The following is a 55729-nucleotide window of genomic DNA, read 5'->3' as shown; positions in this document are numbered from 1 at the left end:
TGGCGATCGGTGTAGGTATAGTGTTGTTCTGCGCCGTGACATTGATTGGCGGGATTGCAAGCTGGTTGTTTTTCACCGGCCTGTTATGGAGGAGGTCGGAGGCCCGCACGCCGCCACGGCGGATGCGGCGACTGGCGGACGATGATATACCAAGGCGGTTCTGGTTCTCCGGTTTTTTTGCCACCTTGCTCTGGATTGTTCCGCTATATGCCTTGGCGCTGGGCCTTGTCTCAGCCACCGAGTAACCACTGGCACCAAGGCATTCCCTGTTGGCGGGCACTCGCGCCCGGAGCGGGAGCCTCCGGATCCCCTCGCTTTTCACTTGGCCGCCCTGGCTAAATTGGCTATTCGCCAACCTCGGTGCCTGGATGAGGACGATGCGTTGACCGGACCAAAGACATATACGATCCCTGCGGCATGGTTGACCCCATTGCCGGCCGACTACAAAATCCCATTCTGGAGGTGGATCCTGCTGCCGGCTTCTGCGTGGATGCTGCATCGGAATGGTGGTGAATGGGTCGGCGGCGAATTCTCCATCCGATCAAGCGACGTTCATTTCGCGAGGAAAGGCCTGATCAAAACCGGCAAACCGGCGGAGTGGAGCATACCCTTTGCTCGGATCCACAGCATCGACTCAAAGAAGGGCATTGCGTCGGAGATTATCGAGATTCATCACACGGATGGAAAGACGAAAATTATGAGTGTCAAAGCGGAAGAATTCATCGAACTTCTTCGCGCGTCGGTCTCGATGGGCAGGAGCGTCGCGAATCAGGATGCATCTCACCCGTAGTGCTAGCGGATCTGGTCGAGGGTAAAACCTTCGGGGCATCGGCTCAACATCTGGAACCGGACGTGATGCGCACGGAGAAGACTGCCTCCTCAAGCCCCCGCCATCATTCGCTTTAACCGTGCCGCAATCGTCTCAATCTCCGGCGGCGAGGCATCGAGCCGCTTGAGCGCCGCGTCGAGCAGTACGGGCACGCTCGCCCCTTCCGGCAGAGCCGCCAGCGCCATCCCGCGCGGCCCGTCGATCCAATAGGGCTCTTCCTTCCCACCAAAACGCGACAGCGCCAGCAGCGGCTTGCCCTTGCGGTCAACGCTATATTGGAACTGAACATACTTGCCGCCCAAGACAGGGCTGATTTGGGCCACTTTAACTTCCCGAAGATCCAGCTTCGATTCCCGCCGCGCTAACCGGCGACTGCGATCGCTTTTGACGCCCCCGGCGAGGAGGGCGATCCCTCCTGCCGCGATCGCCAGCACGAGCGCACTATCCACGAGCGTGCGGTTCCACAGCATGTCCAACCCCAGCGACAGCGCCGCTCGGTTGGGCTGCGATGCCGACCGCACCACCTCGACTTCGTAGTCGCCCGCGTGGAAATCCACGAACATCAAATCGATATCGTGTTCCAGGGTCTCGCCCTTGATTTCATAGGTAATGTGGGCTGAGCACTCGACGAACACCACCCGCCGCGCACGGCATTCCCCATCGGTGATCGTCGCGTCGGGCACCGCCACAGGATCGCTCGCGACCAGCCAGTCATTGACCACGCCCGGCGCCTGCCACACCCCGATGAACCCCGCCACCGCCAGGATCATCAGCCCCCCGAGATAGGAAAACACACCCGGCCATACCCCCGTCTTGCGAATCCGTATTTTCCGGTCAGGCAAGACTTGATTGAGGTCTGTCACGGTCTTTTTCTCTCAGCTCACAAGGCTCCTGCGCCCGCATACTCCAGCTTTCCCGCCCTGTCTATGCACAGTCCGACGACCCCTGCCCCGCGGCAGAACAACAACGCGCAGTGCCGATCAATCAAGCTGTGGGAGCGCCCTGGACGCAAGTGAAACTGGATTGCTGCAAACGGAAAAGGAGCCACGCAACGCCAACCTCAACACCGGCAGGCGGCCGGCTTTCTCCACAGAATATACTTGTCCACCTGGAGCAAGAGCGTTTCCATTTTTTCAGCCTCTTACGTCCAGATGGATAGAAACCTCTCTATAAATTTAAATCAATATTAAGGGCCGCGTCGATCGTTGGATCGACAGTGTTTGCGCTGCACAGCCATAATCCCTGATCGTGAGCCTTTTATCTCGAGTGAGACATGGCTCCCGCTCAGCAAGTCGATTTTAGCCGGTAGCGGAGCTCCAAATGTTCATTCGCATACTCGATTGCATCAGCACCGATCATAATCCGACGCTTGTTATCCTGGCGATTGTTGTCGCGCTCTTCTCGGGCTTTGCACTGTTCACCATCCTCGACCATGCCAGAGCGCGATCTGGACCTATGAAGATCGTTTGGGTATTTGTGGCTGCCTTCGCCGCAGGTGGCGGAATTTGGTCGACGCACTTCATCGCCATGCTGGGTTTTCAACCCGCTGCGTTTGTGAGCTACGATGTAGGTCTCACAGCGATTTCGGCCTTTTTTGCAATTGCCTTTGCCGCAACTGCGACGCCCCGGTTGCTGTCGCCTGGTCTTGTCAACACCCTCGCGGGCGGTCTTCTTCTTAGCGCCGCAATTGGCATCATGCACTTCATCGGCATGAGGGCTTTGCTATTTGCCGGCACTTTCGAGTGGGATTTGCCTCTCGTTGCGCTTTCGATCTGCGCGGGCAGCTCACTGGTGATCGCGGCGACATTCGCTGGACGTCGACGTGCTTCGGTCGGATCTCGCCTTGCCGCGGGAACCTTATTCGGTGCGGCTATCTGCATGCTGCATTTCACGGCGATGAGTGCCGCCCTTCTTCGGGCAGACCCGTCTCTTCGAGTTGCGGATGGGAACCTGTCGGAATTTCTCCTCGGGCTTTCCATTGCCGTGGTCACAACATTGATCGTGATCTTCAGTCTGGTGACGATTCTGTTTGATCGACGTGCTCATGACGCGACCGCCGACGCCCAACAGATGCGATGCATTCTCGAGGCCGCACAGATCGGCATCCTTATTTGTCAGGATGATGAGGTCATCTCGGCAAACAAGGCATTCGAGCGGTTAGTAGGCTGTGAAGGGTCGAGTATCGAAGGTCGTGCCGTTGCCGACTTTTTTGAACTCCCGGCAGGCGCCAATCGTCACGCACCTCGCCTTTACGAGACTGAAGGACAACTAAAGGCGACCAATGGGGTGCGGGTGGACGTAGCGCTCAACACAACACCGATCCTGTCGGGAGGCACGTTGCGACATCTCGTCGAAGTTCGCGATATTGGCGATCATAAACGTGCTCGTGAACGCTTGGACCACCTCGCGAACCATGACGAGTTGACGGGACTTCCGAATCGAAGGTTGTTGCATGCCGAGCTCCGAAAAGAGGCGCTGTCCAATCAGGAGTTTGGGCTACTGTGGATCGATCTCGATCGTTTCAAGGAAGTTAATGACACGCATGGGCATGCGATCGGAGATGCTCTTCTCCACGCGGTGGCGCAACGCTTCCGTTCGGTTCTGGACGAACGGCATTTGCTTGCGCGTGTTGGTGGAGATGAGTTTGTCGTTCTGTTCAAGCACGCATCAAGACAAAGCGATCCCGCCAGCGCAGCTGAAAGCCTGTTGAAGGCAATGGTCGATCCGATTGTGGTTGACGGCCAAATGCTGGAGGTCGGAATTTCTATCGGTCTGGCAAGGTACCCTCACGACGCGAAGTCGACAGACGCTTTGATGCGCCGAGCCGATCTTGCTCTTTATGAGGCGAAAAAGACCGGCCGCAGCCGCTACGCAGCCGCATCGTGAGTCCTGCGTTGGCGCCACCAAGTGCACGTCACCCTGGGACTCCTGCGGGTGGCAAGTGGCGACAGCGCCCAGGCGGTCGTGGGTGGGGCCAGATGTTCGCGGAGAGAACCGAATGCTCTGGGTAACGGCGAATTCCACAATCTCCTCGCCCAGCGGAATGACCAGCTTTCAGCCGACGAGTAGGTCTCGGATGCCTAACAGAATCCGCTTTACAAAATGCGAATAGATGAGCCTTCGCAACCATCGGGCGCACAAGCCTCAAGCGCATTGTTACAGACCTTTGTTACAAGGTGTCCAATGCGCAACTATCTGGAAAGGCGTTAAGTATTTGATCTTGGTAGAGATCAAATCGGAATGGTGCCCAGAAGAGGACTCGAACCTCCACACCCTTTCGGGTACCAGCACCTGAAGCTGGCGCGTCTACCAATTCCGCCATCTGGGCGACGGAGAGCCATGTACGGGTGTGACCTTCCCCTGTCAACTGGCTTTTTGAAGTTTCCGCGCCCGTCGCCAAAAAACCTTCACGGATCTGTCACGGACGGCCTCAGCTCTCGCCGTCTTCCTTCGCCTTGCGGTCCAGGTGGCCGAGGTCGCGGTCCGGGTCGATCATGTCGCGCACCCGCTGCTTCAACTCCTTGGGCCCGGGAAACCCGCCGTCCCGCTTGCGTTCCCAGATGAGTTCGCCATTCACCTGGATCTCGAAATTGCCGCCGGTGCCGGGAATCAGCGCCACTTCGCCGAGCGCGTCGCCAAAGGTCTGCAAAAGCTCCTGCGCCATCCAGCCGGCCCTGAGCAGCCAATTGCACTGGGTGCAATAGAGAATCGTAATGCGCGGTTTTTCCATCATGTTTCGCCTTCTACCCTAGTCAATTCGGTCTCACAATAATGTCAACTGGAATAGTCAAGTTTTTGAACGCAGGCACCTCGACAGAAGGAGCGCGAACGTCAATTTGGGGCTGCAGCAACGATAGTCGCGTCGTTTTCATAAAAAGAGGTCCCATGGCTCTTCAATCCACCACCCGCTCCCGCCTGATCATTCCGGCGCTCGCCCCCGTTTATACCTCCGCCCATGAGATCGTCGAGACGATCCTGCGCGTGACGGCCGGCGTGCTGCTGGTCACCCACGGTTTCGGCAAGATCACCAATCCGTTCGGCGCAGCCGGCATGGTGGAAAGCCTCGGCTTCTATCCGGGCGTCTTCTGGTCGCCGCTGCTCTCCGCCACGGAATTTTTCGGCGGCATCCTCGTCGCCATCGGCCTCTTCACCCGCCCGGCCTCCTTCGCAGCGATGATCGTGCTTCTGGTCACCGTCTATTTCCACGGCATCGCACAGAACCAGGGTCTCGCCGGTGCGGAAAAATCCATTCTCTGGGCAGCGATCTTCCTGTTCTTCGCCCTGCGCGGCGGCAATAGCCAGTCGGTCGACGCCCGCCTCGGCCGGACATTCTAACTTCGCTATCAGGGCTGAGCCTCTCCGGGGCTCAGCCTTTTCCTTCGAGCACCAGCCGTACGACTGTGCCGAGATCGGCCTCGGCAAACCCAAGCGCCGCCGCATTCTCGAAGCTGGCGCGTGCCGCCTCGATGGCCGGCGTTGCGACGCCAAGGCCGCGGGCAAGGTCGAGAACCACCCCCATGTCCTTCAGCACGCCGGAGACCGGAAAGCCGACTGCCTCGGTCTCGCCGAGTATGACCGGAAGCCGGGACCGCATGGCCGGGCTCGCCGCCGGGCTGCCGGACAGGATCTCGATCATCTTGTCGCGCCCGAGCCCCGCCTTGCCACCAAGCTCGACGGCTTCCTTCATGATCTGCCACAGCCCCATCAGCATCATGTTGTTGACGAGCTTCGCAGATGCACCGTCGCCCAGCTTGCCGACGTGGTGAATACGGTTGGAAAGAACGTCGGCGACCGGCAGGAAACGCTGAAAATCCTTCTCCGCGCCGCCGATATAAAGGCCGACCGTGCCCGCCAGCAGCATTTCCGGCCCGCCGGAGATCGGCGCGTCGAGAAGCGCCGCACCCGCCTTGCCCATCGCATCGTGATGGGCGCGCAGCGTCTCGGGACTGACGGTGCTGGTATCGACGATCAGCTTGCCGGTGATATCGGCGGCGGTGAGTTCACTGAGCATCGCGTGCACCGCTGCATCGTCGAGCAGTGCCAGGATGACGATATCCGAAGCATCGAGAAGTGCAGCCAGGTCGACTGAGGCAGAGATTCCAAGGGCCGTCGCCGTCTCGGGCGCTAGACCGCTGCGTGTCCATCCCGCCACTGCAAAACCCTGCATTGCAAGGCGTTCCGCCATGGCGCTGCCCATCCGGCCGAGGCCGACGATACCAATGCGCTCTTTTGTCATGCGTTTGATCCTGCTCATGTCGTGTTCGCGAACTTTAAAGCAGAACATGCCGGTCTCGTCTTCTTCATTTTGCATTGCGGGAGGGCCGGGGAATATTTCATATTCGACATGCGTAATCTGAGGGAGCCCGGACGGAAGATGAGCGAAATATTCGAGGGCGGCTGCTTCTGCGGCAAAGTGCGTTATCGCATGCATGGGCGGCCGATGTTCATCCATTGCTGCCATTGCATCGATTGCCAACAGCAGACGGGCGGCGCCTTTGCGATCAATGCGCTGATCGAAGCCGACCGGGTGGAGATCACTGAGAGCCAGCCGGTCGCAGTGGCGATGAAGACCGATAGCGGCCTGCCCCACGATATCTACCGCTGCCCGCAATGCCAGACAGCGGTCTGGAGCGACTACGGCCGGCGCCAATGGATGCTGTTCGTCCGGGTCCAGACGCTCGAAAGGCGCTCCGAATTCTCACCGGACGTGCATATCTTTACGCGCTCGAAAGTCGGCTGGGTGGGCCTGCCGGAAGGCGCTAACGTCTTCGATGAATATTATAGTACGAAGAGGATGTGGCCGCCCGAAAGCCTCGCACGGCGCGAGGCCGCCCGGGTCAAGGCCGAGGCGGAACGCTGAAGCGGGAAGGGTCACGAGACGGGATGGCGAGCGAACGCGAAAAGATGGCGGCCGGCGAGTGGTATTGCTGCCTCGATCCGGAACTCGACGCGCTGAGGGACAAGGCGCGGATGGCCGTGCATGCGCATAACACCATGCCGCCCGCCGACCGGGGTGCGATGGCGCCTGCCCTGCGCACGCTGTTCGGTGCAGCGCCCGACGCATTTCTGGAAGCCCCCTTCCACTGCGCCTACGGCTTCAACGTCTTTCTTGGGCAAGGCGTCTATCTGAATGCCGGCTGCACGATCCTCGACACCGCACCGGTCAGAATCGGTGCCCATTCGATGCTAGGGCCGGGCGTCCAGCTCTATTGCGCCGATCACCACCGCGACCCCGTCCTGCGCGCCCAAGGTCTTGAGGTCGGCCGCCCGATCAGCATTGGCGCCAACGTCTGGATTGGTGGCGGCGCGATCATTCTAGGCGGCATCACGATCGGCGACGGGGCGATCGTCGGCGCAGGTTCCGTCGTCACGCGGGACGTGCCGCCGGCCGCCACGGTCGTGGGAAATCCGGCGAGGTCGATCATCCCGCGCGACTGATTTCAGAACATCTCCGCGCGTAAAGATTGGATTCAGCATTTTTTGGTAATTTTCCGTTAGCAATTCCTGTCGGGGTTTATCGACGGCGGGGGCGGCCGTCTTTGTTGTCTTGCGTACGGGTTTCAAAATGCGTTTATCGGCTGTGCCAGCACTCCTTGTCACCTGCCTCGCTTTGGCGGGCTGCGCCTCGGCATCCGGTCCGGACGAGCTGGTCGCCGGCGTCGCCACCCAAGAGAAAACAGGCTCGGTCGATCTGCCCGCCCCCGTCCCGTCGGTCGGTGTCGGCAAGACCGCGCGGATCGGCGCGCCGCAGTCGCCCCAGCAGCAGACCTTACCGCAGCAGCAGGAGATCGCCTGGAACGGTGCGATGCCGGCGCCGCAGGCCTTCGTGCGGGAAACGACGGTCGGCATGCCGCTTCCAGCCGAGCGGCCGGTCGCCATGCTGGTGCCCGACCAGCCGGCGCTGGAAACCGTACCTCACAGGGGGCGCCTGCAGATCTACAGCCGCCAGTTCCGCGATGCCAAGCCGATCAATTTTGGTAGGGTTTCGCCGAGAAGCTATCCGGTGCACGGCGTCGACGTGTCGCGCTGGCAAGGCGACATCGACTGGGCGAAGCTTCGCACCCAGGGCGCCAACTTCGCCTATATCAAGGCGACCGATGGCGGCGACCATCTCGATCCGATGTTCAGGACCAATTGGCGAAGAGCCAAGGAGGCGGGCATCCGGCGCGGCGCCTACCATTTCTTCTACTGGTGCCGCACTGCCGGGGAACAGGCCGACTGGTTCATCCGCAACGTGCCCCGCGATCCGGACGCTCTGCCGCCGGTGATCGACGTCGAATGGAACGGCGAGTCGAGTTGCAAGGCGAAACTCTCCCGCGCCCGGGTGCTAGAAAAGATGCAGGTCTTCATGGACAAGCTGGAGCGTTATTACGGCCAGCGGCCGATCATCTACACGGCGCCGGATTTCTACGAGGACAACCTGTCGGGCGAACTGCTCAACTATCCGTTCTGGCTGCGCGCCGTCGCCCAGCATCCTTCCAAGGTCTATCCGGGCCGCAGGTGGCTGTTCTGGCAATATTCCGGCTCCGGCCTGTCGCACGGCGTCGACGGCAAGATCGACCTCAACGTCTTCCACGGATCGGAAGAGCAGTGGCACAACTGGGCCTCGCCGCGCACGACGATCGCACAGAATTAGACGCCGACAACGAGGCCGGCGAAAGAACAAGCGCGCAGGACCTGTGAAACCGGCCCCGCGCGCTCCCTGGAGGTTACATCAATGCGGCCGGATTACAGCCGTGCCTCGAGGACGAGGTTGAACGGCGTTGCCATCGCCCGCCGGAAGCGGGTGAAACCGGCCTTGTAGAAAATCTCCCGCAGCCTTGCTTCGCCGGCTTGCGCGCCGAGCACCATGTGGCCGCCGTCGGAAATCGCATGGGCGCAGCAGATCGTCGTCGACGCAGCGTAATACATGCGGGCGACGGGCGAGATGTTGTCGTCGACGCGGTCGTTGGCGAAGGGCTCGACGAGCATCACCGTACCATCCGGCGCAAGCGTTCTCGCCGCATGCCGGGCTGCCGCCAACGGGTCGCCCATATCGTGCAGGCAATCGAAGAAGCAGATCAGGTCATAGCCCTTGCCGGGATAGTTTTCGGCGCGTGCCGTCTCGAACGCGACCCGTCCGGTGACGCCCGCGTCTGCGGCGATCTTGCGGCCTTCGTCGAGGGATACCCGATGCGTATCGAAGCCACGGAAACGCGAGGCCGGGAAAGCCTGCGCCATCAGCACCGTGGAGTGGCCATGGCCGCAGCCGACATCCGCCACCGAGGCACCGGCCTTCAGCTTGTCGACCACGCCATCGAGGGCCGGCAGCCATTCCGGGACCAGGCTTGCCTTGTAGGCATTGCGATAGAGCGAGGCTACACCGCAATAAAGCCGGCCATCATGATCGCCCCAGGGAATGCCGGAACCCTTGCGAAAGGCCTCCAGCGCCTTTTCCTCATCCGACCACATGGAAGCCGGCACGCCCCAGGCAGCGGCAAGGAAGACCGGGCTATCCTCGTTGGCAAGCACCAGCGCCTGTTCCGGGGTAAGTTCGAAGCTGTCGCTGACGGCATGAAACAGAACATAACCGCCGGCAACCTGCGAATTCAGCCACTCGCGGATGTAACGTTCGGCGCAGCCGGTGCGGCTTGCTAGCTCGTGGGCACTGAGCGGTCCGGCCCCGGCCATTGCCTTATAGAGCCCGAGACGATGGCCGATACTGACCATAACGCCTCCGTACCCCGCCGACAGATCGCCGATGGCGCGGGAAACGATCGCGTCCAACTTGGCCGGATCGATCTCGTTCGTCTTGACGTAGTCCATATTGCTATCTCCTGTTCCTTCATCGGAAATTGATGATGGCAAAGGATCGCAGGTCCGACCCGGTTCGGGCAGAGCGGGAAAATCCACAATCGGGCCGTTTGCGCCATTCTCAGGCTCGGTGTACGGATTTGATCATTGGAGGGATCGTTATGCCGCGTGAGGCGACCGGGACAAGTTTGAAGCCGCTGCATGTAAGCTTGGTGGCCATTCCCGATGCCGTGGTCTCGACGCTGAGCGGCGTCTTCGACGTGATGAACGCCTTTTCCGTCCTGCCGCCGCCGGACGTTGCGATAACCCGCCCGTTCGAAGTCCAGATCGTCGGCATAGAGGTCGGGCCGCTGACCCTCGCGAGCCTGGTGCCGGTCACCGTCCAGCGCAGCATCGCCACGCTTGAGGCGACCGATATCGTCATCGTCCCGTCGATCCTGCTGAGGCCGGACGGCTGGCGGAAAGGCCGTTATCCGGAGCTGGTCGACTGGGTAAACCGGATGCATGCGGGCGGCGCGCTGATATGTTCGGCCTGTTCGGGCATTTTCCTGCTGGCCGAGACCGGCCTCTTCGACGGCGCCGATGCGACCGTGCATTTCGGTTATGCCGGTACCTTCGCGGCCGCCTTTCCGCAGGTGTCGATCCATCCCGAACGGGTGCTGGTGGTTTCCGGACGGCGCGAGGAGCTGATCAGCTCGGGCGCTTCGATGACCTGGCACGATCTCGTTCTTTACCTCATCGCGCGCCATATGGGCGCCGCTGCCGCCCGATCGATCGCGCGCTACTTCGCACTGCAATGGCATCAGGACGGGCTCGCCCCCTATATCGTCTTCGAAGGCCGCAAGGACCATGGCGACACGGCGATCCAGGCGGCGCAGGATTGGGTCGCAACCCACTTTTCCGTCGCAAACCCGCTCGAGGAGATGATCCTGCGGGCTGGCCTTACCGAACGCACCTTCAAGCGTCGGTTCACGGCTGCAGCAGGCGTCAGCCCGATCGCCTACGTGCAGCGCCTGAGGATCGAGGAGGCCAAGCGCCGGCTGGAGGGGACGGAAGCTTCGGTCGACGAGATCAGTTGGCAGGTCGGTTATGAGGAGCCCGCCTTCTTCCGCCGTCTGTTCAAGCGTGTCACGGGCCTCGCACCCGGCGCCTACCGGCGGCGTTTCCAAATCCCGGATTTTGCGCGCTCGGACAAGAATACCTGACGACCGAAGTCCCGGCCGGCAGCTCTCACCCCATCATTGACCCAGGGCGTCGAGCGCCCGTCCGAGGCTCCGGAATATCCTCGCATCCTCCGACTGCGCCACGTTGAAGCGCAGGAAGCTGCCGGCGTTCTGGGAGAGGCTGAATGCGTTGCCGGGGGCCAGCACGATATTGTCGGCAAGGCAGGCGCGCGCCACATCCGCCGCCTCTATCCCGTTCGGAAGCCTGCACCAGAGAAACAGGCCGGCGCGCGGCTGCAGCCAGGGCCTGATGCCGAGCGTTGCAAGACGCCCCGTCGTCGCCTCCATTGCCCGGGACAGCCTGACGCGCAGTTCTTCCAGATGTTTCCTGTAGCTGCCATCGGTCAACAGCAGCAATACGAGCTCGGAGGACAGCCGGCCCGCAGCGAAGCTCGTGGCAATCTTCAGGTCGACCAGACCCTCGATCCATTCCCGCTTGGCGGCGATGAAGCCGCAGCGCACCGAAGCCGACAGCGTCTTCGAAAAGCTGCCGATATGCACCACCCGGTCGAGCCCGTCGAAGGCGGCCAGACGCGGCGCCGGCTCATGCTCCAGATCGGCGAAGATATCGTCCTCTATGACCGTCAGCCCGGCCCGGTCGGCGAGTTTCAGGAGCCGATGCGCTACAACCGGCGAAAGCGTCGCGCCGGTCGGATTGTGGATCGCCGAATTGGTGATGTAGAGCCGCGGCTTGTGCTCCTCGATCGCCTTTCCGAATGCCTCGATATCCGGCCCGGCCGGTGTCATCGGCACGCCGACGACTTTTGCGCGATGCGCACGCAGCAGGGCGTGGAAATTGAAATAGCATGGATCGTCGACCAGAACCGCATCGCCCGGCTCGATCAGAAAACGGCAGAGAAGGTCGATGGCATGGGTGCCGGATTCGGTGAGGATGATCTGGTCCGGAGCCGCTGATATGCCATGCTCCCCCATCCGGCGGGAGAGGAGTTGCCGCAGCGGCGGCGAGCCAAGCGGCGTGCCGTAGTCCGACAGGACCCGGTCCTCGCTGCGCGACAGGCTGCGCAAAGCCCTTCGGATCGCCGCCTCGGGCATCCAGGAGGACGGCAGCCAGCCACAGCCGGGCTTCAACAGGTCGCCATCCTCCAGCGCCTGGCGCGACACCCAGAACGGATCGATTGCCCGGTCGAGCTTCGGGCCGATCTCGGAAAGCGACAGCGGTGCCAGCGGGCTCGAGACGTAGAAACCCGACCCCGGCCGAGAGCGGATCAATCCTTCCGCGGCCAGCCGCTCATAGGCTTCCACTACGGTCGAGGCGGAGACATGCATCGCCTTGGCAAAGGCCCGCACCGAAGGAAGCCGCGCGCCGGGCACCAGTCCGCGGCCGGCGATACGGCTGCGGATCTCCGCCATGACGGCCCCGATACGCTGGCCGCCGCCCTTCTGTTCCGCCCTTGCATCCACCGTACTGCTCCACAAACCATAACAGTTTCTGGAAATTGTATCGCATTGTCTCTGGTGCCGCCATGGCTTCCGGCCGATAGCGGGAAAATACCCAAGGAATGCCTGCGATGAACGTCCAAGGGAGGCGTTCAAGGGCAAGGCTTGGAAATCAGGAGACTTTCGATGAACAACACGACAAGCGGCTGGATCAGCGGTTTCGTTGGCGTTTTGATCTTCAGCGGGTCGCTTCCCGCCACCCGCATTGCCGTTGCGGATTTCGATCCGCTGTTCCTGACCGTGGCGCGGGCCACGATCGCCGGGCTGCTCGCCATATGCCTGCTGCTGGCCTTTCGCGAAAAACGCCCGGCCCCGTCCGATCTTCTGCCGCTCGCCATCGTCTCGCTCGGCGTCGTCATCGGTTTTCCGCTGCTCACGGCGCTGGCGCTGAAACATATCACCTCGGCTCACTCCATCGTGTTCGTCGGCCTGCTGCCATTGTCGACGGCGATCTTCGGGGTACTGAGGGGTGGCGAACGCCCGAAGGCCGTCTTCTGGTTGTTCTCCTGCCTCGGCAGCGCCATTGTCGCCGGCTTCGCGCTGTTTCAGGAAGAGGCCGCCTCCTCGGTCGGCGATCTCCTGATGCTGGGGGCGATCATCGCCTGCGGGCTCGGTTATGCGGAAGGCGCCAGCCTGTCGCGCAAGCTCGGCGGATGGCAGGTCATCTCCTGGGCGCTGGCACTTTCCCTGCCTGTGATGCTGACCCTGTCGATCGCCGCGATGCCGGTCTCCCTGCCCGATCTCGACAGCACGTCCTGGTTCGGTCTTGGCTATGTCTCGCTGTTCAGCATGCTGATCGGATTCATCTTCTGGTATCGCGGCCTGGCGCTCGGCGGCATTGCCGGGGTAAGCCAATTGCAGCTTCTTCAGCCCTTTTTCGGCCTGGTTCTGGCGGCCGCACTTCTCGGCGAAAAGGTCAGTCTCGGCATGTTCGCCGCGACGCTTGCGGTGGTTGCCTGCGTGGCAGGCGCCAAGAGATTTGCCCGTTAATTCGGCACGACCTGCTTGCGGCGTTCACGAATTCGGGAACCAAACGCGTACCGAGGCATTATCCGGCTGCAGAAGGAGGAAGCAAGCATGACTTTTGATCCCAATGACAGAAAGTTCGAGACCCGTGATCCGGACCTCCGGGCCACTGAAGTCCGGAGCAGCACCTCTTCGTGGGTACCGTGGGTAGCCGTGATCGCCGTCATTCTGGTCGGCGCTTTCGTATGGTCGCAGATGGGCGGTTCCTCGACCGATCCGCAGACTACGTCTTCGACCAACCCGCCGGTAACCGACAACTCCACGTCGTCCCCTGCACCGGCTCCAATGACCCCGGCAGCTCCGCCGGCTAACAATGCCACTCCGGCAACTCCGCCGGCTGGCGGCGCGACTGGCGGCACCGGCACGCAGCCGTAAGCCTCGCGCTCGAGAGATCAACAAAGCCGCCCGCTTTCGAAGCGGGCGGCTTTTCTGTTGGTGCAATTAAAGCTCTATCTCGCCCGGCGCCGTCTGCGGCCAGCGCTGCAGCGCCTGCCGGCCGACCTCGGTGAGCCCATAGACGCCCTTGTCGATGCGCTCGAACCAGCCGTAATAGTTGGCGCGCAGGATCGTGCCAGCGGTAGGCGCCGCCTGCTTCATGTCGCGCGGTCTGAGCGGGCCGCCGCTAAGCGCCGAAGCACAGGCAAGTGCTTGCTGGCGATAGGCGGTCATGACCGGGACCTTGGTGCTGCCGCCGACAGCCGGATCGCCTTTGCGCTTACGATGTTCCTTGAGCAGCCGCGTGCGCCGTTTCGGATTGGTGCGCGGCATCGGCGAGACCGAACTGACCAGCACGCTGACCTCACCCTGATCCGAGACGCCGAGCATGCCGATCCCGAGCCGGCGGCAGAGATCGCGATACCGTTTGTCCGCCTCGCGTCCCCTGCCCTTGGCGGAAACCCGCGCAGCGATCCACACCTCGTCCGAAACCCCGGCCCGGTCGACCGCCTGCAGGATCAGTTCGAGATTGAAGGTGAGCTTCAGCTCGCAGATCACCACGACTGGTGGATCCGTCTCGCTCAACCCCACCAGATCGCAGCCGCACACCTCCCCCTTCACCTCGTATCCGAAGCTTTCGAGGAAGGTTTTGACGGGGAGATAAAGCGAAGTTTCCATGCGGTCCGGCGGCGTGAATCAGTGGGTGGAGACTATCACATCACCCCAACCTGCGCCGCGTGGAGCCTGGTATAGGCACCGCGCTTGGCGATCAGGTCCTGGTGGGTGCCCTGCTCGAGAATGCCGTTGCCGTCGATGACGACGATGCGGTCGGCGCCCTGGATGGTGGCGAGGCGGTGGGCGATGATCAGTGTCGTGCGGCCTTGCGAGAGCTCGGCAAGCGAACGCTGGATGGCGCGTTCCGTCTCGGTATCGAGCGCCGAGGTTGCCTCGTCGAGGATCAGGATCGGCGGGTTTTTCAGGAACATGCGGGCGATCGCGACGCGCTGTTTCTGGCCGCCGGAGAGTTTCACGCCGCGCTCGCCGATCACCGTGTCGAGCCCCTGCGGCAGGCCCGCGAGCATCTCTTCGAGCCTTGCCTGGCGCGCCGCCTCGACAATATCCACCTCGCTGGCGCCGAGGCGGCCATAGGCGATGTTCTCGCGGATCGTCCCGCCGAACAGGAAGACGTCCTGCTGGACGATGCCGATCTGCTGGCGCAGCGACACCTTGGTCATTGCGCGGATATCGATGCCGTCGATGGTGATGCTTCCGGCACCGATCTCGTAGAAGCGCGGCAACAGCGAGCAGATCGTGGTCTTGCCCGCGCCCGAAGGCCCCACGAAGGCGATCGTTTCGCCGGCGCGGATCGAGAGGTTGACGTTTTCGAGCACCGGTTTGTCCGGGCTGTAACCGAAGGAGACGCTCTGATAGGCGATTTCGCCCCTGAGGTGATCGACGTCGACCGCATCGGGAGCATCGGCGATATCCGGTTCGGTATCGATCAATTCGGCGAAGCGGCGGAAGCCGGCAATGCCTTTCGGATAGGTCTCGATCACCGAATTGATCTTCTCGACCGGGCGGAAGAATACCCCGACCAGCAGCAGGAAGCCGATGAAGCCGCCGGCGGTCAGCTCGCCCGACAGCACGAAATAGGCACCGGCAATCATCACCACCATCTGGGTCAGCCGCATGCTCATGTAGCTGAGCGAGCTGCTCGCCGCCATCAGCTTGTAGGCATCGAGCTTGACGCGCCGGTAGTTCTGGTTGTCCTTTTCGAAAAGCGCGCGCTCGTGGCTCTCGTTGGCGAAAGCCTGGACCACACGGATGCCGCCGACATTTTCCTCGATGCGGGCATTGAAATCACCGACGCGACCGAAGAGACGGCGGAAATTATCGGTCATTCGGCCGCCGAAATGGCTCGTCACCCAGGCGGTCAGCGGCACGACGACGGCCGTGATCATCGCCAGCTGCGGATTGACCGAGAACATCAGCGCGAGAGCGCCGACAAAGGTCATGATGGCGATGAACAGGTCTTCCGGCCCGTGATGGGCGACCTCGCCGATCTCTTCCAGGTCCTTGGTGAGGCGCCCGACGATATGGCCGGTCTTCTGATTGTCGAAATAGCTGAACGAGAGCTTTTGCAGATGGTTGAAGGCGGCCCGGCGCATGTCCGTCTCGATATTGATGCCGAGCATATGGCCCCAATAGGTAACGATCGCCATCAGGCCGGTATTGATCGCGTAAATCACCAGCAGCACTGCCGATGCGAGCAGGATCAGCAGCCATTCGTGGCTGAGGAGAAGCCGGTCGACGAACAGCTTCACCGCCATCGGAAAGCCGAGTTCCAGCACGCCCGAAATGATCGCGCAGCCGAAATCCAGGATGAAAAGCCCGCGGTATGGCCGGTAATAGGCAAAGAAGCGACGAAGCATCGGACACTCTATGAAATCAATAGATGAGCAGCAGTGGCAAGTTTTTGAACCCCGCTTAGCCGGGTTCGCCGGCGAGGTAAACCTCCGCTCTACTGATCGCCCGGACAATGGATACAGGATAGATATCAGGCGCGGCGGCCGCGCAACAGGATGCGGGCCGAGGTATGCGGTTCGGCGAGCTGATCTGCCTCCAGCGAGGCGAACAGCCAGTCGATGAAGACCCGCACGATCGGTGCCGAACGCATGGCTGGCCGGCAGGCGACGTAAAAGGCATCGTTGGCCGGAACGCTCAGGTCGAAAGGCACGACCAGCTCGCCGCGGGCAATCAGCTTGCTGGCGGTGATCGTGTCGCCGAGCGCGATCCCCTGGCCGTGCAGCGCGGCTTCCGTCGAAAACCGCGCGTCGCCCATGAAATATTGCTGCCGGCGCGGCAGGTCGACGGCGTCGGCGGCGGAAAGCCAGGTGTTCCACTCGCGCCCGTCCGCGTCGCCATGCAGCAGGACATGGTCTTCGAGATCGCGCATCGAGCGCAGCGGCCGGCTGTTGAGCAGGGTCGGGCTCGCAACCGGGAAAAGCTGCAGGTTGCTCCAGAGCCGCGTCCAGGCATCCGGCCAGTTGCCGTCACCATAGAGAACGGCGACGTCGACATCCGAGGAATGCAGCACGGCCGGATCGTTGGAGGCGGCAAGCTTCAGCCTGACGCCGGGAAACTGTTCGGTGAAGGAATTGAGGCGCGGGACGATCCAGAAGGACAGCAGCGCCGGCACGCAGGTGATCGACAGCTCGCCTGATGTCGCCGGCCGCTTCATCTGCGCGGTCGCGGCGGCGATCTCGCCAAATGCCTGGCTGACCGCCGGCAATAACAGCGCGCCCTCCGAGGTGAGCTTCAGTCGCTTGGCGCCGCGTTCGAACAGCGAGACCTGCAGCGAGCTTTCCAGCGCCTTGATCTGGTGGCTGACCGCGCCGTGGGTGACGTTGAGCTCCCGGGCCGCTGCAGAAACCGAGCCGCGGCGGGCCGTGGCCTCGAAGGCGCGCAGCGGATTGAGGGGCGGCAGGCGGTTGCTCATCTTGGTCCCGGACCGATCGTCGAATTGATCTTAAGTGTTAGTTTTTCTCACAGCCACTGCTAGAACAATCTCAATTGCTTTTCCACCCGCACCTGACGGATAATGATGAAAACAAGGGCGGTAAGCCCAGTGGAACAAAAATTAGGCTGCACACAAGCGGCTGGCAGACAGGCGAGGCGATCATGACATTCGACGCGAAGAAGCTCGACGAATTGCGCGCAAAATATCTCGACAGCCCCGGCGGCGAGATTTTCGATCCGAAATTCAAAAAGGTCGGCGAGAAGATCTTCGACAAGGCCGGCACCCGCGTCGCGCCCTATGCGGGCATTCCCACGCTTCTCGATGCGCCCTACAGGCCGCTCGATGCGGAGAACCCGGATTTCGGCGACTTGCAGGTGGCGATGGTCGGCATGCCCATGGATCTCGGCGTCACCAACCGCCCGGGCTCGCGCTTCGGACCGAGGGCGCTGCGCACGATCGAGCGCGTCGGCCCCTATAACCACGTGATGGAATGCGCGCCGATTTATGAACTGAACGTCGCGGATATCGGCGACGTGGCCTTCCGCAGCCGCTATCGGCTGGAAATGAGCCATGACGACATCGAAAAGCGCGTCGGCCAGATCGTCGATGCCGGCGTGCTGCCGCTCTCGGTCGGCGGCGACCATTCGATCACCCATCCGATTCTGAAGGCGGTCGGCAAAAAGGCGCCTGTGGGCATGATCCATATCGATGCCCATTGCGACACGAGCGGCTTTTTCGACGAGACCAAGTTCCACCACGGCGGCCCCTTCCGCAACGCGGTGCTCGACGGCGTGCTCGATCCCACCCGGACGATCCAGATCGGCATCCGCGGGGCTGCCGAATATCTGTGGGAGTTCTCCTACGAGTCCGGCATGACCGTCATCCACGCCGAGGAAGTGACCGGTATGGGGCTGCCGGCGATCATCGAGAAGGCCAGACAAATCGTCGGCGACGGCCCGACCTATGTCTCCTTCGATATCGACAGCCTCGACCCGAGCTTTGCGCCCGGTACGGGCACACCGGAGATCGGCGGGCTCACCACCCGCGAAGTGCTGGAGTTGATCCGCGGCCTCAAGGGCATCAACATCGTCGGCGGCGACGTGGTCGAGGTGGCGCCGCAATATGACGCGACCAACAACACGGCCCATGCGGGCGCTCAGATATTGTTCGAAATCCTGAGCCTGATGGTCTTCAGCCCTTCCGTGAAGGGCCGCGCCTGACATAAACTGCATTCAACAAGGGAACTCGCCGGCCGGCGAAGCACCGGCAGGCCTAAAAAACAAAGGAGAACATCATGCGTGACATTCTGAATGCCAAACTGGGCCGCCGCAGCGTGCTCGGTGCCGGCCTCGCCGGCGCCTCCATGCTGGCCATGCCCTCGGTGCTGCGCGCCCAGGACAAGTCGCTGAAGGTCGGCGTCTATGGCGGCTTCTTCAAGGATTCGTTCGACAAGAACATCTTTCCTGACTTCACCAAGGCGACCGGCATCGCCATCGAATCGGTCGCCGAGCCGACCGGCGAAGCCTGGCTGGTTCAGCTCGAACAGGCCGCCAAGGCGGGTGCCGCTCCGGCCGACGTCTCGATGATGTCGCAGGTCGCCATGCTGAAGGGTCAGACAACCAAGCTCTGGGCGCCGCTCGACGCCGCCAAGCTGCCGAATTCCAAGAACCTCATCGACAACTTCGTCAACAAATATCCGGACGGCAAGATTGCCGGCATCGGCGCCGTTTCCTGGTACATCACGCTGGTGACCAATACGCAGGCCTACAAGGAAGCCCCGACCTCCTGGGCAGCCCTGTGGGACAAGGCGAATGCCGACAAGCTCGGCCTCCTGGCGCTCGTCTCCAACTCCTTCCTGCTCGAAGTGACGGCAAAGACCTTCATGGGCGGCACCAAGGCGCTCGATACCGACGAGGGCATCCTCAAGGCGCTCGAAAAGCTCGCGGAAGTGAAGCCGAACGTCCGCCTCTGGTATCGCGACGAAGCGCAGTTCGAACAGGCGCTGAAGTCGGGCGAAATTCCGATGGGCCAGTATTACCACGACGTCACAGGCCTTGCCGCGTCGCAAGGAAGCCCCGTCCGCTCGACCTTCCCGAAGGAAGGCGGCATCCAGGACAGCGGCTGCTGGGCGCTGTCGCGTGCCTCGAAGAAGACCGAGGAAGCGCATACCTTCATCAACTACATGTGCCAGCCGGCCATCCAGGCGACGCTGTCGCGGAAAGTCGGCACCTCGCCGACCGTCAAGCGCGACCTGCTCGACCTCACCGCCGACGAATTCGCCTCGGTCTCCTCCGATATCGAGCCGATCATCCCGCGTTACGATCTCTACCAGACCAAGTCCGACTTCCTGAACCAGAAGTGGACGGAGATGATCGCAGGGTGATTTGAATCCGTATAAGGTCGAAGCCGGAAGCCCCCTCACCCGGCCTCCGCTTCGCTCGGCCACCGACCGGGGACGAGCCACTTGTCTCGTCCCGTCCTTCGGACCCCCAAGGGGAGAGGAGGGAAAAGCGAGGGTGCAGCACAAATATCTTCTCCCCAGCGGGGAGAAGGTGCCCGAAGGGCGGATGAGGGGGTGACGCCATACCTCTCATCTATCCAACCAGGCGGAACTCACCTGCGGAGACCGAATGTCCGGATTGAACCTCAACCATGTGACGAAGCAGTTCGGCAACTTCACGGCCGTCAACGACGTGAGCCTGTCGGTTCCGGATGGCACGTTCGTCTGCCTGCTCGGGCCGTCCGGCTGCGGCAAGACCACGCTGATGCGGATGATCGCCGGCCTCGATCTGCCGACCAAAGGTTCGATCGAGCTCGGCGGCGCCGATATCACCGCGGTACCCACCCACAAGCGCGACCTCGGCATGGTCTTCCAGTCGCTGGCGCTGTTTCCGCACCTGACGGTCGGCGAGAACATCGCCTATTCGCTGCGCATCCGCGGCGTGGCCAAGGACGTACAGAAGAAACGCGTCGACGAGCTGCTGGCAATGATCCACCTTCCGGGCTTTGCCGACCGTTCGGTGGCAAAACTCTCCGGCGGCCAAAGGCAGCGCGTGGCGATCGCAAGGGCGCTCGCCATCTCGCCGAAGCTTTTCCTGCTCGACGAACCACTGTCGGCGCTCGATGCGAAACTGCGCGAGGCGATGCAGGTGGAACTGCGCCAGCTGCAGCAGCGGCTCGGCATCACCACCATCGTCGTCACCCATGACCAGCGCGAGGCGATGACCATGGCCGATACGGTCGTCGTCATGAACGGCGGCGAGATCCGCCAGGCGGCCGCGCCAGTCGATATCTACCGCCGCCCGGCCGACAGTTTCGTTGCCGATTTCATCGGCCAGACCAACCTCCTGCCCGTCGCAGCCGACAGCGCCGGTCGCGCCAGCGTGCTCGGCGAGGTGGTCGAGGGCATTTCGCTCCCTACTGGCGCGGCAAGAGGCATGCTGTCGGTGCGGCCGGAAGACGTACAGCTTACCGCGCCCGGCCATGGTGCGATTGCCGGCACCGTCACCTTCATCCGCGATCTCGGCGGCGCCATCGAAACCTTCGTGGAGGCGAGCGGCACCCAGGTGATCGCGGTGTCTTCGCCGCGCACCCGGCCGGACGTCTCGGTCGGCCAGAGCGTCGGCATAAGGCTCGATCCCGCCACCAGCGTGGTGCTCGCCAGATGAGACGCGAACCGCCGCAGCGTCTTGCCGATTACGGGCCGCTCTTTTTTCCGGCGGGCATGCTGATCGTATTCTTCGTGGTGCCGTTCGCCACGATGATCGCGGTGTCCGTCTTTCAGCGTGAACAGGGCGGTTTCTATACGCCCGCCTTCGTATTCGACAACTACGCCCGCTTCCTCAGCCTGTTCTTCGGCAAGGTCCTCGGCTTTTCGCTGTTCCTGGCGATCGCCGTCGCGGCGGCCTGCGTCGTGATCGGCATTCCCTTCACCTATCTCCTCTCCCGCTCGCCTCGAAGAATCCAGATCGTCTGGCTGGTGGCGCTGCTCTCCATCCTGTCGCTGTCGGAAGTGATGATCGGCTTTGCCTGGTCGACGCTCTTCTCGCGCACCGCCGGCATCACCAACCTGCTTGTCTGGCTGGGGCTGATGGCCCAGGCCCAGGCACTGACCCCGAGCTTCGGCGCGGTCATGACCGCCATGACCTACCAGGCCTTCCCCTATACGGTCCTGGTCCTCTATCCGGCGCTGGTGCGCCTCGACCCGACGCTGACGGAAGCGGCCCGCACGCTCGGCGCCTCGCCGGTCAAAGCCTTCTTCACCGTCGTGGTGCCGGCGCTGCGCAACACCATTCTGGCGACGCTGATCATGGTCTTCATCTTCGCGCTCGGCTCCTATCTGCTGCCGCAGCTTCTCGGAAGGCCGCAGCACTGGACGCTGTCGGTGCTGATCACCGATCAGGCGATCTACCAGTCGAACATGCCGTTTGCCGCCGCCATGGCCGTTTTCCTCGTGCTCGTGTCGCTGGCGCTGGTTGGCTTGGCACTTTATGCCGGACAGCAGAGGCAAGCGAAATGACAGCTCTCCGCCGCCTGTTCTTCTTCGTCGTCGGCCTGTTCCTGGCCCTGCCGCTGATCGTCGTCGCCGGCGTCTCGATCAATGCCCGCCAGACGCTCGCCTTTCCGCCGCAGGGCTTTTCGCTCTCCTGGTACGGCCAGATCTTCACCAATCCCGAATGGCGCAATGCGCTGGTCGCCTCACTGACCCTGGCTGCCTCCTCCGCGCTTCTGGCCCTGCTGATCGCCCTGCCGCTTGCCTGGTTCCTGTGGCGTCGGATAGCCCCCTGGGCCAACATCTTCCAGCTTCTGGGCGTCGCGCCCTTCACCCTGCCGCCGGTCATTACCGCGCTCGGGCTGCTCACCTTCTGGGCGACCACCGGCTTCTACGGCCAGGCCTGGACGGCGGTGATCAGCCACGGCATCTTCTTCGTCACCCTGCCGCTGGTCACCCTGTCGCTCGGCTTTTCGGCCATCGACCGTTCGCTGGTGGAAGCGGCCGCCACCATGGGCGCCGACGACCGCAAGATCTTCCGCACCGTCGTGCTGCCGCTGATCCTGCCCTATCTCGTTTCCGGTTACGCCTTTGCCTTCGTTCTGTCGCTGAACGAATATATCGTCGCCTACATGACCGTCGGCTTCACAATGGAAACCCTGCCGATCAAGATCTTCAATGCGCTGCGTTACGGCTACACGCCGACCATGGCCGCCGTGACGGTGCTGTTCCTGGTCATCGCGGCAGTCGTCTTCGGTCTGGTGGCCCGCTTCGGCGACCTGCCCAAACTGCTCGGGGCCATGTCGGACGAGCGCTAAAGGAACGAACCCATGAAGATCGCCGGTTTCCAGATGCAGCCCGTCGTCGGTGATATCGAGGCGAACCTCGCCAAGATCGAGACGGCTGCCGAAGAGGCCGCCGCCCAGGGCGCCGCACTGCTGATCACTCCGGAACTGGCGCTGACCGGTTATGGCGCGGCGGAGAAATTTCCCGATCTCGCCACGCCCGCGCACGGCCCGGTGACCCACCGGCTGTCGCAGATCGCCGCGAAACATGGTCTGGCGATCGTCGCGGGCTTTGCCGAAAAGACCTTCGAAAACACCTTCAACAGCGCCTTCTTCACCGACGGCAAGGGCCAGACCGCCGTTTATCGCAAATGCAACCTCTACGGTCCCTATGAACGCAAATGGTTCCGACAGGAGGATCGCCGCCAGGTTCTGGTGACGCTCGGGGGCATCAGGCTGGGTTTCCTGATCTGCTACGATGTCGAGTTTCCCGAAAACGTCCGGCAACTGGCAAAGGGCGGCGCCGATCTCGTCGTCGTGCCGACCGCGCTGCCGATCGGCTGGTCCGGTCAGTTCATCGCCGAGCACATGATCCAGGTCCGCGCCTTCGAGAACCAGGTTTTTGTCGCCTATATCAACCACTGCGGCTCCGATGATCTGTTCGCCTATGCCGGCCTTTCGCGGATTGCGGCACCGGATGGCAAGCTGATCGCCGAGGCACCCGCCAAGGGTGAGGCCCTGATCATCGCCGAGGTCGATCCGGCGGCCTACGCGCAGTCGCGGGCGGAAAACACCTATCTCGCCGATCTCGTTTGAGTCGCGGGCCGCCGGAGTAATGCAAAACTCCCATTTCCTTTGATAATGTTGTATAGCATTCGGCGTTACAGCATTCCGGGGGGAGGCATGACACGTATATTCCGGGCGCCGGCTTTTTATATCCAGGGTCCGGGGTCCTTGAACCTGCTTGGCGAAAAGGCGGCGACGCTCGGCCGTTCGGTCGTGGTAATCTGCGACGCCGTGGTGCTTCCCCATATCGAGGCGGATCTCACCGAGACCCTGAACCGGCAGGACATTTCACCCACCATCATCCCCTTCGATGCGGATGTTACATATCGGGAAATGGACCGTCTGGCCGAGCTGGTGCGGGCAAAGGGTGGAGAAGTGGTGGTCGGCATCGGCGGCGGGCGCACGCTCGACGTCGCCAAGGGTGTTTCGCGCCGCACCGGCCTGCCCTTTGTCAGCGTGCCGACGGTCGCTTCCACCGACGCGCCCTCGACCCGTGGCATCGTCATCTATGACGACCATCACAGGATGATCGCCGTCGAGCAGATGGACCAGAACCCGGCCTTCGTGATCGTCGACACCGCGATCATCGCCAGGGCCCCTGCCCGGTTGCTGCGCGGCGGCATCGGTGATGCGCTGACAGCAAAGTTCGAGACAGAAGGCGCCTGGAAGGGCACAGGTCTTTCCAAACAGGGCACCCGGCCCTTGAAAACGGGCGTGATGCTCGGCGATATCTGTTACCGGATGCTGCTCGAGCACGGGCCGGGTGCCATGCGGGTCGCCGGAACCGGCGAGGTGACGCCGGATCTCGAAGCCGTCGTCGAGGCGATCCTCTGGCTCAGCGCCGTCGCCTTCGAAAACACCGGTCTCTCCATTGCCCACGCGGTCGCGACCGAACTCGGCGCGATCGAGCCTGTGCAAAAACACTCGCTGCATGGCGAACATGCCGCCTATGGCACGCTGGTGCAGGCAATGGCCGAAGGCCGCCCCGAGGACGAACTGACGACCCTCTTCGGTTTCTACGACGAGATTGCCATGCCGCGCCGGCTTTTGGCGCTTGGTCTGCCGGAGGTCGGGGATGCGGCTATCGAAAATCTTGCCGCGGCCTGCGCGAAAAGCCCGTTCCTGGTCAACCAGGAGCGGATGCTCGATGCCGAGGATCTGGTCGCAGCCTTCCGCGCTGTGGAAAACTACGCTTAAAGCGGGCTCGACCTGCTGCAGATATAAATATAATCAACTGGGAACACAGGGGATTTAGGATGCCGTCAGATAAGACCAAGGCGCCGGAGGAATGGACCCAGCGCCGCATTCAATCGATCGAGGTCGGTTTCCAGGTCATCCGCGCCATGGAGGCGGCGAACGGACCGCTGCCGCTGCGCGATATCGCCGCCGCCGCCGGCATGCCGCCCAGCAAGGCTCATCTCTATCTCGTCAGCTTCGTCAAGGAAGGCGTCGCCTTCCAGGATCCGGTCACCGGGCATTACGGGCTCGGCCGCTTCGCGATCCAGCTCGGCCTGTCGGCCATCCGCCAGCTCGACGTGGTGGAATTCGCCCGTGAGGAACTGGCGGCGCTGCAGCGCACCGCCGGTTTCGCCACCTATCTTTCGCTCTGGGGCGATCGCGGCCCGGGCATCGTTTCCAAGGTGGACGGCGAGCGGCAGGGATCGCTTGCCGTGCGCCTCGGCTACGTGCTGCCGCTCCTCACTTCGGCAACCGGCCAGGTCTTCCTCACCTATCTCAACGAAAGCGAGACCATGGCGGTGCGGCAGGACGAGATCGCTGCAGCCAAACGGGGTGCGTCAGATGACACCGCCTCGCTCTCGCCGCGCGTCACCACGATCAAGGAAATCCAGAAGATCATCGAGACCGTGCGCCACCAGGGTTATGCGATGACGGTCAACAGCATCAATTCGAGCTTCGCCGCGATCGCCGCGCCGGTCTTCGACTATAGCGGCCGGATCGTCGCGACCATGACCGTGCTCGGCTCCGACAAACAGCTCGCCGGCCCCCGCAAGAAACCGACGATCGACGCCCTGATGGCCGCCGCCCACCGGCTTTCCGAACGGCTCGGCGCACCCGGCCGCGGGGCAAAGGGCGAGGACAACGTCAAGCCGCCCGCGCCGCCGAAGCCGACGCGGGCAAAGAGCACGGCAGTGCGCTGAGAATAATACGTGGGTGCACGGCGTCGGCCCACCTCGTTTGTGGGGGCGGATGCAAAGGGCTTTACGGTGCTACACCCGTCCTGTGATGGAATAGTCACAAACATGATCGGAAGATGAACTCAATTATCAAGTTGAACGTCTATAGGGCATGCGTGCTCATCTGCCTCGCGTCGATCGCCTATAAATGGCCAATCGCCGGTATGGTCATTGCCGGATGGTGGGGCGGCGCATTGATCGGCCTCTGGGCAAAGAAAATCCGTCCCTCCAACTTGGACAGGTCGACTTTCGAGATCATAAATTCCGGTAGCCTTGGCTTGTTGAGCGTATGGCTCGGTGTCTGGAATGGCTTTTACGTCTGGAAAGATCTAGATCACGATTATTGGCGAAAAGACCGTGAGTGAAAATTCCGGCCAAGCCAAGTCGTGACGTACAGCTGTGGCCATCGACTTCTGTTTCGCGTGTGGGATCGGGCGATGCCTAGATCTCACTCCCAATTGACCTCATCAAATTAATTAGTATACCTTACGATCTTCGGCTGGAGGAGCCGAGGAGGAGGATTTCATGCACGAGATCGATGCCGCCACCGTCGCGAAACGGGAAGAATTTTACGCGCGGCTCAAGCCGCACAACATGGCGCCCCTCTGGGAGGTGATGAAGGGCATGCTGCCGCCGGAGCCGGCTTCCAAGGCGCAGGCGCATCGCTGGCGTTACGACGACATCCGCCCGCTGATCCTCGAATCCGGCAGCCTGCTGACCGCCGAAGAAGCGGAGCGCCGGGTGCTGATCCTCGAAAACCCCGCCTTCCCGGCCCAGTCGCGCGCCACCTCGACGCTTTATGCCGGCATCCAGATCATCATGCCGGGCGAAGTGGCGCCGGCTCACCGCCATACGCCTTCGGCGCTGCGCTTCATGCTGGAAGGTTCGGGCGCCTATACGACCGTTGGCGGCGAGCGCACCCGCATGGCGTTCGGCGATTTCGTCATCACGCCCGTCTGGGCCTGGCACGACCACGGCAATGACGGTTCCGACCCGGCCGCCTGGCTGGACGGTCTCGACGTGCCGATGATCGCCTTTTTCGAAGCGGTGTTCCGCGAGGATTCCGACGATACCGAACAGGAACTGCTTCGGCCGGAAGGCGACTCGCTTGCCCGGTTCGGCTCCGGCATGATGCCGATCGGCGGCACCAGCCCCTATGGCCAGACGACGCCGATCTTCAACTATCCCTATGAGCGCAGCCGCGAAGCCCTCTACCGCGCCTCGCGTGGCGAAGAAATCGACGCCCATATCGGCACGACGCTGCGATACTCCAACCCGATCGACGGCGGCTGGACGATGCCGACCATGTCCGCATGGCTCAGTCACGTCCCGAAGGGCATGGAAACGGCGAAGATCCGCTCCACGGATCATATCGTCATGTGCATTGCCGAAGGCACCGGTTCGATCACGATAGGCGTGAAAACCTTCGACTTCGGCCCGAAGGACGTGATCGTCGTGCCCGGCTGGTCATGGCGCTCGTTCAAGGCCAGCGAGGACGTCGTCGTATTCTGCTTCTCCGACCGCGTAGCTCAGGAGAAGCTCGGCTATTTCCGCGAAGACCGCACCCGCGTCTGAGCGAACGAGATCAGGGAGAGAAATCATGCGTTTTTGTCGCTACGACGATAATCGTCTCGGCGTGGTCGTGGGCGATCAGGTGAAGGATGTCACGAGCATCCTCGATCGCCTGCCGAACTATCGTTACCCCTTGCCCCATGGCGACCAGTTCATGGCGCATTTCGCCGAGCTGCGGCCGGTCATGGAAGAAATGGCGAAGACCGCGCCGTCGAAGCCGCTATCCGAGGTCGCGCTTCTCAGCCCGATCGCCAATCCCGGCAAGATCGTCGGCGCGCCGGTCAACTACCGGCTCCATCTCGATGAAGTGCTGGACAGCGACCAGCTGCATCACGGCATGAAGATCAAGCCGATCGCCGAGGCGGGCGTGTTCCTGAAGGCGGTGAGCTCGCTGGTCGGCCCGTCGGAAGGCGTCGTGGTCGACTGGGCCGACCGGCGCACCGACCACGAGATCGAGCTCGCCGTCATCATCGGCAAAAAAGGATTTCGCGTGTCGGAAGCCGACGCGCTGGATTACGTTGCCGGTTACGCGATCTGTTACGACATCACCATCCGCGGCCCCGAAGAGCGCAGCTACCGCAAGTCGCTCGACACGTTCAGCGTGCTCGGACCTTATGTGGTCACCGCAGACGAGATCCCGAACCCGAACAATCTCGATTTCGAGCTGACGATCGGCGGCGAGAGCCGGCAGAAATCGAACACCAGCATGCTGATCTTCAACGTCCAGAAGCTGATCGAATTCGCCAGCAAGGCCTACACGCTTTATCCGGGCGACATCATCATGACCGGCACGCCGGAAGGAGTCGCCCCGATCGCTCCCGGCGACGTGCTGCACGGCACATTCGAAGGCATCGGTTCGATGGACGTGAAGGTCTACGGCAACTGGGACAAGACATGAGTTTGGAACCGAATGCACCGGCAGAGAGGGACGGTCATGCCGTCCTTCTCGACGGCGTCGTCGGCATCCGCATCCGCCGCCTGCAATCGCTGTTCGGCAGCCATTGGCAGAACTGGTTCCGCGCCCGTTCGCTTGCGGTAACCCCGGTCCAGGGCGGCGTGCTGCTCTTGATCCGCCGTTATCCCGGCATCAGCCAGATCGCGCTCGCGAGGCGGTTGCGCATCGAACCGCCGACGCTGGTCCAGACGCTTGGTCCCCTCATCAAACACAAACTCGTCGAACGCGACCGCGCCGCCGATGACGGCCGCGTCTATGAACTCCGCCTCACCGAAGCAGGGTTCGAAGCCGCCGCACTGGTGGAAACCTCGCTGCCGCTGCACGAGGCCGACCTGCTGCGGTTTTTGTCTTTGGAGGAGCGGCAAGCGTTTCTGGAACTGCTCGACAAGGCGATTGCCGGAGCAGAGGCGGCGATCGAGGGGCAGGAGAAGGTGGAGTAACGGGACTTGATACGGCTGCCCTAAGCTGCCCTCGTTCTCCTTTCCTTTATGGAGAGCCATTCCAACCTCTCCGCAGCTATCCTACCTCTCCGTCGTCATCCTCGGGCTCGACCCGAGGATCCATCCACGCGAAGTCCTTCGCGTGAAAAGAGCCCTTCGCCGCAGACGCGGCGCTGGATCCTCGGGTCGAGCCCGAGGATGACGGCCGTGGTTGGGCAGCCGCCACCAATTTTGAACCAGCGCATAACCCAACTCCATTTCTCAATTGCCACATAACAGGCAGCCTGATACGTTCCGTGCCTCTGGGAGGAGCTAGATCATGCGGTCATGGCAGGTATTCGAAGCATCGGAAGTGCTCCGGGAGGTCGAGGAGGCGAACCCGCAGCCGGTGGGCTCGGAGGTCGTCGTTTCGGTATCTCATTGCGGGCTTTGCCATTCGGACCTGACCCTGTGGAAGGGCATTTTCGACATGGGTGACAGACAGGTGTCGATCGACAGCATCGGCATGAAATACCCGCTCACACTCGGTCACGAAATCCTTGGCACCGTCACCGCCATTGGCCCCCATGCAACGGATGTGAAGGTCGGCGATATAAGGCTCGTTTATCCGTGGCTCGGTTGCGGCGAGTGCGAAACCTGCCGTGCCGGCCAGGAGAACCTCTGCATGCAGGGCCGGCCGCTCGGCATGCGCCGGCCCGGCGGTTTCGGCAGCCATGTGGTGGTGCCGCATAGCAGTTACCTGATCGATACCGGTGACCTCGACCCCGCACTTGCCGCCACCTATGCCTGCTCCGGCCTCACCGCCTATTCCGCCATCCGCAAGGCGATGCCGGTGCGCCCAGAAGAGGCGATCGTCGTGGTCGGCGCGGGTGGGCTCGGCCTCAGCGGCATCGTCATCCTCAAGGCGCTCGGGCACCAGAACATCGTCGTGGTCGACGTTTCCGAAGAGAAGCTGAAGATCGCAACCGATGCCGGCGCCCACAAGACCGTGCTTTCGACCGGCGACGACGTGACGAAGAGGATCGTCGACGCGGCCGGCCGGCCGGTGCGCACCATCATCGATTTCGTCAACAACAGCCAGACGGCCGCCTTTTGCTTCCCGGCGCTGGCGCGCGGCGGCCGCATCATCATGGTCGGCATGTTCGGCGGGCAGCTCACCATACCGACCATGCGCATGGCGCAAGGGGGCCTGAGCCTGATCGGCAGCATCACCGGCTCGCTGCAGGAATTGCGCGACCTGGTGGAACTCGCCAAAAGCGGAAAACTCGATGCCATCCCTTATGAGGCTCTGCCGAAATCATCGATCAACGACGCGATGAGCCGGTTGTCCAAAGGTGCAGTCAAGGGACGTATCGTTCTGGAGGAAGAGCCGGCGTGAGTGCACCGCAAGACGACATGATCGAGGTCTGGCGCGGCAGCGTGCGCCAATGGGAAGTGGACGAAAACGCCCACTGGAACACCCAGTATTACGTCGCCCGCGCCAACGAGGGCCTTGCGGTGCTGTTCGGCTTCAACGGCCTGCCCGGCCTCTTCTCGCCAACGTCGGCCACGACGATCGCCTATAACGAGCATCATATCCGTTTCCATCGCGAAGCGCATGCCGGAACGTCGCTGCATATGACAGGCGGCTTCCTCGATATCGGCGAGAGAACGGCGTTTGCAGTGCTGATGCTTTACAACAGCCATTCCGGCCAGCTTGCCGCGAGCTTCAGGGTGCGGCTGACCCATGTGGATGCGGCCGACCTCAAGACGCCTCGTCCCTGGCCAACGACCTTCCGTGAAAAGGCCTCCGCCTCGCTGGTCGAGGCGCCCAGGGAAGCGCTTGCCCGCGGCACCGGCAATGAGCCGGTGACGATCAGCGCCTCGCGTGAGCGGGCGGTCGCACTCGGCCTGAAACGCACCGCCATGAGCCTGATCGAACCGGAGGCCTGCGACGCCTTCAACCGCCTCGGCCCACAGAAATTCATCGGCTCGGTCGGCGGCGGGGTGAAGCAGCTCACCGGCCCGATCCGCGAAATCGTCAGCAAACATGCCGAAACACCGCCCGGCAAGGTCGGCGGCGCGGTGCTGGAATTCCGCATCCTTTATGGCGAAACGCCGCGTCTCGGCGACTGTTTCGAGATCTGGGGCGGGTTGCAGAAGACCGACCAGCGCGTCATGTCGCTGATCTTCTGGATGGTCGATCCCTTCAGCGGTCGGGTATTCGGCACGATGCAGTCGGTTGCCGTCGTGTTCGATCTCGATGCACGGGCGATCGTGCAGATCTCGCCGGCGGCCACGGAGGCACTGGCTCCGCTGGTGACCGAAGGACTGGCGCTTTAGCCGGCAGCCCTGACACCGCCGGTCACTCCTGGCATCAGGGCTTCAATCCGCTTGTGCGTGCGGAACCGTAGATCCAAAGCAGTCAGGCCCGCACCTCGAAGATCATGTTGAATGGAGTTTCGCTGGCCCGTCGGAAGTGCGAATAACCAGCGTCGAGCGCCACCTTGCGAAGCTTCATCTCCCCAGCCTGGGCTCCGAGGCCAAGGCCTACCTCCTGTGCCATGGAGGCGGGGGTGCAGATCATTGTCGAGGCGCCGTAATAAACGCGCCCGACCGGGTTGAGGTTGTCCTTCAGGCCGTCATGCGCGAAAGGTTCGACGATCATCCAGGTGCCACCCTTCGCCATCGTCTCGCGGATATGACGGCCTGCACCAACCGGATCACCCATATCGTGCAGGCAGTCGAACATGGCGACGAGGTCGTAATTGCCCCCTGGAAACTCCTTCGCCGAAGCCTGACTGAACGTCACCCGGTCGCCGACGCCAGCCTCCTGCGCTGCGCGCTTCGCCCGCTCAATGGAAGGGGCGTGGTAGTCGAACCCGTGAAAATGCGACTTCGGAAAGGCCTTGGCCATGAGGATCGTCGAAGCGCCATGACCACAGCCGACGTCGGCGACCTCCGCCCCGCGTTCAAGCTTTTCCCTGACGCCCTGAAGCGCGGGGATCCATTCGTCGACCAGATGGCTGTTGTAGCCGGGCCGGAAGAAGCGCTCGGTGCCCCGGAAGAGGCAGGTGCTGTGTTCATGCCAGCCGAGCCCACGGCCGGTGCGGAAGGCTTCCTCCACCTTCGGCTCGTCCATCCACATCGACTGGACGATTTCGAAGGCGCCTCCGAAAAAGGCAGGGCTGTCCTCATTGGAAAAAACCATCGCCTGCTCGGGCGTCATACCGAACTTGTTCGAGTTTTCATCAAACGTGACGTAGTCGGCCGCAGCCATGGCGGCGAGCCATTCGCGCACATTGCGTTCGGTCAGCCCCGTCGTTTCCGCTATCTCCATCGAGGATCGCAGCCGTCCGTCCATCATCGCCCGGAACAGGCCGAGATGGTCGCCGAGCACGACAAGAACGCCGGACACGCCAGCGCCGAGATCGCCCACCAGCCGACCGACAAGTGCATCGAGTTTCTGCATATCAGGTTCCTGCATGGCACCCTCCATAGATACCGTCAGCCCCCAGCCCAATGTGTTTTACCCCACAGCGATCCTACGCCGAGGCCGCACCCCGTCAATGAAGCATTCGGACTAGACGGCCGATCAGAAGGCTTAACTCCCCGAGGCATGGCGGCATGTGGATGAAGGGGGATCCTGGCTGCCTATCTCAGCGGAACTTCTCCGCGGTCGCCACGCAATTGATCAGCGCCGCCAGTTCCTTGCGGGATGCGAAGGAGGTTTCCGGGCTCATCGAGAGGAAGGCCTTGATGCCGCGCACGGTCGGCACCGAGTTCTTCTCGAGCTGGCCGACGACCCGTTCCACTTCTGCGTCGATACCGGCATCGGCGACCGTGATGCCGACGATGCCGAGCATCTTGGCTTCCGTTGCGGGGATCACATCGCGGGTGAAGACCATGCGGGCGAGCGTGGCGCGGGAAACCCGGTCGGCGAGTGCATTGAGCACGAGCGTCGGAGCGATGTCGTGGTTCATTTCCGGCACCTGGAAGGTGGCGCTTTCGGCGGCGATCGCCACATCCGCGAGTGCGGCGATGGCGCAGCCGACGCCGGCTGCCCTGCCGCGGATGGCGGTGATGAACGGAACCGGGATTTCGCGCAGCACTTCATAAAAATCGAGCACCGGATCGGAGACCGCGGTGCGCAGGTCGAGCGCGGAAGCACGAGAACCGGCGGCAGGCATGGCCGCGCTGCGGCCGGTGCAGAAATCGCCGCCCTTGGCATTCATCAGCACGACGCGGGTTTCCGGCGACAGCGACTTCAATGCGGCGGTAATGGCCTGCGCCATCTCGGGCGTCAGCGCATTGCCCTTGTCGGGACGGTTGAGGGTGATCTCGAGGACGTTCCCCCGGGTATTGATCAGGACGTCGGACAATGCTTTCTCCTCAGGCTTCTTGTTTGGCTTTTGCCGCCCGGATCGCTTCCCAGATCCGGGAGGGCGTTGCCGGCATTTCGATATGGGTGACGCCGAGATCGGCGAGCGCATCGGTGATGGAGTTGATCGTCACGCCGAGCGACGGTGTCGTACCACCCTCGCCGCCCGGACGGAAACCGAGCGGATGGCTTTTCGCCGGCACTTCGCTGATATGGGTGTCGAAACTCGGGAAATCCGAAGCCCGCGCCACCTGATAGTCCATGAAGGTGGCAGACAGGTTCTGGCCGGTCTCCTGGTCGTAATGCGACCATTCGAACAGCGCCTGGCCGGCGCCCTGGACGATCCCGCCATGGGTCTGGCCATCGACGATCATCGGGTTCAGCGCCTTGCCGACGTCATCGACCGTCGAATAGCGCGGGATATGGAAGAAGCCGGTTTCCGGGTCGATCTCGATCTCGCAGACCGCCGCGCCATAGGGGTAGGCAAGCCCATGGGTGGTCTCGTCGGAAATCGCCGCAAGCGTTCCCCGCAGCACGTCCGGCAGGCCGAGATCGTTTTCCGCAGCCTGCGCCGCCTCGAACAGGCTGACGACGCCGTTCGATCCGCGGGCGCGAAAATGGCCGTCGGCGAAGTCGATTTCTTCCGGCGCGACGTTCAGCATGAAGGCCGCGATCCTGCGGCCGCGTTCGATGATCTCGGCAGTCGCCTTGTGCATGACGATGCTCGCAAAGCGAAGCGACCGGCCGGAATGCGAACCGCCGCCGGCCGAGACGAAATCCGTATCGCTGGCGCGGATCTGCACGACCTCGTGGGAGATGCCGAGGAAGGAGCCGACCAGCTGGGCGAATGCCGTCTCGTGCCCCTGCCCGGTGTTCTGGGTGCCGATCACGACATCGACGATGCCGGCGGTCGGATCGATGGTGATCTCGGCGCGTTCGCGCGGCACCCCGCTGGTGCCTTCGATATAGTTGGAAAGGCCGATGCCGCGATACATGCCGCGTTTGCGGGCTTCAGCGCGGCGCGCCTCGAAGCCGGTCCAGTCGGCCATGTCGAGCACCTTGTCCATGCAGCCGATATAGTCGCCATTGTCATAGGTGACGCCCATCGGGTTCGAATAGGGCGAGGCCTCTTCCGGGATCATGTTGATGCGGCGCAGCTCCACCCGGTCGAAACCGAACTTGCGGGCGGCAAGGTCGATCATCCGCTCGATGATGTACATGGCTTCCGGACGGCCGGCGCTGCGGTAGGGGATGGTCGGCACGGTATTCGACATCGCCGCGCGGAATTCCACATGCGCGACCGGCACCCGATAAAGGCTGGTCATCAGCTGGATGCCCTTGTTGAGGGGCGTGTAGGACACCGTATGGGCGCCGATATTGCTGGTATTGATAGAGTGGAACGCGAGGAACCTGCCGTATTCATCGAGCGCCAGCCTGGCCTTCACATGCAGGTCGCGGCCCTGAAAATCCGATAGGAAGGCTTCGATGCGTTCCGCCTGATGTTTGACCGGCCGGCCGGTGAGCTTGGCGGCATAGGGCAGCAGCACGAATTCTGGGTAGGTGGCGTTGCGGGTGCCGAAATTGCCGCCGACATCGCGGGGCGCCACGACGCGCACGAAGGCCATGTCGACGCCGAGAGACGCCGCGATCTGCTCGCGCATCATCACGACGCCATGGCCGCCGGAGGCGTGGATGGTGAACTTGCCCGTCTCCGGGTCGTATTCGGCGGCGGACGAACGCGGCTCCATGTGCACGCCTGTGACACGTTGCGCCCAGCTGGTGAATTCGAGGACATGAGCGGCCTTGGTGAAAGCCTCCTCAGTGCCGGCCCTGTCGCCGACTTCGCCATCCATCGCCTTGTTGCCCGGCACGTGGTCCCAGAGTTGAGGCGCACCCTCTTCCAGCGCGTCGACGCCGCGCACGACCGCGGGCAGCTCCTCCCAGTCGATCTCGATTGCCTCAGCCGCATCCTTGGCGAGATTGGTGCTTTCGGCGATCACCATGGCCACCGCCTCGCCGACGAAACGGGCGCGGTCGGTCGGCAGCGCCTGGTGATGGGTGCGGGCGCGCTCTGTGCCGTCATGGTTCTTGATGCGGATGTCGGAGCCGAATTGCGAACTGCCGATCGCATGCGGGATCGGCGCGATGCCGGCTGCAACAATATCCTCGCCGGTCAGGACGGCGAGCACGCCCGGCATGTCGCGGGCGGCGGACGTGTCGATGCTGCGGATGATCGCATGGGCATGCGGCGAACGCACGAAGGCGGCATAGGCCGTGTTTTCGAATTTGAGGTCGTCGGCATACTGGCCCTTGCCGGTGATCAACCGGTCGTCTTCCTTGCGCCTGACGTCTTCGCCGATCATGCCATTCCTCCCATTCACATCGTCCCACATATCCCGGACGACGGCATTCCGCATGCGGCTCTTGGGCCTTCCTGAAGCGAAACGCAAATCAATTCATAATAGACATATTATATCCGTCAATGTTGAAATTATGGTCTGCGGAAATACTTTCCCTTTCGATGACGGCCGAGCGCCGATGGAAACGAGGGAAGGTGCAAAAGTCTCGCAAGAAAAAAGGCCCAGACCGAGGTCTGGGCCAAGGCTCCCTGGGAAGGGAATGACGTCAGGCGGCCTCCGGCCCCTGGTTGAGCACGTAGCCGGGGCCGCGCTTCAGGAAGTCGGTCCACAGCCGCAACGTGCGTTCCGGCTGGTCGACCTCGATCGAATGGGCGGCGTCGAAAATGAAGGCCCGCTGCGAGGTCGGGATATTGCGCTTCAGGTACGCGCCGGCCTCTGCCGGCACGACCTTGTCTTCGGTGCCGAGCAGGATCAGCGTCACCGCCTCGATCGAGGGAAGGCGTGCACTGAGTGCCTCGTCGACCTGGACATTATTGGCGAGGCGCTCGTAGGTGCGGCCGTTGGCAGCCATGACATCAGGCGATTTCGGCGCCGACTTGATCTTCTGCGGGTGGGCATAAAGCGCCTTGAAACGCGCGTCCGGATCGGCAGGCAAACCGCCCTTGCCCTCGAAGCGAAAGCCGGCCGGGACACCGAGGATCAGATGGTCGACCAATTTCGGGTGCTCGGCGGCAAGCCACAAGGCCGACCAGCTGCCGAAAGACGAGCCGATCACGTCGAACCGCGGGCCGACCCGCTTTTCGGCGAACTCGGCGACCATGGCCACCCAGTCCCGCACCGTCTTCAGGCTTTCGTTCGGCTCGGTGCCATCGAAGCCCGGGCAGATCGGCGCATAGACCGTGTGGTTGCCGGTCAGTGCCTTCAGCGGCTCGGTCAGCATCACGCCGCCGGCAGCATGCAGGTAGACGACCGGCTGCCCCGTGCCGCCGACATGATAGGTGAGCCTGCCGCGGGAAAGCTCGATCGTCTTCAATACAAAGCTCATGGGTCAAATTCCTCTTACAGGCCAGCCACTTCCGGGGCGACGCGGTCGCGGAACAGTTCCATGCCGCGTCGAACGACGCCGCCCGGCATGTTGCCGACCTTGATCGTCAGGTTCAGCAGGCCGCAATCGAGTTCCTGGCGAAGGCGCTTGATCTGCTTGATGACCGATTGAGGGCTGCCGCAGATGATCGAACCGGCTTCGATCTGTTCTTCCACCGTACGGCCGCGCAGCGTGGCGAGGCGCTTCTGGAAATTCTCGCCGGCATCGGCCTCGGTGTAGTAGCGGCTCTGTCCGAGCACAAGCTGCTGGGCGGAGCGCTGCGGCCGCATCAGCGTCTGGTGGAAATAGGTCTGAGCGGCGGCCATGTGGTGCCTCGCCTCCTCGTCCGTATCGGCGATGCAGATCTGCTGGCCGACCAGGATGTCGTCCGGCGTCGGCTCCCACCCGTAGGAGCGGGCGGTCTTCTTGAAATTTTCGACGGCGGCCTTGGCGATCGACAGGTCCTGGATCAGCGTGATGCCCATGATGGCGCGCATCTTGGCGACGAACTCGGCCGATTCCGCGTTGCTGGCGGACATCAGGATGCGCGGATGCGGCTTCTGGATCGGCTTCGGCCAGATCGAGATGGCCGGGAACTGATAATGCTCGCCTTCCCAGCCGAAGGGCTCGTCCTCGGTCCAGCACTTGATGATCAACTCGGTCGCTTCGCGCAACCGGCTGCGGGATTCACTCGGCGGAATGTTGTAGGCAATGTATTCGTGCGGGATGCCGCGCAGGAAGCCGGCGATCAGGCGACCACCCGACATCACGTCGATCATCGCATATTCTTCGGCGACGCGGACCGGGTTCAGCAGCGGCAGGAGGTTGCCGACGATGGCGATCTTCGCCTTGCTGGTCTGGCGGGCAAGTGCGCCGGCGATCAGGTTCGGGTTCGACATCAGGCCGTATGGGCTGAAATGGTGCTCGTTGCAGCCCACCCAGTCGAAACCGTAGTTCTCCGCATCGACCATCTCGTCGATATATTCGTTGTAGAGCGCCTGGATGCGGGTGCTGTCGATCCCGTGCGTGCTGACCGGCCATTCATGCGGCAGCTTGTCGTAATCGGGATAAGGCATCAGGTGGAAGAAATTGAACTTCATGGAAAGCTCCGCTGGGACCGTCGCCGGATGAAGGCAAAACGGATCCGACGACGAGGATTGAAATTGGATCAGTGGCTGACGACGAGGCGCGGCGCGCCATCTTCGACGCGGCTCGCCATCACCATTTCGGCGAAACTAACGACCTGCGAGGCGACGATTTCGAGCGGCTGGGCAACCTCACGGCGAGCCGGCTTGCCGTCGACGAAAGGTTTCTCGTTGGATTTGATGGTCGCCGCGTAAGGGGTCGGCCAGCCGCGCAGCGCATGCACGACCGAGCGCAGGCCGATCAGCGTTGCGCCGAGCGCCTGATCGCCGGCGGCGCAGACGATGCAGCCGACGGCGCGGCCGTCGAAATAGGAGCGTACGTCTCCCCGCATGTCTTCCGTATAGTCGATGGCGTTCTTGATCGTGCCGGACATGCCGCCGTGATAGCTCGGCGTTGCTATGATGATGCCGTCGGCGCGGCGAAGAGATTGGAGCAAGCGAAGCGCGGCCGGAGTGCGGTGCGTGACGCCCGGGTCGAAGAGCGGCAGCTCGAGTTCTGCTCCGCAGATGAGGTCGATCTCCGCGCCCGCCTTTTCGGCAGCCAGGAGACAGTAGCGTAGCGCGAGCTCGGAGCTCGAGCCGGGGCGCTGGGTCCCGCCGATACCGACGACAAAAGGTTTGCGGGTCTGCGTCATGGGGTCTCCTCCTTCGGCCGAAGCCGATTGCCTTATCAGGCTCCTCAAGGAGAGTTTGTATACCTTTAAAACGAAAGTCAAGGATTTGATGCCTTCTTTAAGCCACTCTCCATGAACTGGTATACACTTTTTGTCGATTGGCCTCGGCGGATGGTTTGTCGTAATCTCCTCCATCATGAAGAAGGAACAGGTGGCGGCTTGACGAACGAGACAACCAGAGACGGAGCCAAGGACGGGGCGACGCAGAGCGCCGTCGAAACCGCCTATCATCGCATCCGGCACCTGATCCTCACCGGCGAGATGCGCTCCGGCGACAAGCTGCTCGAAAACCAGCTTGCCGTCGCGATCGGCGTTTCCCGCACGCCGATCCGAGAGGCTTTGAACCGGCTGAACGCCGAGGGCCTGGTGGTGCTGGAACGCTACCGGCGGGGGATCGTCGCGGATTTTTCGCTCGACGACGCGGTCGAGATCTTTCGGCTGCGTGCCATTCTCGAAGGTCATGCGACCAGTCGCGCCGCGACCCGCATTTCGGAAACCGACCTGCAGCGGCTGCAGGAGCTGGAACGGCTGATGGAGACCCAGTTCGAGGAACTCGGCTGGAACGAACATCTCGAAGGGTTCGACAAACTCAACGGGGAATTCCACGCGGTGATCGCCGCTGCCGCCGAAAGCCCGCGGCTCGAAAAGATCCTCGCCTCTTCGCTGGAACTGCCGGCCTCGATCTTCAACCGCTATTCGGAGCCGGTCGAGGTGCGCACGCGCCGCACCCACGCCCAGCATCGGGAAATCCTCGCGGCGCTCAAGGCCCGCAACCCCGAATGGGCGCAGGCGGCGATGAACGCCCATCTCTTCTCACTGCTGCCGACCGCTTCGGGCTCGCTGGAGCATGAAGACGGGGCGAAATGAGATGCGAGCCCCGCTTTCGTTGAGGCTCCCGCGGACCGGCCGTTTGCCGATCTGCTACCGGTTGGTGGCCATCCACAGGACGTGGCGGCCGCCGCGCTTGCCGTTGGCGCGCACAAAGATTTCCTCGGTGGCAAATCCGACATCCCGCAGCCGACGGGTAAAACCGGCATCCGGCGCCGACGACCAGACGGCCAGGACGCCGTTGTCGCGCAGCGCAGCCTTGGCGGCCCGAAGCCCGGCGTGGTTATAGAGGCTGTCGTTGGAAGCCCGCGTCAGGCCGTCGGGCCCGTTGTCGACGTCGAGCAGGATGGCATCGTAAGCGCCGTTGCGCGACCGGATCAGCGCCCCGACGTCACCGACATGAATATCGACACGCGGATCGTCGAGCGTGCCCTTGTGAAATTCCGCCATCGGCCCCCGCGCCCAGTCGACCACGGCCGGAACGAGTTCCGCCACGGTGACCCTGGTATCGTCCGGCAGGGCTCCCAGGGCCGCCCTCAGGGTAAACCCCATGCCGAGGCCGCCGATCAGCATGTGGGCATTTTTCCGGCCGGCAATCCGCTCGCAGGAGAGCGTCGCCAGCGCCTCTTCCGAACCGCTCAACCGGCTGTTCATCAGCTCGGTCGAACCGAGCATGATCGAAAATTCCGCCCCGCGCTGCTTCAGGCGCAGTTCGCCGCCCTCGCCGGGAATGGTTGCGCGGTCAAGCTGGATCCAGGGAAGCATCGGCCTATCTCATCGTCTCGTCTGGGACGCCTCCTAACACAGACGTTGCTGGGAAAACACCGGACTATCCGCGGCCGGTGGAAGAATCGGGTCGCCGTGCTGACGATGGTGAATTCATTCCGATGGTTGTTGTGGGACAGGCTCCGCAGCACCCGACCTGCAACAGGCCGACAGCGGCGGAATTGTCAGTGCCTGGATCAGCACAAAAGCGAGCTCTTCGAGTTCGCCATCGGTAAACTCTGAATAATCGTCTCCGATCGGAAGATTATCCGAGCACCCATCGTTGTTTTTTGGATTCATGTCTCGCCCCAGCCCGCGGCGAACATGCATGAAATTTTGTAAATAGCATCACCTTTTTTGATGCTGTGCTGCAAAATAAAAAGGCCCGCGCCTTTTCCCCCTGCGCGGGCCTCTCCTAAGACGTAACCTCTTCTACGCTCGACTTAGGAGAACGCCATTGTACTCCGGACTGCAAAGTCCTCAATTCGTCCAAAAGACCTAGCACAAGGGGTATAGCCCCGAGGGGAGCGGCCGGCTTTTGGGGCGCCGGCCGCTAAGACCGCAGCGACTGGGGGGTGACAATTGTGCGGTCCTGCGCCTCAAATGATGACAATCGCGACCGCACATCAAGATGAACCTTGGGTGATATGACTACGCCCAAAGGCTTCATGGGCTTATCAAAATCATCAAATCGGCACCCCCTCGTCAGGCCACCCGCCTGGCGGTCACGTTGCGCAGATACGGCATGACCTCCTTGGAGTAGATCTCCATGTTCTTGCGGGTTAGCTCGGCTGGCAGCGTACCGAACTGGAGAAGCGTCAGCAGATGGCCGAAGCCGATCTGGGCCTGGTATTCTTCCAGCTTCTCGCGCACCGTTGCCGGGCTGCCGCAGATGAACTTGCCCTCTTCGATGACGCTGTCGATCGTCTGCTTCATCGAGTGACCGGCCTTGGCCGACATCGCCCCGACCATGGACTTCACAGATGTGTAGCCAGGCGGCAGCAGCATCTCCATCGGCATGCGCAGGAATTTCTGCAGGAAGGCTTCGATATGGTCCTTGGCCTCCCTGCGGGCGATCTCGTCGGTCTCGGCGACATAAAGCGGTAGCGACCAGCCGAGCTGGTCCTCGGTCGCCTCGTAGCCGTAGCCGGCAGCGACGTCCTTATACATCTTCATGTAGCGGGCGACGGTCGAGACCGAGGCGAAGGTCTGGAGATAGGTATATTTGCGATCCGGATGGGCGGCCCATTCGATCGTCTCGCTGGAACCCTGGCTCGGGATCCAGATCGGCGGATGCGGATTGTCCTGGTAGACCCGCGGCCAGACGTTCACATATTCAAAGTTGTAGTGCTTGCCTTCGAAGACGCTCGGACCCGGCTGCGTCCAGGCCTGCAGGATCAGGTCGTGTGCTTCCTGGAACCGCTCGTGGCTGAAGGCCGGATTGACGCCCCAGGAATGGTATTCGGCGCCGATGCCGCGCACCATGCCGGCGATCAGGCGGCCGCCGGTAATGTTGTCGACCATCGCGAATTCTTCCGCCACGGTCAGCGGGTTGTTGAGGAGCGGCAGCGCCCGGCCGAGAATGGCAATCTTGACGTTCTTGGTGCGGCGGGCGAGCGCGCCGGCCATGACGCCGGGGATCGGCATCAGGCCATAGGCGTTCGAATGGTGTTCGTTGACGCAGATGCCGTCGAAACCGAGCTGGTCGGCATATTCGAGTTCGTCCAGGTAACGATTGTAGAGCTGGTGGCCCTTCTTCGGGTCGTAATAGCTGTTCGGCAGGGTGACCCAGGCGGAATTGTGCTTCTCGTCATAGGACAGATCGAGATCCGCATAGGGCATCAGGTGCATGAAGTAGAATTTCATCGCGTAACCTCCCCGATGAAGCCATTGACCAGCTCGACGAAACGGTCGGCCTTTTCGATCTGCGGCAGATGTCCGCAGTTCTCGATGATCTCGAGCCGCGAATTGGGAATGAGGTCGCGCCAGGCCGCTGCGTAACCGACCGGCATAGCCTTGTCGTCGTCGCCCCAGACGATCAGCGTCGGCACCGAGATGCGATGCAGCCACTTGTGCAGGTCCGGGTTGAGGAACCGCGGCTCCCAGGCGAGCTTGGCCGACGTGAGCTTGTTCCTGAGAAGGATTTCCATCCCTTCCTTCGACGGCGGTGGGGCCGCCAGCATCGCTTCCGCAAACGCCTGGTCGTGGAAGAGGTTGCGGGCAGTCTCCTCCGGGTTCCACATGAACACGTCGCCCTTGCGCACGCCCTTCACCCGGATGCCGGCAGGCGCCACGACGGTCAGGGAGCTGAGTTTCGTCGCATTGCGGATGGCGATCTCGGCCGCCAGCCAGCCACCGATCGACGTGCCGACGAGGTTGACCTTCTCAAGGCCGAGATGGTCGAGGACGTCCAGATAAAAGAAGGCGAGGTCGGAAATGTTGTCCAGCCATTCAGGGCTGCCGGAGGCGCCGAAACCCGGATGTTCCGGCACGATCACCTCGTGGGTTTCGGAGAGCTTCTCCATGAAGGGCAGCCAGCGCGAGGCGCCGCTCGCGCCATGCAGGAAGAGCAGCGGCGAACCGGTACCTTTCCGCATGAGCCGGATCTTCGTGCCGGTGACGGTTTCAAAACTTTCGGTAAAGCTCATCGGTGTTTCACCCTCCCCGGGACCTGACAACCGTTAAGGCAGGCGCTCCTCGGCACCCGCGAATGGCGGCAATCTGTATAACCTTCTGGGGAGCGTCAATATGATTCTGTCAAATTTTGATTGATAATAGCAAATTTCTAACTTGCATCTTTGGAAATTGCATACAAGGTTGGAGCCGCCTGGGTGGGGAGGGTCATGCTCGCCCGGCTCTCAGGGAGGAGAAAAATGCAGGCCGAAAAACTATTCGATCTCAAAGGCCAAATCGCGATCGTCACCGGTGCGGCAAGCGGCCTTGGCCTTGCCATCACCAAGACGCTTGCCGCCAACGGTGCGCATGTGGCGTTGCTCGATCTCGACGCCGAGACGCTTGCCGCCGCCTATCAATGGCTGAACGGCCAGGGTTTTTCCGCCGAGAGTCATCGGGTCGACGTCTCCGACAGCGCGAGCCTGCGCAACACCATCGACGGCATTGCGCAAAAGCGCGGACACCTCGATATCCTCGTTGCCAATGCCGGCATCAGCGGCGGCCCGAATTCCCGTACCGAGGCGGGCGCCATCGAGAATGTCAGCGACGATCTGTGGAACCGAGTGGTGGACGTGAACCTCACCGCCACCTTCGTCGCCATCCAGTCCGCCGCAAAGCATATGAAGAAGCAGAAAAGCGGCCGCATCGTCGCGATCGCCTCGATTGCAGGCATGCGGGGCGATCCGATGACCGGTTACGCCTATGCGTCCAGCAAAGGCGCCGTCGTCAACCTCGTCAAGCAGGCCTCCTGGGAGCTGGCGCCCTATAACGTGCTCGTCAACGGCATCGCGCCGGGCCCGTTCCGCACCAATATCGCCGGCGGCCGCATCCGCGAGCCGGAGGTGGAAAAGGCCTTCGCCGACACCGTGCCGCTCGGTCGCATCGCCGAGACGGACGAGATCATGGGTCTCGCCCTGCTTTTGGCATCGAAGGCATCGAGTTTCATGACCGGAGCGGTAATCCCGATCGATGGCGGTACGGTGGCGATTTGAGCCGACGTGAACGTCGGAATTGACAATATCAGGTTCCCTGCTTTATCCCCTTGAAGTGGACGAGGAAGCCGGGTTTGAGAAAAGCCCGAAATTGACGAACGCCAAACGCACTCGTCTAATGAATCGGAGGAGACGACCATGAACATCGCGAACAATCCAGCCCGCTCGTCCGACGCTTACCAGTCCGCGCGCCTCCTGATCGACGGCGCGTGGCTGGAGAATGGCGACCGCAAGACGCAACCGCTGATCAACCCGGCCACCGAAAAAGCGATCGGCGTGGTGCCGCATGCGACGGCACAGGATCTCGACCAGGCGCTCGAAGCCGCCAAGCGCGCCTTTCCGCTGTGGCGTGCGACCAGCCCGCGCGAACGCGGCCGAATCCTGAAGCGCGCAGCACAACTGATGCACGACCGGCAGGAGGAGATCGCCACACTCGCGACGCTCGAAATGGGCAAGCCGATCGCCGAAGCGCGGCTGGAAACCCATTTCGCCACGGAAGAAATGGAGTGGTTCGCCGAAGAAGGCCGCCGCACCTATGGCCGCGTCATTCCCGGCCGCATCGGCGAAACTCGCTTTCAGGTGGTCAAGGAACCGGTCGGCCCGACCGCTGGTTTTTCGGCGTGGAATTTCCCGGTCGGCAATGCCGCCCGCAAGATGGGCTCGGCGCTCGCTGCCGGCTGCACGATGATCTACAAGCCCGGCGAAGAGGCCCCGGCGTCTGCCGCCGCCGTCGCCCAGTGCCTTATCGATGCGGGCGTTCCAGCCGGCGTCATCGCGGTCGTCTACGGCGTGCCCGACTTCATCTCGCGCCACCTGCTCGCCTCGCCGATCATCCGCAAGATCTCGTTTACCGGCTCGGTCCCGGTCGGCCAGCACCTCATTCGACTGGCTTCGGAAAGCCTGAAGCGCACCACGATGGAACTCGGCGGCCATGCGCCGGTGCTTGTCTTCGACGACGCCGACCAGACCGCGGCGCTCGACATGTCGGTACAGCGCAAATATCGCAACGGCGGCCAGGTCTGCGTTTCGCCGACCCGCTTCTATGTGCAGGACAAGTCCTATGACGCCTTCTGCGCCGGCTTTGCAGAGCGTGCCGCGAAGATCACGGTCGGCGACGGCCTCGATCCGGCGACCGGCATGGGACCGCTGGTCCACGGCCGCCGCCGTGACGCAATCGAGGCGCTGGTGCAGGATGCCACCGCCAAGGGCGCCAAGCTGCTCGCCGGCGGCCATCGCATCAACAACGAAGGCTTTTTCTATGCCCCGACCGTTCTCGCCGACGTGCCGGGCGATGCGCGGATCATGAGCGAGGAGCCATTCGGCCCGGTCGCCGTGCTCAACCGCTTCTCGGATTTCGACGATGCGGTCACCAAGGCGAACGAACTGCCCTACGGCCTTGCCGCCTATGCCTTCTCCAATTCGCACAAGACCATTGCAAAACTCTCAGACGCGTTGGAAGCGGGCATGGTCGGCATCAATTCCTTCAACATTTCCATGCCGGAAACGCCGTTCGGCGGGGTGAAAGCGAGCGGCCACGGTTCCGAAGTCGGGATCGAGGGCGTCGATGCCTACATGGTTACCAAGACAATCAGCATCACCTGAGGACGAGTTCCCGGCGGGTTTTCAAGAATTTCCACAAGGATTGCAGCATGAAACACGAAAAACCGACCGGCACCTTCGCCGCCGAAGCTGTCCTGACCCACATGAAGGCCGCCGGCATCGATGTCCTGTTCGCCAATGGCGGCACCGACTTTCCGTCGATCATCGAGGCGTTTGCCCGCCAGTCCGAAACCGGCCTGAAAATGCCGGAAGCCCTGGTCATCCCGCATGAGGGTGTCGCGGTCGGCATGGCACATGGCTATTATCTGATAACCAGTAAACCGGCCGGCGTCATCGTCCACGTCAATGTCGGGCTTGCCAATTCGGTCATGGGCCTGATCAACGCCCGATCGGAAAACGTGCCTGTCATGATGTTCTCCGGCCGTACGCCGATCACCGAACACGGCCGTTTCGGCTCGCGTTCCTCGCCGATCCACTGGGGCCAGGAAATGTTCGACCAGGGCGGCATGGTCCGCGAAGTGGTCAAGTGGGACTATGAACTGCGTTATCCGGAACAGGCGGGCATCGTCATCGACCGCGCCATGAGCATCGCCATGAGCGAGCCGCGCGGCCCCGTCTATCTGAGCCTGCCGCGCGAGGCGCTGGCCGAAGGGACGGAGGTCGAGATCAGTCACCGCTCGACGGTAACCCCGACCACCTACGGCCCGGCCGATCCGGAATGGGTCGCCCAGGCTGCCGACCTGCTCGCCAAGGCAAAAAACCCGCTGATCATCACCCAGAGCCCGGAGCTTGCTCCAGACTTTGAACCGCTCGCCGGCTTCGTCGAGAAGTTCGCGCTGCCGACAATCGAGATGTGGGCAACCCGCCTGGCACTGCCGAGCGACCACCCGATGATGATTGGCCGCGACTCCACCCAGGCCCTCAAGGAAGCCGACGTCGTGGTCGTGATCAATGCCGCGGTGCCATGGATTTCCGACCATACGGACATAGCCGAAGGCGCCAAGGTCATCGCCATCGGCCCCGACCCGCAGCATAGCCGCGTACCGATCCGCAGTTTTCCGATCGACATCGCGCTTGCGGGCGGCATCAACAAGACGATTGCGGCGCTTGCCGCTGCGATGGCCGAGCGCGTGCCGGCATCGGAAACCTTCTCCGAGCGCCGCGAAAAATGGGCGAAGATCAAGACAGCCCAGGCCAAGGCCGCCGACAAACGCGCCGCCATAGGCAACGGTTCGCCGATGACGCCGGCCTATGTCAGTCGCTGCATCTCCGATATCCTGGACGACAGGACGACTGTCGTGAACGAACTCGGCATCGATCCTTCGGTGATGAGCTTCAAATACCCGAAATCCTACTTCTCGACCCCGCTGTCCGGCGGTCTCGGCTTCGGCCTGACCGCAGCACTCGGCGCCCAGCTTGGCGACCGCAGCCGCCAGGTGATCGCCACGATCGGCGACGGGTCCTACATGTTCGCCAATCCCGTCGCCTGCCACCAGACGGCAACCGCCCTGAAACTGCCGCTGCTGACGGTCGTTTTCAACAACGGCATCTGGAACGCCGTGCGCCGCTCGACGCTCTACATGTATCCGGACGGAAGTGCTGCGACCGCCAACACCATGCCGATCACCGCGCTCGATCCGGCCCCGGATTACGCGGCCGTCGCCCGCGCCCACGGCGCCCATGCCGAACGCGTCGAGACCGGCGCCGACCTGCCGGCGGCGCTGCAGCGGGCATTGGCCGCGACCAGGAGCGGCCAGCAGGCCATGATCGAAGTCATGGTTTCCTACTAGGAGGCGTCGGACATGGGGGGAGCCGGGAACGACGCAAGGACGACAGAAACGCTGGAGGAACTCCGCCGGCGTTATCCGATGGTCGGCGATCTCGAAAAACGGGCGAAATGGCGTATTCCGCGCTTCGCCTACGAATTCCTCCAGGGCGGCGCCGGCGACGAGACCGGCCTCAACCGCAACCGGACCGCCCTGCAGGCGGTCGAGGTCGTGCCGCGCTATGGCCTGGATGTGTCCACCGTCGACACCTCGGTCGAACTCTTCGGCCATCGTTATGCCGCCCCGATCGGCATCTCGCCGATCGGCTTCGACGGCATGATGTGGCCAGGCGCCACCGAACAGTTCGCCAAGGCCGCCCAGGCGCGCAACATTCCCTATCTGGTCGGCACGCTTGCCTGCGCGACGATCGAAAAAGTGGTGGAGTGGGCACCGGACGTCACCTGGTTCCAGCTCTACCCGATGGCGCCGAACAATCATCAATACAGTCTCGAAATGACTAATCGCGCCCGCATCGCCGGCGCCAAGGTTCTGGTCGTGACGCTGGACGTGCCAGTGCGCGCCAAGCGCCCGCGCGATCTTCGCAACGGCCTTACCATGCCCTTCAAGCTGACGCCGAAGACAATGATAGCGGCGGCGATGGCTCCTTTCTGGCTGGATGCGATCCGCCGCAAGGGCATGCCGACCTTCGCCAACATGGCAGGCTTTGCCGGCGCGCCGGACCGCGTGACGACGTCCGCCTTCGTGCAGAAACATATCGGCGGCGGCTTCCCCTGGGAGCAGATCGCACGCCTGCGTGACAGATGGACCGGACCGATGATGGTCAAGGGCGTCATGCACCCGGCGGATGCGGAAAAGGCGCTGGAACTCGGCCTCGACGGCGTGGTCGTTTCCAACCATGGTGGCCGCCAGTTCGATGCGGCGCCCGCGACGATCGACGTTCTGCCGGAAATCGCCCGAACCGTGGGCACCCGTGGTACGGTGCTCTTCGACAGCGGCGTCGTCTCCGGCGTCGACATGGTGCGCGCGGTTGCCTGCGGTGCCCATTCGTCGTTTGCCGGCCGTGCCTTCATGCTAGGGCTTGCCGCACTCGGAGACCATGGCGCCACGCATATGGCGCAGGCCTTCATCGAGGAATATCGCATCACGCTCGGCCAGAGCGGGCTTTTGAATACCGACCAGGCCCGCCGTGCGCCCGTGCGCCATCCCGGTGCCTGGACGCGGGAAGATTTCCAACCGCACCTCTAATCGACCACGTCTCCCGGGAGGAGAAACCCATGAAAGTTGCCGACGCCATCGTGGAAATCCTGAAGCGCGAGGGGATCGAGATCATTTGCGGTTACCCCGTGAACCACGTTCTCGAACACGCGGCCATGGGCGATATCCGCCCGATCATCGTGCGCCAGGAGCGCCACGGCCTGCACATGGCCGACGCCATGTCGCGCCTCTCGTCCGGCAAGACGATCGGCGTCTTCGCCATGCAGCTCGGACCGGGCACGGAAAACGCCTATGGCGGCATCGCCCAGGCCTATTCGGAATCCGTGCCGATCCTCGTGCTGCCAATGGGCTATGAACGCCGAGTCGCGCATGTCGATCCGAACTACAATGCCACCCGCTCGATGCGCGACATCACCAAGTCCGCCGAGCCGATCACCTCGACTGCCGAAATCCCGAACATTTTCCGACGCGCTTTCTCCAAACTGCGCAATGGCCGGGGCGGTCCGGTTCTGGTCGAGATCCCGAACGACATATGGCAGGATGAAGTGCCGGAACCGCTGAACTACCGGCCGGTTCTTTCCACCCGCTACGGGCCGGACCCTATCGCGGTGCGCGACGCCGTCGACCTGCTGCTCGCTGCCAAGCGCCCGATCCTCTATGCCGGCCAGGGCATCCACTACGCCCAGGCCTGGCCGCAGCTGAAACAGCTCGCAGAGCTGCTGGCGATTCCGGTTTCCACCAGCCTCGAAGGCAAGAGCGCGTTTCCGGAAACCCACCCGCTGTCGGTCGGCGCCGGCGGGGCGGCGATCTCGAAGACCCTGCGCCATTTCCTTGACAGTTCCGACCTGATCTTCGGCATCGGCTGCTCCTTCACCGAGACCGCCTTCGGCGTGCAGATGCCGCTCGACAAGACGGTCATCCATGCGACCCTCGATCCCGACCACGTCAACAAGGACATCGAAGCCAAGGTGGCGCTAGTCGGCGATGCGGCGCTGACGCTCGACGCGGTGCTTGCCGAGCTCGAAACCCGCAAGGTTTCTCCGCGCGACAGTACAGAAGTCGCTGCCGAGATCGCCAAGGTGCAGGAGGAATGGCTTTCCGAATGGATGCCGAAGCTCACCTCCGACAGCAAGCCGCTGTCGCCCTATCGCGTGCTCTGGGACCTGCAGCACACGGTCGATATCGAGAATACCATCATCACCCATGATGCCGGCAGCCCGCGCGACCAGCTTTCGCCGTTCTGGAAGTCGGTGAAACCGCTCACCTATATCGGCTGGGGCAAGACGACCCAGCTCGGTTATGGGCTCGGCCTCGCCATGGGCGCCAAGCTGATGCATCCGGACAAACTCTGCATCAATGTCTGGGGCGATGCTGCGATCGGCTTTACCGGCATGGATTTCGAAACCGCGGTGCGCGAGCGCCTGCCGATCCTGTCCATCCTGCTCAACAATTTCTCGATGGCGATGGAACTGCCGATCATGAAGGTGTCGACCGAGAAATACCGCTCGACCGACATTTCCGGCGACTACGCCGCCTTCGCCCGGGCGCTTGGCGGTTACGGCGAACGCGTCACCGAGCCGGATCAGATCATTCCGGCGATCAAGCGCGGCATCGAGCAGACGCAAAGGGGCGTGCCGGTTCTCCTCGAATTCATCACGACGCAGGAAATTGCCCGTTCGCGCTACCACCGCATGCTGACGGGTGAGAAAAAATGACCTCCCTGCAATCCACCCTCGACACTCTGAAGTTGCACTTCGGCGACCGGCTTTCGACCACCGAAGCGGTGCGCGAACATCACGGCCACGACATGTCCCGGCAGCCGACAAGGCTGCCGGATGCGGTGGTCTATGCCGAAAACGAGGACGAGGTGGCGCGCGTCGTCTCGGCCTGTTTCGAGGCGGGCATACCGGTGACGCCGTTCGCGGCAGGCTCGTCGATGGAGGGGCATACGATCCCGCTGAAGGGTGGCATCTCGCTCGACCTCACCCGCATGAACAAGATCGTCGCGGTCAACCACGAGGATTTCGACGTGCAGGTGGAGGCCGGCGTCACCCGCAAGCAGCTCAACGCCCATATCCGCGATACCGGCCTGTTCTTCCCCATCGACCCCGGCGCCGATGCCTCGCTCGGCGGCATGGCCTCGACACGCGCCTCCGGCACCACGGCGGTGCGCTATGGCACGATGCGCGAAAACGTGTTGGCGCTGCGCGTCGTCACGCCGCAAGGGAAAATCATCACCACCGGCCGCCGCACCAAGAAGTCTTCCACCGGCTACGACCTGACCAAGCTCTATGTCGGTGCCGAAGGCACGCTCGGCGTCATCACCGAGGTGACCGTCAGGCTGCACCCGATCCCGGAAACCATCGCGTCTGCCGTCTGCGCCTTCGAGACGATGCGCGGCGCGGTGGAAGCCGTCGTCGCGACCATCCAGAGCGGAATCCCGGTCGCCCGGATCGAATTCCTCGATGAAGTCGCGGTGGAAGCCGCCAACCGGCATGCCGGCCTGACCCTCAAGCTCGCGCCGACCCTGTTCCTGGAATTCCACGGCAGCCCGCGCTGGGTGGAAGAGCAATCGAACACGGTGCGCGAAATCGCCGACGAGTTCGGCGGCTCGGACTTCGAATGGTCGACCCGCACCGAGGACCGCGAGCGGCTGTGGAAGGCGCGCCACGAAACGATCTATTCCAACCAGACGCTGCGCCCCGGCTGCAAGGCGTTTACGACAGACGTCTGCGTGCCGATCTCGCGGCTTGCCGAAGCGGTGCTCGCCGCCCGCGAGGATATCGACAAGTCTTTCGTCATGGGCAAGATCATCGGCCATGTGGGCGACGGCAATTTCCATGTCGGCTACCTGATCAAGCCGGAAATCCCGGAAGAACTGGCCGAAGCGGAACGCCTCGCCGAACGGCTCTACCAGCGCGCCATGGATATGGGCGGCACGTTCAGCGGCGAGCACGGTATTGGTATTTCCAAGCTGAAATATCTCCGCCGCGAACATGGCGACGCCGTCGACATGATGAACGCCATCAAGGCGGCGATCGACCCGAAGGGTATCATGAACCCCGGCAAGCTCGGCCAGGTGGAATAAACGAAACCGCCGACGTCGGATGATCACCGGCTGAGGTCGATGCGGCTGGTCACCACCGGTTTGCCGCTCGAAAGATCCTTGTCGACCGTTTGAAGCCTGAGGCGGTCGTCGCCGATCTTCTCGATCGTCATGTTGGCGACGCGATCCCCGTTGATCACCCTCGCCCAGCGGACGCCGAGATTGATCGCATTGCCACGGCGGTTGCCGGAAAGCACCGAAGGCTGGCCGGACGGTCCGAGATAGGTGCCGCTATAACCGTTTTCCGAAGCCTGCAGGTCGGCCGATATGCTGCGCCGGATGACCAGCAGGCCGCGGCAGGTTCCCTGCATCGACAGGGTAGTCGTCCCGGCGGTCGAGATGAAGCTGCAGGTGACGTTGATGGGACTCGCGCCGATGCGGGCCAGAACCGTGCCCTTGCCGCTCCAGTTGCCGGCAAGCGTCTTCAGGAAATCCCCCTCGGCCGCCAGAGTCGAGCCCGGCGAAAAAGCGGAGGCGAGAAACGCGGCAGCGGCGAGAAACGAGCGCATGGCGACGATCCATCTGAATGCTCGCTTCGAACGCCGGCTGAGCCATTCTGTTCCATCTGGGATCCCAAGCCGCTATGCGCACCTGAACCCGCCTGATCTCTTTCCTTCATCCTCCCCTGCCCTAACTGCATTTCCCGGGCGAGGAAGAAGGAGGAGAAAGGATGATCATCCGGTCTGGAAGCTGTCTTTGCGGAAGCGTGCGGTATTCGGTGAAGGATGCGCCGGTCAGGATCGGGCTTTGCCATTGCGCCGATTGCCGCAAGGAAAGCGGCTCGAGCTTCGTCACGTTCGGCATCTGGCCGCGGCATGGCTTTGAAAGCAAAGGTGAGGTCAAGTATTTCCATGGCCGCGGCTTCTGCCCCGAATGCGGCTCGCGCGTCTTCAACGAGAGCGACGGCGACGAGATCGAGATCCGCGTCGGATCGCTCGACATGGCGCCGACCGATCTCGAGCCGGTCTACGAAATATGGGTGAAGCGGCGGGAGAACTGGCTGAGCCCGCTTCCCGTCCCTCAGTTCGAAGAAGATCGCAATTGACGCATTGTCGTCAGGCGCGGACCCTATAGAATGCCGCCCAGCGGACGGGAGACAGACAAATGTCGGAACTGATCGACAAGGCGATTGTCATCGCGACGCAGGCCCATCAAGGACAGTCGTCGAAAACCGGCGGTCCGTTCATCGACCATGTCAGGCGGGTCGCCGAACACGTGGCCGGCGAGGACGAAAAACAGGTCGCCTGGCTGCATGACGTGGTCGAGAAAGGCCCGGGCTGGACGTTCGAGCGGCTGCGCAAAGAAGGCTTTTCCGACGCGGTCGTCGATGCCGTCGACGCGATGAGCAAACGCGACGGCGAGGAATATTTCGCCTTCGTCCGCCGCTCGATCGAAAACCCGCTCGCCCGACCGGTGAAGCGCGCCGACCTCACCGACAATCTTGCCCAGATGCGCCAGATGGGCGGCGACGGTTCGAAATTTGCGGAAGGCCTGCGCATCCTCGACGAGCGATATCCATCCTGATCCCGGGAACCTTGCGCCATCCCTTGCCGTTCGTTTTCGCACGGCAGAAGCCGCGATCCAGCGACAGGATGGACTCATGGAACTCAAGCATCAGGTGGCTCTGGTAACCGGGTCAGGCTCGGGCATCGGCAAGGCGGCGGCGATGAAACTCGCGGCGGAAGGCGCCAAGGTCGGACTGCTCGGCCATACGAGAACCGAGATCGAAAAGACTGCCCACGAGATAGAGAAGGCCGGCGGAGAGGCCCTGGTGCTGGAAGCCGACGTCTCCGACGAAAACCGGATGCGCGCGGCGATCGACCGGCTTGCGGAAAAATTCGGGCGGCTCGACATCGTCGTCGCCAATGCCGGCATCAACGGCGTGTGGGCGCCGATCGACGACCTGAAGCCGGAAGAATTCGACAGGACGATCGCCGTCAACCTGCGCGGCACCTATCTGACGCTGCATCTCACCGTGCCGCATCTGAAGGCACAGGGGGCAGGCTCGATCATCGTCGTCTCCTCGATCAACGGCAACCGCACCTTCACGACACCCGGCGCCACTGCCTATACCGCCACGAAAGCTGCGCAGGTGGCGATGGTGCATCAGCTGGCGCTGGAACTCGGCAAACACCACATCCGCGTCAACGCCGTCTGCCCCGGCGAGATCGAGACCAATATCAGCGACAACACCAAGCTCCGCCACGCGCAGGAAACCGCAATCCCGGTGGAATGGCCGGAGGGCCAGGTCCCGATCAGCGACGGCCGGCCGGGAAAAAGCGAGGACGTCGCCGAAGTCATCGCCTTCCTCGCCTCCGACCGCTCCCGGCACGTGACCGGCACCCCGATCTACGTGGACGGCGGCCAAGGGCTGCTAAGGTAGGATTGTTTTCCGGTTTGAGCGGCGTGAGGCAACCCTTCTGCCCACGACCAAGGTGCCTCTATGGGTTGAAGTACGCTACAGTGTACTTCTTCTTGTCGCCTCATTTTGCAGCTTGTTCACTCGGCAGCTCCGCACCTGCTTGAGCAGCAATAAGTGCTACGATACCTGGGCCCTTGACTCTGCGAATGTCGCGAATCATCTCCGCGACGGTGATAGCGGCTAAGCTAAACAAATGATCTGCGCCCGCAGTATCCAACTCATCGCGTGGATGCATCAAAGGATTGCGGTCCAGGGACTTCATCCTATCTAGCATCGCGGTGACCTTTTTTGAAGGTTTGGGTTCCGGCCTTTTATCATCGGCCAAAGCTTCGGCTGCCTTTATATACTCATTCCAACTAACCATCTTTTTAGTGACACCGAACGCTTTCAAATAATCTTCAATGACAAGCTCGGTCCCTCGGAGCGCATGAAACCCGCAAGCCGTAGGAAGATCAAACGCCAAGCAGCGGCCAGCGTCGTCAAATTCTTTGAGGGCCTCGCTAGACATTCCGTCGCGGAACGCTTCAGGAATCACATGAGAAGCATTTGCTACGAGATCGCGCGTTTTATAGATTGCGATCTGTCCAACGGAGTACACGTCGACATCGCGGCATTCAGCTTCGAACACACTTCGAAAGGTGTCGATCTTCGAGGTGATATGGCGATATTGCCAACCACTAAATTCCTCATCGAACTTTGCATCTGGGAAGGGCGTGCCTGATTTCCAAATGTTGTCTTCCAACCAGTTCTGAACGTTCTCTTTTAGCTCAGAAGCACTATGTTTGCAGGTGTTGAATCCGTTAGGCTCAGCAAGAAAAGCCTCAATCTTTGGAAGAAGGCCCACCAACCCAAAGTAAAGAGATCCGCCCTTTATCTTATTAGAGGCCACAGTGGCCTTGGCCGACGATAGTTCCTCAGCGAGTTCAAAATATTCGAATAGATTTATTCGCTTCACGTTAGCGACTCCTTTGGCGCTCGCCTAAGAGTAGCATATTTTCAAAAGTCCAACATGCCCCATCCCGGCGGAGATGGTGTCGATCCAAATATCGTCAATCTAGGACCTCAGTCCCATTCCTTCCGTGGAACCCCCTTCCTCAATCCGCGTTCATGTCGCGCAAAAGATTGAGGAAACACCCAATGAAGAACCTGCTTCTCGCATCGGCCCTGGCCATTTCTTCTATTCTTTCGGTCGCCGGCCCGTCCGACGCCGCGAGTGTCACCATCACCACCAATGAGCGGATCGCCCCGCGTCACACCGTCCGCGAAGTCTACCGTCCATATCGTCCCCGCCATCGTGACTGCATGGTCAAGAAGGTGAAGACCCGCTACCACGGCCGGGTCGTCGTCAAGACCACCCGCGTCTGCCGCTGAACGCCAGATCGCGAACGAGAGAGGGCGGCGGCGATCGGGCCCTCAGCGCGAAGATATGGGTTGAAATCCGCAGGGAATCCGGCAATTTCCTTGTCTTGAATGGAGGCCACCCATGTCCAGCACATCAGCGGAAACAGCGCCGGTCATCGTCATCGACCTGCAGACCAACATGTTCGACGGTCTTGTCGAGCCGCCTCTCCATGATGCGGATCTCCTCACCGAGCGCGCCCGCAAGGTGATCGACTGGGCGCGGCGCGAAGGCCGGGCGATTGCCTTCGTGCGCCATGACGGGCCGGAGGGCGATCCGCTGGCACCGGGAGAGCCGGGCTGGCCCGTCTGGCCGGCGCTTGGCCAGCGGGACGACGAGCCGACCTTCTCGAAAACCGTCCGGGACTCCTTCAGCAACCCGGAACTCGGCGCATGGATCGAGAGCCAGGGTGCGCCCGAAGTGGTGATCCTCGGCGCCCAGACCGATTTCTGCATCGCCGGCACGGTAGAGGGCGCGATCGCTTCCGGGCTGAAGGTAACGGTGGTGTCCGACGCCCACAGCACGCTCGACCAGCCGCAGGAGAGCGCCGCCGCCATCATCCGCCGCTACAATGCCCAGTTCGCCGAGGCCGGCGTCAATCTGGTGACGACCGAGGCGCTGACCGGCTCGCAGTCCGCCTGACCGGCTTTAGCCCAGCTCCAGCCGGCGGGTGATGCCGATCGCCTCGAGAAATACCTCGTCGTGGCTGACCACCAGCAGCGCGCCGTCATAGGCGCGCAATCCGGCCTCGACCGCGGCGATGGAATCGATATCCAGATGGTTGGTCGGCTCGTCGAGGATGAGCAGCGGCGGCGGCGACGGTCCGCCGAGCACGCAGGCAAGCCCCGCC

At 62.4% G+C, this 55729-nt stretch carries 55 protein-coding genes, 1 tRNA gene and 1 pseudogene (1 of these 57 cut by a window edge); 36 read left to right on the top strand and 21 right to left on the bottom strand.

Annotated features, from left to right (window positions below):
- Both C5J22_RS21095 and C5J22_RS21090 read left to right on the top strand, forming a co-directional pair.
- A protein-coding gene (locus C5J22_RS21095; protein ID WP_105439829.1) for a hypothetical protein crosses the window boundary here: on the top strand, positions 1 to 245 show its 3' portion. 163 nt of this gene lie to the left of the window's left edge; 245 of the gene's 408 nt are visible here — the last part of the coding sequence; the start codon falls outside the window, past its left edge; its stop codon occupies positions 243 to 245.
- A gap of 137 nt (positions 246 to 382) precedes the next feature.
- Positions 383 to 790 (top strand): PH domain-containing protein, encoded by a 408-nt coding sequence (locus C5J22_RS21090; protein ID WP_172724086.1) that lies wholly within the window; start codon positions 383 to 385, stop codon positions 788 to 790.
- A gap of 89 nt (positions 791 to 879) precedes the next feature.
- On the opposite strand, the gene C5J22_RS21085 is transcribed toward C5J22_RS21090, so the two are convergent.
- Entirely contained in the window at positions 880 to 1692 is an 813-nt protein-coding gene (locus tag C5J22_RS21085; RefSeq protein ID WP_172746735.1) for a hypothetical protein, read from the bottom strand.
- A gap of 457 nt (positions 1693 to 2149) precedes the next feature.
- Here C5J22_RS21085 and C5J22_RS21080 point away from each other — a divergent pair, with 457 nt between their 5' ends.
- Positions 2150 to 3715 carry a diguanylate cyclase domain-containing protein gene (locus tag C5J22_RS21080; protein WP_105439827.1) on the top strand — a complete coding sequence of 522 codons (1566 nt, stop codon included), beginning with the start codon at positions 2150 to 2152 and terminating at the stop codon, positions 3713 to 3715.
- A 355-nt stretch (positions 3716 to 4070) separates the two neighbouring features.
- On the opposite strand, the gene C5J22_RS21075 is transcribed toward C5J22_RS21080, so the two are convergent.
- Both C5J22_RS21075 and C5J22_RS21070 read right to left on the bottom strand, forming a co-directional pair.
- Positions 4071 to 4157: transfer RNA gene (locus C5J22_RS21075), tRNA-Leu, on the bottom strand.
- A 102-nt stretch (positions 4158 to 4259) separates the two neighbouring features.
- Positions 4260 to 4562, bottom strand: a complete 303-nt coding sequence (locus C5J22_RS21070) for a SelT/SelW/SelH family protein (RefSeq protein ID WP_046629407.1) — start codon at positions 4560 to 4562, stop codon at positions 4260 to 4262.
- Between the two features lie 152 nt (positions 4563 to 4714).
- Here C5J22_RS21070 and C5J22_RS21065 point away from each other — a divergent pair, with 152 nt between their 5' ends.
- A complete protein-coding gene (locus tag C5J22_RS21065; protein ID WP_105439826.1) occupies positions 4715 to 5164 on the top strand; it encodes a DoxX family protein in 450 nt (149 codons plus the stop codon).
- A gap of 31 nt (positions 5165 to 5195) precedes the next feature.
- Here the strand turns inward: C5J22_RS21065 and C5J22_RS21060 are convergent, their stop codons facing one another.
- Positions 5196 to 6083, bottom strand: coding sequence for an NAD(P)-dependent oxidoreductase (locus C5J22_RS21060; protein ID WP_256386143.1), 888 nt, complete (start codon positions 6081 to 6083; stop codon positions 5196 to 5198).
- Positions 6084 to 6203: 120 nt separating this feature from the next.
- Between C5J22_RS21060 and C5J22_RS21055 the strand changes: the two genes are divergently transcribed.
- The 3 genes from C5J22_RS21055 to C5J22_RS21045 all read left to right on the top strand — a co-directional run bounded on the left by C5J22_RS21055 (position 6204) and on the right by C5J22_RS21045 (position 8465).
- A complete protein-coding gene (locus C5J22_RS21055; protein WP_105439825.1) occupies positions 6204 to 6689 on the top strand; it encodes a GFA family protein in 486 nt (161 codons plus the stop codon).
- 23 nt (positions 6690 to 6712) lie between these two features.
- Complete coding sequence (locus C5J22_RS21050) at positions 6713 to 7267, top strand: sugar O-acetyltransferase (RefSeq protein WP_105439824.1); 555 nt, start codon at positions 6713 to 6715, stop codon at positions 7265 to 7267.
- Positions 7268 to 7394: 127 nt separating this feature from the next.
- On the top strand, positions 7395 to 8465 hold the full coding sequence (locus C5J22_RS21045; protein ID WP_105439823.1) for a GH25 family lysozyme: 1071 nt from the start codon (positions 7395 to 7397) through the stop codon (positions 8463 to 8465).
- Between the two features lie 92 nt (positions 8466 to 8557).
- Here the strand turns inward: C5J22_RS21045 and C5J22_RS21040 are convergent, their stop codons facing one another.
- Positions 8558 to 9634 carry a class I SAM-dependent methyltransferase gene (locus tag C5J22_RS21040; RefSeq protein WP_105439822.1) on the bottom strand — a complete coding sequence of 359 codons (1077 nt, stop codon included), beginning with the start codon at positions 9632 to 9634 and terminating at the stop codon, positions 8558 to 8560.
- A 149-nt stretch (positions 9635 to 9783) separates the two neighbouring features.
- Between C5J22_RS21040 and C5J22_RS21035 the strand changes: the two genes are divergently transcribed.
- Positions 9784 to 10827 carry a GlxA family transcriptional regulator gene (locus tag C5J22_RS21035; RefSeq protein ID WP_105439821.1) on the top strand — a complete coding sequence of 348 codons (1044 nt, stop codon included), beginning with the start codon at positions 9784 to 9786 and terminating at the stop codon, positions 10825 to 10827.
- 33 nt (positions 10828 to 10860) lie between these two features.
- On the opposite strand, the gene C5J22_RS21030 is transcribed toward C5J22_RS21035, so the two are convergent.
- Positions 10861 to 12216, bottom strand: coding sequence for a PLP-dependent aminotransferase family protein (locus C5J22_RS21030; RefSeq protein ID WP_105439979.1), 1356 nt, complete (start codon positions 12214 to 12216; stop codon positions 10861 to 10863).
- A 213-nt stretch (positions 12217 to 12429) separates the two neighbouring features.
- Here C5J22_RS21030 and C5J22_RS21025 point away from each other — a divergent pair, with 213 nt between their 5' ends.
- Positions 12430 to 13293: a DMT family transporter gene (locus C5J22_RS21025; RefSeq protein WP_105439820.1), complete on the top strand. Its 864-nt coding sequence runs from the start codon at positions 12430 to 12432 to the stop codon at positions 13291 to 13293.
- 87 nt (positions 13294 to 13380) lie between these two features.
- A complete protein-coding gene (locus C5J22_RS21020; RefSeq protein ID WP_105420733.1) occupies positions 13381 to 13704 on the top strand; it encodes a hypothetical protein in 324 nt (107 codons plus the stop codon).
- Between the two features lie 66 nt (positions 13705 to 13770).
- Here the strand turns inward: C5J22_RS21020 and C5J22_RS21015 are convergent, their stop codons facing one another.
- From C5J22_RS21015 to gcvA, 3 genes are all read right to left on the bottom strand, one after another.
- The gene (locus tag C5J22_RS21015; protein ID WP_105439819.1) at positions 13771 to 14442 is read right to left on the bottom strand and encodes a DUF2161 domain-containing phosphodiesterase; all 672 of its coding nucleotides are present in this window, start codon (positions 14440 to 14442) and stop codon (positions 13771 to 13773) included.
- Between the two features lie 35 nt (positions 14443 to 14477).
- Complete coding sequence (locus C5J22_RS21010) at positions 14478 to 16196, bottom strand: ABC transporter ATP-binding protein (RefSeq protein WP_105439818.1); 1719 nt, start codon at positions 16194 to 16196, stop codon at positions 14478 to 14480.
- Positions 16197 to 16321: 125 nt separating this feature from the next.
- Positions 16322 to 17263, bottom strand: a complete 942-nt coding sequence (gene gcvA / locus C5J22_RS21005; RefSeq protein WP_105439817.1) for a transcriptional regulator GcvA — start codon at positions 17261 to 17263, stop codon at positions 16322 to 16324.
- Between the two features lie 182 nt (positions 17264 to 17445).
- Between gcvA and speB the strand changes: the two genes are divergently transcribed.
- From speB to C5J22_RS20935, 14 genes are all read left to right on the top strand, one after another.
- Positions 17446 to 18504, top strand: a complete 1059-nt coding sequence (gene speB / locus C5J22_RS21000) for an agmatinase (protein ID WP_105439816.1) — start codon at positions 17446 to 17448, stop codon at positions 18502 to 18504.
- 74 nt (positions 18505 to 18578) lie between these two features.
- The gene (locus C5J22_RS20995; protein ID WP_105439815.1) at positions 18579 to 19667 is read left to right on the top strand and encodes a PotD/PotF family extracellular solute-binding protein; all 1089 of its coding nucleotides are present in this window, start codon (positions 18579 to 18581) and stop codon (positions 19665 to 19667) included.
- Between the two features lie 247 nt (positions 19668 to 19914).
- Positions 19915 to 20952, top strand: coding sequence for an ABC transporter ATP-binding protein (locus C5J22_RS20990; RefSeq protein WP_105439814.1), 1038 nt, complete (start codon positions 19915 to 19917; stop codon positions 20950 to 20952).
- Positions 20949 to 21803: an ABC transporter permease gene (locus C5J22_RS20985; RefSeq protein WP_105439813.1), complete on the top strand. Its 855-nt coding sequence runs from the start codon at positions 20949 to 20951 to the stop codon at positions 21801 to 21803. Before C5J22_RS20990 ends, C5J22_RS20985 begins: the two co-directional genes overlap by 4 nt.
- Positions 21800 to 22594, top strand: coding sequence for an ABC transporter permease (locus C5J22_RS20980; RefSeq protein ID WP_046604813.1), 795 nt, complete (start codon positions 21800 to 21802; stop codon positions 22592 to 22594). The genes C5J22_RS20985 and C5J22_RS20980 overlap by 4 nt, the downstream gene beginning before the upstream one ends.
- 12 nt (positions 22595 to 22606) lie before the next feature.
- Complete coding sequence (locus C5J22_RS20975; RefSeq protein WP_105439812.1) at positions 22607 to 23377, top strand: carbon-nitrogen hydrolase family protein; 771 nt, start codon at positions 22607 to 22609, stop codon at positions 23375 to 23377.
- 87 nt (positions 23378 to 23464) lie between these two features.
- Positions 23465 to 24544, top strand: a complete 1080-nt coding sequence (locus C5J22_RS20970; protein WP_172746734.1) for an iron-containing alcohol dehydrogenase — start codon at positions 23465 to 23467, stop codon at positions 24542 to 24544.
- A 59-nt stretch (positions 24545 to 24603) separates the two neighbouring features.
- Positions 24604 to 25506, top strand: a complete 903-nt coding sequence (locus C5J22_RS20965) for an IclR family transcriptional regulator (protein ID WP_105439810.1) — start codon at positions 24604 to 24606, stop codon at positions 25504 to 25506.
- 113 nt (positions 25507 to 25619) lie between these two features.
- Positions 25620 to 25907 (top strand): hypothetical protein, encoded by a 288-nt coding sequence (locus tag C5J22_RS20960; protein ID WP_105439809.1) that lies wholly within the window; start codon positions 25620 to 25622, stop codon positions 25905 to 25907.
- Between the two features lie 160 nt (positions 25908 to 26067).
- Complete coding sequence (gene gtdA, locus C5J22_RS20955) at positions 26068 to 27117, top strand: gentisate 1,2-dioxygenase (protein WP_105439808.1); 1050 nt, start codon at positions 26068 to 26070, stop codon at positions 27115 to 27117.
- A gap of 25 nt (positions 27118 to 27142) precedes the next feature.
- The gene (locus tag C5J22_RS20950; RefSeq protein WP_105439807.1) at positions 27143 to 28012 is read left to right on the top strand and encodes a fumarylacetoacetate hydrolase family protein; all 870 of its coding nucleotides are present in this window, start codon (positions 27143 to 27145) and stop codon (positions 28010 to 28012) included.
- The gene (locus C5J22_RS20945) at positions 28009 to 28509 is read left to right on the top strand and encodes a MarR family winged helix-turn-helix transcriptional regulator (protein ID WP_105439806.1); all 501 of its coding nucleotides are present in this window, start codon (positions 28009 to 28011) and stop codon (positions 28507 to 28509) included. Before C5J22_RS20950 ends, C5J22_RS20945 begins: the two co-directional genes overlap by 4 nt.
- 319 nt (positions 28510 to 28828) lie before the next feature.
- Entirely contained in the window at positions 28829 to 29887 is a 1059-nt protein-coding gene (locus C5J22_RS20940; protein ID WP_105439805.1) for an alcohol dehydrogenase, read from the top strand.
- Positions 29884 to 30831, top strand: coding sequence for a thioesterase family protein (locus C5J22_RS20935; RefSeq protein ID WP_172746733.1), 948 nt, complete (start codon positions 29884 to 29886; stop codon positions 30829 to 30831). Before C5J22_RS20940 ends, C5J22_RS20935 begins: the two co-directional genes overlap by 4 nt.
- Before the next feature lie 82 nt (positions 30832 to 30913).
- Here C5J22_RS20935 and C5J22_RS20930 read toward each other — a convergent pair whose 3' ends face one another.
- The 6 genes from C5J22_RS20930 to C5J22_RS20905 all read right to left on the bottom strand — a co-directional run bounded on the left by C5J22_RS20930 (position 30914) and on the right by C5J22_RS20905 (position 38093).
- Positions 30914 to 31975 carry a class I SAM-dependent methyltransferase gene (locus C5J22_RS20930; RefSeq protein ID WP_105439803.1) on the bottom strand — a complete coding sequence of 354 codons (1062 nt, stop codon included), beginning with the start codon at positions 31973 to 31975 and terminating at the stop codon, positions 30914 to 30916.
- Positions 31976 to 32147: 172 nt separating this feature from the next.
- A complete protein-coding gene (locus C5J22_RS20925; RefSeq protein ID WP_172746732.1) occupies positions 32148 to 32870 on the bottom strand; it encodes an enoyl-CoA hydratase/isomerase family protein in 723 nt (240 codons plus the stop codon).
- A gap of 10 nt (positions 32871 to 32880) precedes the next feature.
- The gene (locus tag C5J22_RS20920) at positions 32881 to 35232 is read right to left on the bottom strand and encodes a xanthine dehydrogenase family protein molybdopterin-binding subunit (RefSeq protein WP_105439801.1); all 2352 of its coding nucleotides are present in this window, start codon (positions 35230 to 35232) and stop codon (positions 32881 to 32883) included.
- Between the two features lie 262 nt (positions 35233 to 35494).
- Positions 35495 to 36274, bottom strand: coding sequence for an alpha/beta fold hydrolase (locus C5J22_RS20915; RefSeq protein WP_105439800.1), 780 nt, complete (start codon positions 36272 to 36274; stop codon positions 35495 to 35497).
- A gap of 14 nt (positions 36275 to 36288) precedes the next feature.
- Positions 36289 to 37413, bottom strand: a complete 1125-nt coding sequence (locus tag C5J22_RS20910; RefSeq protein WP_105439799.1) for an LLM class flavin-dependent oxidoreductase — start codon at positions 37411 to 37413, stop codon at positions 36289 to 36291.
- Positions 37414 to 37481: 68 nt separating this feature from the next.
- Complete coding sequence (locus C5J22_RS20905; protein WP_105439798.1) at positions 37482 to 38093, bottom strand: NADPH-dependent FMN reductase; 612 nt, start codon at positions 38091 to 38093, stop codon at positions 37482 to 37484.
- Positions 38094 to 38291: 198 nt separating this feature from the next.
- On the opposite strand from C5J22_RS20905, the gene C5J22_RS20900 reads away from it, so the two are divergent.
- Positions 38292 to 38999, top strand: a complete 708-nt coding sequence (locus C5J22_RS20900; protein WP_105439797.1) for a GntR family transcriptional regulator — start codon at positions 38292 to 38294, stop codon at positions 38997 to 38999.
- 54 nt (positions 39000 to 39053) lie between these two features.
- Here the strand turns inward: C5J22_RS20900 and C5J22_RS20895 are convergent, their stop codons facing one another.
- The 3 genes from C5J22_RS20895 to C5J22_RS20885 form a co-directional block, all read right to left on the bottom strand.
- The gene (locus tag C5J22_RS20895) at positions 39054 to 39725 is read right to left on the bottom strand and encodes a spermidine synthase (RefSeq protein WP_105439796.1); all 672 of its coding nucleotides are present in this window, start codon (positions 39723 to 39725) and stop codon (positions 39054 to 39056) included.
- Positions 39726 to 40430: 705 nt separating this feature from the next.
- A complete protein-coding gene (locus C5J22_RS20890; protein ID WP_105439795.1) occupies positions 40431 to 41591 on the bottom strand; it encodes an LLM class flavin-dependent oxidoreductase in 1161 nt (386 codons plus the stop codon).
- Positions 41588 to 42373 carry an alpha/beta fold hydrolase gene (locus tag C5J22_RS20885; RefSeq protein WP_105439794.1) on the bottom strand — a complete coding sequence of 262 codons (786 nt, stop codon included), beginning with the start codon at positions 42371 to 42373 and terminating at the stop codon, positions 41588 to 41590. Before C5J22_RS20885 ends, C5J22_RS20890 begins: the two co-directional genes overlap by 4 nt.
- Positions 42374 to 42598: 225 nt before the next feature.
- Between C5J22_RS20885 and C5J22_RS20880 the strand changes: the two genes are divergently transcribed.
- The 6 genes from C5J22_RS20880 to C5J22_RS20855 all read left to right on the top strand — a co-directional run bounded on the left by C5J22_RS20880 (position 42599) and on the right by C5J22_RS20855 (position 51040).
- A complete protein-coding gene (locus tag C5J22_RS20880; RefSeq protein ID WP_105439793.1) occupies positions 42599 to 43390 on the top strand; it encodes an SDR family NAD(P)-dependent oxidoreductase in 792 nt (263 codons plus the stop codon).
- Between the two features lie 138 nt (positions 43391 to 43528).
- Positions 43529 to 44992: an NAD-dependent succinate-semialdehyde dehydrogenase gene (locus C5J22_RS20875; RefSeq protein WP_105439792.1), complete on the top strand. Its 1464-nt coding sequence runs from the start codon at positions 43529 to 43531 to the stop codon at positions 44990 to 44992.
- 47 nt (positions 44993 to 45039) lie between these two features.
- Positions 45040 to 46740 (top strand): thiamine pyrophosphate-requiring protein, encoded by a 1701-nt coding sequence (locus C5J22_RS20870; RefSeq protein ID WP_105439791.1) that lies wholly within the window; start codon positions 45040 to 45042, stop codon positions 46738 to 46740.
- A gap of 12 nt (positions 46741 to 46752) precedes the next feature.
- Entirely contained in the window at positions 46753 to 47982 is a 1230-nt protein-coding gene (locus tag C5J22_RS20865; RefSeq protein WP_105439790.1) for an alpha-hydroxy acid oxidase, read from the top strand.
- Positions 47871 to 49667: a thiamine pyrophosphate-requiring protein gene (locus C5J22_RS20860; protein ID WP_256386154.1), complete on the top strand. Its 1797-nt coding sequence runs from the start codon at positions 47871 to 47873 to the stop codon at positions 49665 to 49667. The genes C5J22_RS20865 and C5J22_RS20860 overlap by 112 nt, the downstream gene beginning before the upstream one ends.
- On the top strand, positions 49664 to 51040 hold the full coding sequence (locus C5J22_RS20855; RefSeq protein ID WP_105439788.1) for an FAD-binding oxidoreductase: 1377 nt from the start codon (positions 49664 to 49666) through the stop codon (positions 51038 to 51040). Before C5J22_RS20860 ends, C5J22_RS20855 begins: the two co-directional genes overlap by 4 nt.
- A 23-nt stretch (positions 51041 to 51063) precedes the next feature.
- Here the strand turns inward: C5J22_RS20855 and C5J22_RS20850 are convergent, their stop codons facing one another.
- On the bottom strand, positions 51064 to 51567 hold the full coding sequence (locus tag C5J22_RS20850) for a hypothetical protein (RefSeq protein WP_105439787.1): 504 nt from the start codon (positions 51565 to 51567) through the stop codon (positions 51064 to 51066).
- A gap of 161 nt (positions 51568 to 51728) precedes the next feature.
- Between C5J22_RS20850 and C5J22_RS20845 the strand changes: the two genes are divergently transcribed.
- From C5J22_RS20845 to C5J22_RS20835, 3 genes are all read left to right on the top strand, one after another.
- The gene (locus C5J22_RS20845; RefSeq protein WP_105403923.1) at positions 51729 to 52103 is read left to right on the top strand and encodes a GFA family protein; all 375 of its coding nucleotides are present in this window, start codon (positions 51729 to 51731) and stop codon (positions 52101 to 52103) included.
- A gap of 59 nt (positions 52104 to 52162) precedes the next feature.
- Positions 52163 to 52582 carry an HD domain-containing protein gene (locus tag C5J22_RS20840; protein ID WP_105439786.1) on the top strand — a complete coding sequence of 140 codons (420 nt, stop codon included), beginning with the start codon at positions 52163 to 52165 and terminating at the stop codon, positions 52580 to 52582.
- A gap of 76 nt (positions 52583 to 52658) precedes the next feature.
- Entirely contained in the window at positions 52659 to 53441 is a 783-nt protein-coding gene (locus C5J22_RS20835; RefSeq protein WP_105439785.1) for an SDR family NAD(P)-dependent oxidoreductase, read from the top strand.
- A 100-nt stretch (positions 53442 to 53541) separates the two neighbouring features.
- Here C5J22_RS20835 and C5J22_RS20830 read toward each other — a convergent pair whose 3' ends face one another.
- Positions 53542 to 54435, bottom strand: a complete 894-nt coding sequence (locus C5J22_RS20830) for a hypothetical protein (protein WP_105439784.1) — start codon at positions 54433 to 54435, stop codon at positions 53542 to 53544.
- A gap of 182 nt (positions 54436 to 54617) precedes the next feature.
- Between C5J22_RS20830 and C5J22_RS20825 the strand changes: the two genes are divergently transcribed.
- A complete protein-coding gene (locus C5J22_RS20825) occupies positions 54618 to 54851 on the top strand; it encodes a hypothetical protein (protein ID WP_105439783.1) in 234 nt (77 codons plus the stop codon).
- A 112-nt stretch (positions 54852 to 54963) separates the two neighbouring features.
- Positions 54964 to 55521, top strand: coding sequence for an isochorismatase family protein (locus C5J22_RS20820; protein ID WP_105439782.1), 558 nt, complete (start codon positions 54964 to 54966; stop codon positions 55519 to 55521).
- Positions 55522 to 55527: 6 nt separating this feature from the next.
- Here C5J22_RS20820 and C5J22_RS20815 read toward each other — a convergent pair.
- A pseudogene (locus C5J22_RS20815) lies at positions 55528 to 55729 on the bottom strand (ABC transporter ATP-binding protein); the annotation flags it as partial.

This window comes from Neorhizobium sp. T25_13 (assembly GCF_002968675.1).
GTDB lineage: Bacteria > Pseudomonadota > Alphaproteobacteria > Rhizobiales > Rhizobiaceae > Neorhizobium > Neorhizobium tomejilense.
This window is presented reverse-complemented; position numbering and strand designations above follow the sequence as displayed.

What these genes read in the sequence shown, in the direction of transcription:
- C5J22_RS20885 (WP_105439794.1), bottom strand. Translation starts at nt 42,373, where the DNA reads ATGAGCTTTACCGAAAGTTTTGAAACCGTCACCGGCACGAAGATCCGG.
- C5J22_RS21025 (WP_105439820.1), top strand. Translation starts at nt 12,430, where the DNA reads ATGAACAACACGACAAGCGGCTGGATCAGCGGTTTCGTTGGCGTTTTG.
- C5J22_RS20825 (WP_105439783.1), top strand. Translation starts at nt 54,618, where the DNA reads ATGAAGAACCTGCTTCTCGCATCGGCCCTGGCCATTTCTTCTATTCTT.
- C5J22_RS20905 (WP_105439798.1), bottom strand. Translation starts at nt 38,093, where the DNA reads ATGACGCAGACCCGCAAACCTTTTGTCGTCGGTATCGGCGGGACCCAG.
- C5J22_RS20845 (WP_105403923.1), top strand. Translation starts at nt 51,729, where the DNA reads ATGATCATCCGGTCTGGAAGCTGTCTTTGCGGAAGCGTGCGGTATTCG.
- C5J22_RS20915 (WP_105439800.1), bottom strand. Translation starts at nt 36,274, where the DNA reads ATGAGCTTTGTATTGAAGACGATCGAGCTTTCCCGCGGCAGGCTCACC.
- C5J22_RS20875 (WP_105439792.1), top strand. Translation starts at nt 43,529, where the DNA reads ATGAACATCGCGAACAATCCAGCCCGCTCGTCCGACGCTTACCAGTCC.
- C5J22_RS21045 (WP_105439823.1), top strand. Translation starts at nt 7,395, where the DNA reads ATGCGTTTATCGGCTGTGCCAGCACTCCTTGTCACCTGCCTCGCTTTG.
- C5J22_RS20995 (WP_105439815.1), top strand. Translation starts at nt 18,579, where the DNA reads ATGCGTGACATTCTGAATGCCAAACTGGGCCGCCGCAGCGTGCTCGGT.
- C5J22_RS21065 (WP_105439826.1), top strand. Translation starts at nt 4,715, where the DNA reads ATGGCTCTTCAATCCACCACCCGCTCCCGCCTGATCATTCCGGCGCTC.
- C5J22_RS21070 (WP_046629407.1), bottom strand. Translation starts at nt 4,562, where the DNA reads ATGATGGAAAAACCGCGCATTACGATTCTCTATTGCACCCAGTGCAAT.
- C5J22_RS20870 (WP_105439791.1), top strand. Translation starts at nt 45,040, where the DNA reads ATGAAACACGAAAAACCGACCGGCACCTTCGCCGCCGAAGCTGTCCTG.
- C5J22_RS20855 (WP_105439788.1), top strand. Translation starts at nt 49,664, where the DNA reads ATGACCTCCCTGCAATCCACCCTCGACACTCTGAAGTTGCACTTCGGC.
- C5J22_RS20820 (WP_105439782.1), top strand. Translation starts at nt 54,964, where the DNA reads ATGTCCAGCACATCAGCGGAAACAGCGCCGGTCATCGTCATCGACCTG.
- C5J22_RS20840 (WP_105439786.1), top strand. Translation starts at nt 52,163, where the DNA reads ATGTCGGAACTGATCGACAAGGCGATTGTCATCGCGACGCAGGCCCAT.
- C5J22_RS20990 (WP_105439814.1), top strand. Translation starts at nt 19,915, where the DNA reads ATGTCCGGATTGAACCTCAACCATGTGACGAAGCAGTTCGGCAACTTC.
- C5J22_RS20975 (WP_105439812.1), top strand. Translation starts at nt 22,607, where the DNA reads ATGAAGATCGCCGGTTTCCAGATGCAGCCCGTCGTCGGTGATATCGAG.
- C5J22_RS20970 (WP_172746734.1), top strand. Translation starts at nt 23,465, where the DNA reads ATGACACGTATATTCCGGGCGCCGGCTTTTTATATCCAGGGTCCGGGG.
- C5J22_RS20965 (WP_105439810.1), top strand. Translation starts at nt 24,604, where the DNA reads ATGCCGTCAGATAAGACCAAGGCGCCGGAGGAATGGACCCAGCGCCGC.
- C5J22_RS21015 (WP_105439819.1), bottom strand. Translation starts at nt 14,442, where the DNA reads ATGGAAACTTCGCTTTATCTCCCCGTCAAAACCTTCCTCGAAAGCTTC.
- speB (WP_105439816.1), top strand. Translation starts at nt 17,446, where the DNA reads ATGACATTCGACGCGAAGAAGCTCGACGAATTGCGCGCAAAATATCTC.
- C5J22_RS20880 (WP_105439793.1), top strand. Translation starts at nt 42,599, where the DNA reads ATGCAGGCCGAAAAACTATTCGATCTCAAAGGCCAAATCGCGATCGTC.
- C5J22_RS21035 (WP_105439821.1), top strand. Translation starts at nt 9,784, where the DNA reads ATGCCGCGTGAGGCGACCGGGACAAGTTTGAAGCCGCTGCATGTAAGC.
- C5J22_RS21060 (WP_256386143.1), bottom strand. Translation starts at nt 6,083, where the DNA reads ATGAGCAGGATCAAACGCATGACAAAAGAGCGCATTGGTATCGTCGGC.
- gtdA (WP_105439808.1), top strand. Translation starts at nt 26,068, where the DNA reads ATGCACGAGATCGATGCCGCCACCGTCGCGAAACGGGAAGAATTTTAC.
- C5J22_RS20980 (WP_046604813.1), top strand. Translation starts at nt 21,800, where the DNA reads ATGACAGCTCTCCGCCGCCTGTTCTTCTTCGTCGTCGGCCTGTTCCTG.
- gcvA (WP_105439817.1), bottom strand. Translation starts at nt 17,263, where the DNA reads ATGAGCAACCGCCTGCCGCCCCTCAATCCGCTGCGCGCCTTCGAGGCC.
- C5J22_RS20960 (WP_105439809.1), top strand. Translation starts at nt 25,620, where the DNA reads ATGAACTCAATTATCAAGTTGAACGTCTATAGGGCATGCGTGCTCATC.
- C5J22_RS20865 (WP_105439790.1), top strand. Translation starts at nt 46,753, where the DNA reads ATGGGGGGAGCCGGGAACGACGCAAGGACGACAGAAACGCTGGAGGAA.
- C5J22_RS21040 (WP_105439822.1), bottom strand. Translation starts at nt 9,634, where the DNA reads ATGGACTACGTCAAGACGAACGAGATCGATCCGGCCAAGTTGGACGCG.
- C5J22_RS20910 (WP_105439799.1), bottom strand. Translation starts at nt 37,413, where the DNA reads ATGAAGTTCAATTTCTTCCACCTGATGCCTTATCCCGATTACGACAAG.
- C5J22_RS20890 (WP_105439795.1), bottom strand. Translation starts at nt 41,591, where the DNA reads ATGAAATTCTACTTCATGCACCTGATGCCCTATGCGGATCTCGATCTG.
- C5J22_RS20850 (WP_105439787.1), bottom strand. Translation starts at nt 51,567, where the DNA reads ATGCGCTCGTTTCTCGCCGCTGCCGCGTTTCTCGCCTCCGCTTTTTCG.
- C5J22_RS20895 (WP_105439796.1), bottom strand. Translation starts at nt 39,725, where the DNA reads ATGCTTCCCTGGATCCAGCTTGACCGCGCAACCATTCCCGGCGAGGGC.
- C5J22_RS20940 (WP_105439805.1), top strand. Translation starts at nt 28,829, where the DNA reads ATGCGGTCATGGCAGGTATTCGAAGCATCGGAAGTGCTCCGGGAGGTC.
- C5J22_RS20930 (WP_105439803.1), bottom strand. Translation starts at nt 31,975, where the DNA reads ATGCAGGAACCTGATATGCAGAAACTCGATGCACTTGTCGGTCGGCTG.
- C5J22_RS21030 (WP_105439979.1), bottom strand. Translation starts at nt 12,216, where the DNA reads ATGGCGGAGATCCGCAGCCGTATCGCCGGCCGCGGACTGGTGCCCGGC.
- C5J22_RS21080 (WP_105439827.1), top strand. Translation starts at nt 2,150, where the DNA reads ATGTTCATTCGCATACTCGATTGCATCAGCACCGATCATAATCCGACG.
- C5J22_RS20985 (WP_105439813.1), top strand. Translation starts at nt 20,949, where the DNA reads ATGAGACGCGAACCGCCGCAGCGTCTTGCCGATTACGGGCCGCTCTTT.
- C5J22_RS21020 (WP_105420733.1), top strand. Translation starts at nt 13,381, where the DNA reads ATGACTTTTGATCCCAATGACAGAAAGTTCGAGACCCGTGATCCGGAC.
- C5J22_RS21010 (WP_105439818.1), bottom strand. Translation starts at nt 16,196, where the DNA reads ATGCTTCGTCGCTTCTTTGCCTATTACCGGCCATACCGCGGGCTTTTC.
- C5J22_RS20835 (WP_105439785.1), top strand. Translation starts at nt 52,659, where the DNA reads ATGGAACTCAAGCATCAGGTGGCTCTGGTAACCGGGTCAGGCTCGGGC.
- C5J22_RS20920 (WP_105439801.1), bottom strand. Translation starts at nt 35,232, where the DNA reads ATGATCGGCGAAGACGTCAGGCGCAAGGAAGACGACCGGTTGATCACC.
- C5J22_RS20945 (WP_105439806.1), top strand. Translation starts at nt 28,009, where the DNA reads ATGAGTTTGGAACCGAATGCACCGGCAGAGAGGGACGGTCATGCCGTC.
- C5J22_RS20950 (WP_105439807.1), top strand. Translation starts at nt 27,143, where the DNA reads ATGCGTTTTTGTCGCTACGACGATAATCGTCTCGGCGTGGTCGTGGGC.
- C5J22_RS21050 (WP_105439824.1), top strand. Translation starts at nt 6,713, where the DNA reads ATGGCGAGCGAACGCGAAAAGATGGCGGCCGGCGAGTGGTATTGCTGC.
- C5J22_RS21055 (WP_105439825.1), top strand. Translation starts at nt 6,204, where the DNA reads ATGAGCGAAATATTCGAGGGCGGCTGCTTCTGCGGCAAAGTGCGTTAT.